The 57,311-nt window shown below is 67.5% G+C and carries 55 protein-coding genes and 1 riboswitch (1 of these 56 running past the window's edge); of the genes, 40 read left to right on the top strand and 15 right to left on the bottom strand.

Annotated features, from left to right (window positions below):
• The 6 genes from leuC to C563_RS0100255 form a co-directional block, all read left to right on the top strand.
• On the top strand, positions 1-913 hold the 3' portion of the coding sequence (gene leuC / locus C563_RS0100280; protein WP_026264223.1) for a 3-isopropylmalate dehydratase large subunit. The gene continues 560 nt to the left of window position 1, outside the view; the window shows 913 of its 1,473 coding nt (coding positions 561-1,473); its start codon lies beyond the left edge, outside the window; it ends in the stop codon at positions 911-913.
• A gap of 9 nt (positions 914-922) precedes the next feature.
• Complete coding sequence (gene leuD, locus C563_RS0100275) at positions 923-1,525, top strand: 3-isopropylmalate dehydratase small subunit (RefSeq protein ID WP_018760034.1); 603 nt, start codon at positions 923-925, stop codon at positions 1,523-1,525.
• 147 nt (positions 1,526-1,672) lie between these two features.
• Positions 1,673-2,998 (top strand): UDP-N-acetylglucosamine 1-carboxyvinyltransferase, encoded by a 1,326-nt coding sequence (gene murA, locus C563_RS0100270; RefSeq protein WP_026264222.1) that lies wholly within the window; start codon positions 1,673-1,675, stop codon positions 2,996-2,998.
• Positions 2,999-3,007: 9 nt separating this feature from the next.
• Positions 3,008-3,775 (top strand): lysophospholipid acyltransferase family protein, encoded by a 768-nt coding sequence (locus C563_RS0100265; RefSeq protein ID WP_026264221.1) that lies wholly within the window; start codon positions 3,008-3,010, stop codon positions 3,773-3,775.
• Entirely contained in the window at positions 3,772-4,821 is a 1,050-nt protein-coding gene (locus tag C563_RS0100260; RefSeq protein WP_018760031.1) for an NAD(P)H-dependent glycerol-3-phosphate dehydrogenase, read from the top strand. The genes C563_RS0100265 and C563_RS0100260 overlap by 4 nt, the downstream gene beginning before the upstream one ends.
• Positions 4,822-4,823: 2 nt before the next feature.
• Entirely contained in the window at positions 4,824-5,972 is a 1,149-nt protein-coding gene (locus tag C563_RS0100255) for a D-alanine--D-alanine ligase family protein (RefSeq protein WP_026264220.1), read from the top strand.
• A 49-nt stretch (positions 5,973-6,021) separates the two neighbouring features.
• Here C563_RS0100255 and C563_RS0100250 read toward each other — a convergent pair whose 3' ends face one another.
• On the bottom strand, positions 6,022-6,525 hold the full coding sequence (locus C563_RS0100250) for a DUF3515 domain-containing protein (RefSeq protein WP_018760029.1): 504 nt from the start codon (positions 6,523-6,525) through the stop codon (positions 6,022-6,024).
• Positions 6,526-6,594: 69 nt separating this feature from the next.
• Between C563_RS0100250 and thiL the strand changes: the two genes are divergently transcribed.
• Genes thiL through rsmD form a run of 4 tightly spaced genes read left to right on the top strand, consistent with a single transcriptional unit; the run spans position 6,595 to position 11,567 of the window.
• Positions 6,595-7,641 (top strand): thiamine-phosphate kinase, encoded by a 1,047-nt coding sequence (gene thiL, locus C563_RS0100245; protein WP_018760028.1) that lies wholly within the window; start codon positions 6,595-6,597, stop codon positions 7,639-7,641.
• A 22-nt stretch (positions 7,642-7,663) separates the two neighbouring features.
• Entirely contained in the window at positions 7,664-8,650 is a 987-nt protein-coding gene (locus tag C563_RS0100240) for a DAK2 domain-containing protein (RefSeq protein ID WP_018760027.1), read from the top strand.
• Complete coding sequence (locus C563_RS0100235) at positions 8,640-10,910, top strand: ATP-dependent DNA helicase RecG (RefSeq protein ID WP_018760026.1); 2,271 nt, start codon at positions 8,640-8,642, stop codon at positions 10,908-10,910. Before C563_RS0100240 ends, C563_RS0100235 begins: the two co-directional genes overlap by 11 nt.
• 42 nt (positions 10,911-10,952) lie before the next feature.
• Positions 10,953-11,567, top strand: a complete 615-nt coding sequence (gene rsmD / locus C563_RS0100230; RefSeq protein WP_018760025.1) for a 16S rRNA (guanine(966)-N(2))-methyltransferase RsmD — start codon at positions 10,953-10,955, stop codon at positions 11,565-11,567.
• 9 nt (positions 11,568-11,576) lie between these two features.
• Here the strand turns inward: rsmD and C563_RS0100225 are convergent, their stop codons facing one another.
• Together C563_RS0100225 and C563_RS0100220 are read right to left on the bottom strand one after the other, a co-directional pair.
• Entirely contained in the window at positions 11,577-12,365 is a 789-nt protein-coding gene (locus C563_RS0100225) for a spermidine synthase (protein ID WP_018760024.1), read from the bottom strand.
• On the bottom strand, positions 12,365-13,594 hold the full coding sequence (locus C563_RS0100220; RefSeq protein WP_026264219.1) for an aminotransferase class I/II-fold pyridoxal phosphate-dependent enzyme: 1,230 nt from the start codon (positions 13,592-13,594) through the stop codon (positions 12,365-12,367). The genes C563_RS0100225 and C563_RS0100220 overlap by 1 nt, the downstream gene beginning before the upstream one ends.
• 43 nt (positions 13,595-13,637) lie before the next feature.
• Here C563_RS0100220 and coaD point away from each other — a divergent pair, with 43 nt between their 5' ends.
• From coaD to C563_RS0100180, 7 genes are all read left to right on the top strand, one after another.
• Positions 13,638-14,138 (top strand): pantetheine-phosphate adenylyltransferase, encoded by a 501-nt coding sequence (gene coaD, locus C563_RS0100215; RefSeq protein WP_026264218.1) that lies wholly within the window; start codon positions 13,638-13,640, stop codon positions 14,136-14,138.
• Positions 14,139-14,260: 122 nt separating this feature from the next.
• Positions 14,261-14,785 (top strand): YceD family protein, encoded by a 525-nt coding sequence (locus C563_RS21980; protein WP_081624091.1) that lies wholly within the window; start codon positions 14,261-14,263, stop codon positions 14,783-14,785.
• Between the two features lie 36 nt (positions 14,786-14,821).
• A complete protein-coding gene (rpmF, locus tag C563_RS0100200; protein ID WP_009356569.1) occupies positions 14,822-15,025 on the top strand; it encodes a 50S ribosomal protein L32 in 204 nt (67 codons plus the stop codon).
• Positions 15,026-15,045: 20 nt separating this feature from the next.
• Positions 15,046-15,774 (top strand): ribonuclease III, encoded by a 729-nt coding sequence (rnc, locus tag C563_RS0100195; protein ID WP_018760019.1) that lies wholly within the window; start codon positions 15,046-15,048, stop codon positions 15,772-15,774.
• A 5-nt stretch (positions 15,775-15,779) separates the two neighbouring features.
• Positions 15,780-16,748 (top strand): bifunctional DNA-formamidopyrimidine glycosylase/DNA-(apurinic or apyrimidinic site) lyase, encoded by a 969-nt coding sequence (gene mutM / locus C563_RS0100190; protein WP_018760018.1) that lies wholly within the window; start codon positions 15,780-15,782, stop codon positions 16,746-16,748.
• A 130-nt stretch (positions 16,749-16,878) separates the two neighbouring features.
• Complete coding sequence (locus tag C563_RS0100185; RefSeq protein WP_018760017.1) at positions 16,879-18,162, top strand: MFS transporter; 1,284 nt, start codon at positions 16,879-16,881, stop codon at positions 18,160-18,162.
• Positions 18,159-19,169, top strand: a complete 1,011-nt coding sequence (locus C563_RS0100180; protein WP_018760016.1) for a hypothetical protein — start codon at positions 18,159-18,161, stop codon at positions 19,167-19,169. Before C563_RS0100185 ends, C563_RS0100180 begins: the two co-directional genes overlap by 4 nt.
• Before the next feature lie 19 nt (positions 19,170-19,188).
• On the opposite strand, the gene C563_RS0100175 is transcribed toward C563_RS0100180, so the two are convergent.
• From C563_RS0100175 to C563_RS0100165, 3 genes are read right to left on the bottom strand one after another with little or no spacing between them, the layout of a single operon-like run.
• Positions 19,189-20,184 (bottom strand): NAD-dependent epimerase/dehydratase family protein, encoded by a 996-nt coding sequence (locus tag C563_RS0100175; RefSeq protein ID WP_018760015.1) that lies wholly within the window; start codon positions 20,182-20,184, stop codon positions 19,189-19,191.
• On the bottom strand, positions 20,181-22,889 hold the full coding sequence (locus C563_RS0100170; protein ID WP_026264217.1) for an alpha/beta fold hydrolase: 2,709 nt from the start codon (positions 22,887-22,889) through the stop codon (positions 20,181-20,183). Before C563_RS0100170 ends, C563_RS0100175 begins: the two co-directional genes overlap by 4 nt.
• The gene (locus tag C563_RS0100165; RefSeq protein WP_026264216.1) at positions 22,883-23,905 is read right to left on the bottom strand and encodes a 3-oxoacyl-ACP synthase III; all 1,023 of its coding nucleotides are present in this window, start codon (positions 23,903-23,905) and stop codon (positions 22,883-22,885) included. Before C563_RS0100165 ends, C563_RS0100170 begins: the two co-directional genes overlap by 7 nt.
• A gap of 227 nt (positions 23,906-24,132) precedes the next feature.
• Here C563_RS0100165 and smc point away from each other — a divergent pair, with 227 nt between their 5' ends.
• Positions 24,133-27,720, top strand: coding sequence for a chromosome segregation protein SMC (gene smc, locus C563_RS0100160; protein WP_018760012.1), 3,588 nt, complete (start codon positions 24,133-24,135; stop codon positions 27,718-27,720).
• A gap of 83 nt (positions 27,721-27,803) precedes the next feature.
• Complete coding sequence (gene ftsY / locus C563_RS0100155) at positions 27,804-29,009, top strand: signal recognition particle-docking protein FtsY (RefSeq protein WP_018760011.1); 1,206 nt, start codon at positions 27,804-27,806, stop codon at positions 29,007-29,009.
• A 64-nt stretch (positions 29,010-29,073) separates the two neighbouring features.
• On the opposite strand, the gene C563_RS0100150 is transcribed toward ftsY, so the two are convergent.
• On the bottom strand, positions 29,074-30,264 hold the full coding sequence (locus C563_RS0100150; RefSeq protein WP_018760010.1) for an MFS transporter: 1,191 nt from the start codon (positions 30,262-30,264) through the stop codon (positions 29,074-29,076).
• Positions 30,265-30,540: 276 nt separating this feature from the next.
• Here C563_RS0100150 and C563_RS0100145 point away from each other — a divergent pair, with 276 nt between their 5' ends.
• Positions 30,541-31,896, top strand: coding sequence for an ammonium transporter (locus C563_RS0100145; protein ID WP_018760009.1), 1,356 nt, complete (start codon positions 30,541-30,543; stop codon positions 31,894-31,896).
• Positions 31,893-32,231, top strand: coding sequence for a P-II family nitrogen regulator (locus tag C563_RS0100140; protein ID WP_018760008.1), 339 nt, complete (start codon positions 31,893-31,895; stop codon positions 32,229-32,231). Before C563_RS0100145 ends, C563_RS0100140 begins: the two co-directional genes overlap by 4 nt.
• Before the next feature lie 113 nt (positions 32,232-32,344).
• Here the strand turns inward: C563_RS0100140 and C563_RS20740 are convergent, their stop codons facing one another.
• The gene (locus tag C563_RS20740) at positions 32,345-33,763 is read right to left on the bottom strand and encodes a glucose-6-phosphate dehydrogenase (protein ID WP_043423620.1); all 1,419 of its coding nucleotides are present in this window, start codon (positions 33,761-33,763) and stop codon (positions 32,345-32,347) included.
• Between the two features lie 84 nt (positions 33,764-33,847).
• Between C563_RS20740 and ffh the strand changes: the two genes are divergently transcribed.
• Both ffh and C563_RS0100125 read left to right on the top strand, forming a co-directional pair.
• Positions 33,848-35,431: a signal recognition particle protein gene (ffh, locus tag C563_RS0100130; protein WP_018760006.1), complete on the top strand. Its 1,584-nt coding sequence runs from the start codon at positions 33,848-33,850 to the stop codon at positions 35,429-35,431.
• Between the two features lie 42 nt (positions 35,432-35,473).
• The gene (locus C563_RS0100125) at positions 35,474-36,208 is read left to right on the top strand and encodes an alpha/beta hydrolase (protein ID WP_018760005.1); all 735 of its coding nucleotides are present in this window, start codon (positions 35,474-35,476) and stop codon (positions 36,206-36,208) included.
• On the opposite strand, the gene thiC is transcribed toward C563_RS0100125, so the two are convergent.
• Positions 36,205-38,055, bottom strand: a complete 1,851-nt coding sequence (gene thiC, locus C563_RS0100120; protein ID WP_043423619.1) for a phosphomethylpyrimidine synthase ThiC — start codon at positions 38,053-38,055, stop codon at positions 36,205-36,207. The two genes, C563_RS0100125 and thiC, sit on opposite strands and share 4 nt — an antisense overlap.
• Positions 38,051-38,158, bottom strand: a riboswitch (TPP riboswitch). It overlaps the preceding gene by 5 nt.
• A gap of 80 nt (positions 38,159-38,238) precedes the next feature.
• Here thiC and C563_RS0100115 point away from each other — a divergent pair.
• The 17 genes from C563_RS0100115 (at position 38,239) to C563_RS0100035 (ending at position 51,573) form a co-directional block, all read left to right on the top strand.
• On the top strand, positions 38,239-39,321 hold the full coding sequence (locus tag C563_RS0100115) for an amidohydrolase family protein (protein WP_018760003.1): 1,083 nt from the start codon (positions 38,239-38,241) through the stop codon (positions 39,319-39,321).
• Positions 39,322-39,421: 100 nt separating this feature from the next.
• Positions 39,422-40,297: a VOC family protein gene (locus tag C563_RS0100110; RefSeq protein ID WP_018760002.1), complete on the top strand. Its 876-nt coding sequence runs from the start codon at positions 39,422-39,424 to the stop codon at positions 40,295-40,297.
• A 162-nt stretch (positions 40,298-40,459) separates the two neighbouring features.
• A complete protein-coding gene (locus C563_RS0100105; protein ID WP_018760001.1) occupies positions 40,460-40,915 on the top strand; it encodes a hypothetical protein in 456 nt (151 codons plus the stop codon).
• A gap of 193 nt (positions 40,916-41,108) precedes the next feature.
• Positions 41,109-41,531, top strand: a complete 423-nt coding sequence (gene rpsP / locus C563_RS0100100; protein ID WP_018760000.1) for a 30S ribosomal protein S16 — start codon at positions 41,109-41,111, stop codon at positions 41,529-41,531.
• 1 nt (position 41,532) lies between these two features.
• Positions 41,533-41,775, top strand: coding sequence for an RNA-binding protein (locus C563_RS0100095; protein WP_018759999.1), 243 nt, complete (start codon positions 41,533-41,535; stop codon positions 41,773-41,775).
• A 119-nt stretch (positions 41,776-41,894) separates the two neighbouring features.
• Positions 41,895-42,440: a ribosome maturation factor RimM gene (gene rimM / locus C563_RS0100090; RefSeq protein ID WP_018759998.1), complete on the top strand. Its 546-nt coding sequence runs from the start codon at positions 41,895-41,897 to the stop codon at positions 42,438-42,440.
• Complete coding sequence (gene trmD / locus C563_RS0100085) at positions 42,441-43,253, top strand: tRNA (guanosine(37)-N1)-methyltransferase TrmD (RefSeq protein ID WP_018759997.1); 813 nt, start codon at positions 42,441-42,443, stop codon at positions 43,251-43,253. It begins immediately after the preceding gene.
• Between the two features lie 244 nt (positions 43,254-43,497).
• Positions 43,498-43,857 (top strand): 50S ribosomal protein L19, encoded by a 360-nt coding sequence (gene rplS / locus C563_RS0100080; protein WP_018759996.1) that lies wholly within the window; start codon positions 43,498-43,500, stop codon positions 43,855-43,857.
• A gap of 84 nt (positions 43,858-43,941) precedes the next feature.
• Complete coding sequence (lepB, locus tag C563_RS0100075) at positions 43,942-44,619, top strand: signal peptidase I (RefSeq protein ID WP_018759995.1); 678 nt, start codon at positions 43,942-43,944, stop codon at positions 44,617-44,619.
• On the top strand, positions 44,620-45,447 hold the full coding sequence (gene lepB, locus C563_RS0100070; RefSeq protein WP_018759994.1) for a signal peptidase I: 828 nt from the start codon (positions 44,620-44,622) through the stop codon (positions 45,445-45,447).
• A 2-nt stretch (positions 45,448-45,449) separates the two neighbouring features.
• Positions 45,450-46,238, top strand: a complete 789-nt coding sequence (locus tag C563_RS0100065) for a ribonuclease HII (RefSeq protein ID WP_018759993.1) — start codon at positions 45,450-45,452, stop codon at positions 46,236-46,238.
• A gap of 48 nt (positions 46,239-46,286) precedes the next feature.
• Entirely contained in the window at positions 46,287-46,613 is a 327-nt protein-coding gene (locus tag C563_RS0100060; protein WP_018759992.1) for a DUF2469 domain-containing protein, read from the top strand.
• A gap of 102 nt (positions 46,614-46,715) precedes the next feature.
• The gene (locus C563_RS0100055) at positions 46,716-47,072 is read left to right on the top strand and encodes a YraN family protein (protein WP_018759991.1); all 357 of its coding nucleotides are present in this window, start codon (positions 46,716-46,718) and stop codon (positions 47,070-47,072) included.
• Positions 47,072-48,616 carry a YifB family Mg chelatase-like AAA ATPase gene (locus C563_RS0100050; protein ID WP_018759990.1) on the top strand — a complete coding sequence of 515 codons (1,545 nt, stop codon included), beginning with the start codon at positions 47,072-47,074 and terminating at the stop codon, positions 48,614-48,616. The genes C563_RS0100055 and C563_RS0100050 overlap by 1 nt, the downstream gene beginning before the upstream one ends.
• A 110-nt stretch (positions 48,617-48,726) precedes the next feature.
• Positions 48,727-49,860 carry a DNA-processing protein DprA gene (dprA, locus tag C563_RS0100045; protein ID WP_231369827.1) on the top strand — a complete coding sequence of 378 codons (1,134 nt, stop codon included), beginning with the start codon at positions 48,727-48,729 and terminating at the stop codon, positions 49,858-49,860.
• Positions 49,861-49,907: 47 nt separating this feature from the next.
• On the top strand, positions 49,908-50,834 hold the full coding sequence (locus C563_RS0100040; protein ID WP_018759988.1) for a tyrosine recombinase XerC: 927 nt from the start codon (positions 49,908-49,910) through the stop codon (positions 50,832-50,834).
• A 235-nt stretch (positions 50,835-51,069) separates the two neighbouring features.
• On the top strand, positions 51,070-51,573 hold the full coding sequence (locus C563_RS0100035; protein ID WP_026264214.1) for a DUF3145 domain-containing protein: 504 nt from the start codon (positions 51,070-51,072) through the stop codon (positions 51,571-51,573).
• 111 nt (positions 51,574-51,684) lie between these two features.
• Here C563_RS0100035 and fabF read toward each other — a convergent pair whose 3' ends face one another.
• From fabF to C563_RS20735, 6 genes are all read right to left on the bottom strand, one after another.
• A complete protein-coding gene (gene fabF, locus C563_RS0100030) occupies positions 51,685-52,920 on the bottom strand; it encodes a beta-ketoacyl-ACP synthase II (protein ID WP_018759986.1) in 1,236 nt (411 codons plus the stop codon).
• 172 nt (positions 52,921-53,092) lie between these two features.
• Positions 53,093-53,338, bottom strand: a complete 246-nt coding sequence (locus C563_RS0100025) for an acyl carrier protein (RefSeq protein ID WP_009359314.1) — start codon at positions 53,336-53,338, stop codon at positions 53,093-53,095.
• 76 nt (positions 53,339-53,414) lie between these two features.
• Positions 53,415-54,476 (bottom strand): beta-ketoacyl-ACP synthase III, encoded by a 1,062-nt coding sequence (locus C563_RS0100020; protein WP_018759985.1) that lies wholly within the window; start codon positions 54,474-54,476, stop codon positions 53,415-53,417.
• Positions 54,473-55,402: an ACP S-malonyltransferase gene (locus C563_RS0100015; protein WP_026264213.1), complete on the bottom strand. Its 930-nt coding sequence runs from the start codon at positions 55,400-55,402 to the stop codon at positions 54,473-54,475. The genes C563_RS0100020 and C563_RS0100015 overlap by 4 nt, the downstream gene beginning before the upstream one ends.
• Positions 55,403-55,490: 88 nt before the next feature.
• A complete protein-coding gene (locus C563_RS0100010) occupies positions 55,491-56,735 on the bottom strand; it encodes a PucR family transcriptional regulator (RefSeq protein ID WP_018759983.1) in 1,245 nt (414 codons plus the stop codon).
• Positions 56,736-56,890: 155 nt separating this feature from the next.
• Positions 56,891-57,311 (bottom strand): transketolase-like TK C-terminal-containing protein (locus C563_RS20735; protein ID WP_043423614.1); only part of this gene is annotated, 421 nt, incomplete at its 5' end.

The raw sequence follows: 57,311 nt of genomic DNA, 5'->3' as shown, positions 1-57,311 counted from the left end.
CATCATCCTCGCCGTGATCGCCCAGATCGGCACCGGCGGCGGCCAGGGCTACGTCCTGGAATACCGCGGCTCCGCCATCCGCGCGCTCTCCATGGAAGCCCGGATGACCATCTGCAACATGTCCATCGAGGCCGGCGCCCGGGCCGGTATGGTGGCCCCGGACGAGACCACCTACGAGTACATGAAGGGCCGCCCCCACGCGCCTGAAGGCGCGGACTGGGACGCCGCCGTCGAGTACTGGAACACGCTGCGTACCGACGACGACGCCACCTTCGACGTGCAGGTGGACCTGGACGCCAACACGCTTGAGCCGTTCGTCACCTGGGGCACCAACCCGGGCCAGGGTGTGTCCCTGTCCGGGTCCGTCCCGTCACCGGAGGACTTCGGCGACGAAAACGCCAAGGCCGCTGCCGAGCGCGCCCTGCAGTACATGGGACTCGAAGCCGGCACGCCCATGAAGGACATCCGCGTGGACACCGTCTTCCTGGGCTCCTGCACCAACTCCCGGATGGAGGACCTGCGCGCCGCTGCCGACATCATCCGCGGCCGGCAAAAGGACCCCAACATCCGGATGCTGGTGGTCCCGGGCTCCGCCCGCGTCCGGCTCGAAGCGGAAGCCGAGGGGCTGGACAAGGTCTTCAAGGACTTTGGTGCCGAGTGGCGCTTTGCCGGCTGCTCCATGTGCCTGGGCATGAACCCGGACCAGCTGGAAGTGGGGGAGCGTTGCGCCTCAACCTCCAACCGCAACTTCGAGGGCCGGCAGGGCAAGGGCGGCCGCACCCATCTGGTTTCCCCGGTGGTGGCAGCAGCCACTGCCGTCCGGGGCACGCTCAGCTCGCCGTCGGACCTTGACCCGGCTCCCGAGCCGGCGGTTCAGCCTGTCGAAACCCCATCCGCAAGCCACGCAGCCTAGGACAGCACCATGGAAAAGTTCACCAAGCACACCGGCGTTGGCGTCCCGCTGCGCCAGAGCAACGTCGACACCGACCAGATCATCCCGGCGGTGTACCTCAAGCGCATCACCCGGACCGGGTTCGAGGACGCCCTGTTCTCCGCCTGGCGGAAAGACCCCTCGTTCATCCTGAACCAGGAGCCCTACACTACCGGTTCGGTGCTCGTGGCAGGCCCGGACTTTGGCACCGGTTCCTCCCGCGAACACGCCGTCTGGGCGCTGAAGGACTACGGTTTCAAGGCCGTCCTGTCTTCCCGCTTCGCCGACATCTTCCGCGGCAATTCCGGCAAGCAGGGCCTACTGGCCGCCCAGGTGGCCCAGGATGACATTGAACTGATCTGGAAAGAGCTGGAAAACGCGCCCGGAACCGAAGTCACGGTGGACCTTGAGTCAAAGACCGTCGTGTGCGGCCCCATCGTGGCGCCTTTCGAGATCGACGACTACACCCGTTGGCGGCTGCTGGAAGGCCTGGACGACATCGGGCTGACCCTCCAGCATGAAGCCGACATCACGGCCTACGAGGCCACCCGGCCCAGCTTCAAGCCGAAGACGCTTCCCGCCCGGCTGTCCTAGCACGCAGGAACGGGCCCGGCGGCAGGAAATACCCCGCCACGGACTGCCGCCGGTGCCCGCTTATTTCGGTTCGGTAACACGACCTCCTATGCTTGGTTGGAGCCTTTGCAAGGATTTGTGGGCTAGTGATCGTGAGGAAACCGGTATATGAGTAGTGTTCTGACAATCCGCGGCGGAGTCCCGCTTACAGGCCGCGTCAGCGTCCGCGGGGCAAAGAATCTTGTACCGAAGGCCATGGTGGCAGCACTGCTGGGCAACGAACCCTCGGTGTTGCGCAACGTGCCGGAGATCAAGGACGTCGAGGTCGTCACGTCCCTGCTGAAGCTGCATGGCGTGACCGTGGAGAAGGACCCGGTCAGCGGAGACCTTACCCTCGATCCGACGTCGGCGAAGACGGCCTCAAGCACCGCCATCGATGCGCACGCCGGCGATTCCCGGATCCCCATCCTGCTGTGCGGCCCCCTGATCCACGCCATTGGGGAAGCGTTCATCCCCGACCTCGGCGGCTGCAAGATCGGCGACCGCCCCATCGACTACCACCTGGACGTCCTGCGCCAGTTTGGCGCCGTCGTGGAAAAGCGCCCCGGCGGGATCCACATCTCGGCACCCAAGGGACTGCACGGAGCCAAGATCTCGCTGCCGTACCCGTCCGTCGGAGCCACCGAGCAGGTCCTCCTCAGCGCCACCCGCGCGGAAGGCATCACGGAACTCTCCGGTGCCGCCACCGAGCCCGAGGTCATCGACCTGATCGCCGTGCTGCAGAAGATGGGCGCCATCATCAGCGTCCAGACGGACCGGACCATCCGCATTGAGGGCGTCCGCGATCTGGGCGGCTACAACCACCGGGCGCTCTCGGACCGCAACGAGTCCGCGTCCTGGGCCTCGGCCGCCCTGGTTACCCGCGGCGACATCTTCGTTGAAGGCGCATCCCAGCGCGACATGATGACCTTCCTGAACACCTACCGCAAAGTGGGCGGCGGAATGGACATCGGCGAGGACGGCATCCGGTTCTACCACAAGGGCGGCAAGCTCAACCCGCTGGTCCTTGAAACAGACGTGCACCCCGGGTTCATGACGGACTGGCAGCAGCCGCTGGTGGTCGCGCTGACCCAGGCCGAGGGCGTATCAATCGTCCACGAAACGGTATACGAGAACCGCTTCGGCTTCACCGACGCCCTCATCCGCATGGGCGCCAGCATCCAGGTCCACCGGGAGTGCCTCGGCAGCGTCCCGTGCCGGTTCGGCCAGCGCAACTTCCTGCACTCGGCCGTTATCTCCGGTCCCACCCAGCTCAAGGGAACGGATATCGACGTGCCGGACCTGCGCGGCGGGTTCAGCCATCTCATCGCCGCCCTGGCCGCCACCGGAACTTCCCGGGTCACGGGCATCGACATCATCAACCGCGGCTACGAGCGCTTCACCGAAAAGCTCGCCGGCCTCGGTGCCGACTTCGACATCGCCACCACGAAGTAGCGGCGGACCGTGAAGGAAACTGCCAAAAGCAGGGCCACGTTTGTGTTCATCGCCGGGATCGCCCGCCCGCTGCTGAACCTCATGATGGCCAAGAAATGGGAAGGCACCGAGAAACTGCCTGCCGGCGGCTTCATTGCCGCGCCCAACCACTGCACCGAGATCGATCCCCTGGTTGTGGGCCACATGCTTTACAACCAAGGGCGTGCCCCGCACTTCCTGGCCAAGGCCGGCCTGTTCAAAGTCCCCGGCCTGGGCTGGCTCCTGAACGCCACCAAGCAGGTCCCCGTTGAGCGTTCGACGACGGGCGCGAACCGGTCGCTGCAGGTGGCCCAGGAGATCGTGGCCGAGGGCGGAGCAATCATCATCTATCCGGAGGGCACATTGACCCGCGACCCCGCACTCTGGCCCATGAAAGGCCATACGGGTGCGGCCAGGCTCGCCCTTGAAGGCGGAATTCCCGTCGTGCCGATCGCCCACTGGGGCGCCCATGAGGTGTTCCCCCGCTACGGCAAGCGGTTCCACGTGTTCCCGCGGAAGCTCTCCCGGGTAGTGGTGGGGGACCCGGTGGACCTCAGCGCCTTCAGCGGCCGCCCGTTGGACAAAGCGACGCTGACCGAAGCCACCGAGGTCATCATGGCCGCGATCACCGGCCTGCTGGCGGGCCTCCGCGGCGAACAGCCGCCGGCCGAACGCTGGGATCCGGCCAAGCAGCAACAAGCCAAGCACGGCCGGTTCATCGACCGCGGACAGCCCGGCCCGGAAACGGAAGCACAGTGACCGTTGACCGAAAGCCGGGATCGGCCCGGACCGTGGCTGTCCTGGGCGCCGGTTCGTGGGGGACCACCTTCGCCAAGATCCTCGCAGACGCAGCCGGGGCCGCCGGCAGCCCGCGCGGGATCAAGGTGTGGGGCAGGCGCGCCGAGGTGGTGGACCAGATCAACCGGGACCACCGCAACAGCGACTACCTCAAGGACATCGTCCTGCCCGCCAGCATCACCGCTTCCACCGACGTCCGGGAGGTGCTGGCCGGGGCCGATCTTGTGGTGGTGGCCGTCCCTGCCCAATCCCTCCGCCCGCAGCTGCGGGAGTGGAAGGACATGATCGAGCCCGGAGCCGTCGTCGTATCCCTCATGAAGGGCCTCGAACTTGGCACGGATGCCCGCATGAGCGAGGTCATCAGCCAGGAACTGGGCCTGCCGCCCGAACGCATCGCCGTGGTCTCCGGACCCAACCTGGCCATGGAAATCGCGCGCGAAGAGCCGACGGCGTCGGTAGTGGCCTGCACGGATTCCGCGACCGCCGGATGGCTCGCACGGACCTGCACGGCACCGTACTTCCGTCCCTACACCACGTCGGACGTCGTCGGGGTCGAAATCGGCGGCATCGTCAAGAACGTGATCGCGCTGGCCGTGGGCATCTGCGAAGGCAAGGAAATGGGAGACAACACCAAAGCCTCGGTCATTACCCGCGGCCTGGCGGAGACCTCCCGCCTTGCGCTGGCCCTCGGCGGCGAAGCCAAGACCATGGCCGGCCTTGCCGGGCTCGGGGACCTGGTGGCGACCTGCTCATCCGCGTTGTCCCGCAACCACACCGCCGGCCGGCTCCTCGGCCAGGGGCTGACCCTGGAGGAGGTGGGCCGCAAAATGACCCAGACCGCCGAAGGCATCAAGTCCGGCCAGGCCGTGCACGAACTTGCCGGTAAGCTCGGCGTCGAAATGCCTATCACCGCCGCCGTCGTCGCGGTGCTGGCAGGCAAGCTGTCCGTTGACCAACTGGGGCCCGTCCTGCTGTCCCGGGAATTGAAACCTGAAGGCGATCACTGACCATGTCCCAAGACACACCCACCACAGGGGAAACGGCGAGCAGCAGGAAACCGCGGGTAGCCGTGCTGTTCGGCGGCCGTTCCAGCGAGCACGCCGTAAGTTGCGTGACGGCAGCCGGCGTGCTCGGCGCCATCGACAGGGACAAGTACGAGGTCATCCCGATCGGGATCGCCAAGACCGGGCAATGGGTCCTGGCACCGGCCGATACCGCGCAATGGTCCCTGGCGGCCTCATCGTTGCCGGAAGTTTCGCCGTCTGCCGAGACCGTGACCCTGGCCGAGATCGGCGGCGAACACCAGTTGATTGTCGCTTCCCCCAACGAAGTACCCCAGGAACTGGGTGCCGTGGACGTCGTCTTCCCGCTCCTGCACGGACCCTTCGGCGAAGACGGCACCATCCAGGGGCTCCTGGAACTGTCGGACACCCGCTACGTCGGCGCCGGCGTCCTGGCTTCCGCCGTCGGCATGGACAAGCACTACATGAAAGTGGTCTTCGAAGCCGCCGGGCTCCGCGTTGGCCCCTACCTGGCGGTCACCGACAGGCAATGGCGCAATGACCCCGAATCCGTCCGCAAACAGGTGGACCGGCTGGGCTTCCCCGTCTTCGTCAAGCCCGCACGCGCTGGATCATCCATGGGCATTTCCAAAGTGGACTCCCTCGACGAGCTCGACGCCGCGATTGAGGAAGCACGCCGGCACGACCTCAAACTGGTCATCGAGGCCGGAATCGTGGGACGCGAAATTGAGTGCGCGGTCTTGGAAGGCAGGGGAACGGACGCTCCCCGGACCTCCATGCCGGGGGAGATATCAGTCGCCGGCGGCACCCACGAGTTCTATGATTTCAACGCCAAGTACGTCGAGGACGATGCTGCCGCGCTGAGTTGCCCGGCGGACATTCCGGCGGAAGCCATCTCAAGGGTACGTGAGCTCGCTGCGCTGGCCTTCGATGCCGTGGGCGCTGAGGGCTTGAGCCGGATCGACTTCTTCTACACCCCCGACGGCGAGCTGATCATCAATGAGATCAACACCATGCCCGGGTTCACGCCCAAGAGCATGTACCCGCAAATGTGGGCGGCCTCGGGACTTGGCTACGCAGACCTGATCGATGAGCTCATCCACCTGGCGCTGCACCGGAAGACCGGCCTCCGCTGAGGCCTCGGGCTGGACTGCGGGCCCATCCCGGTGGGTGGGCCCGCAGAACCTACTTGCTCTGCGGGAGGTTCTGCAGGTCTTCCTGGCCCACGCAGTTCCGCACCGACGGGACCTTCGCCGCGGCGCCTGCCAGGTCCGCAAGGACGGTTGCGGAGCTGATCTTGTCCGGGTCCATCAGGATCTCGGTGGCCGGTTCCCGGCCGTAAGTGGTCAGCGTCCACACCGGGTCGCCTTCCTTGATGACCCAGTCGACGCCGTTGACGGTCACACAGCGGTCCGTCGTCGGACCCGGTACGTTGACGCCGCAGCGGAGGATGACCAGCGACGGATCACCCCACGCGGCAGTTGCCTGGCTGTTGGTCTTTCGCAGCCGGGAATCGCCGATCGCATCCGGCAGGGCCACCATCATCGGCGCGCAGGCAGGGTTTGCCGCGTCCTTGGCGGCGGTAACGTCGACGGCGGGGGAGCACGCAGTCATGGACAGGGCAACGACTGCCCCAAAAACTGCCATCCTGGTGGCGCGGGCGGTCAGGGGCAGCTGGGGATGGTGCATGGTTCCAGCCTATCGCCGCCGGCGCCCCCGCCAGGACACGATGTCGGCCGGTCGCGGTAGCGTAGTGGCGTGCCTGAAGACCTCCGAAACCGCGTTGACCGCCAGCCCACCGTCGCGGGCCTTTCCGAATCAGACCTGCTGGCCCGGATCTTTCCGCGCCTGCGGATGGCGGGCTCCCACACGGCAAGCACGCTGCTGGGCCCCGGAGACGATGCCGCCATCGTCGCTGCCCCGGACGGCAGGGCCGTGGTCAGCATCGACACCCAAGTCCAGGACCAGGATTTCCGACTCCTCTGGCCCAACGGCTACCGCACCACAGGATTCGACGTCGGGTGGAAAGCCGCCGCACAGAACCTCAGCGACATCAACGCGATGGGTGCCACCGCCACCTCGATGGTGGTCAGCCTCACCCTGCCGGTGGACACGCCGGTCAGCTGGGTGGAAGACCTGGCGGACGGCCTGAGAGCCGGAATCCAGGCCCTCGGAGCCACCGGGTGTTCCGTTGCCGGCGGGGACCTGGGCCGAGGCCGCGAAATTTCCGTGACGGTCGCCGTCCTGGGATCGCTCGACGGCGGCCGGGCTGTCCTGCGTTCCGGGGCCCGGCCGGGAGACATCCTGGCCTTGGCGGGAACCGTCGGGCACGCCGCTGCCGGCCTGGCCCTGCTGGAATCCGGCATCGCCGCGGACACCCTCGGCCCCGCCGAACGGATCTACCCCGAGCTGCAGTGCCGGCCCCGGCCGCCCCTGTGGGCAGGACCGGCTGCACGGGCGGCGGGGGCGACTGCCATGCTTGATATCTCGGACGGACTCCTGCGGGACGGGCACCGGCTGGCGGCCGCCAGCAACGTCGCCGTTGACCTCGATCCCGCCCGGCTGGCGCACCTTGCCGAACTGCTGCGCCCGGCCGCGACCCTCCTGGACGCGGACCCGGCACCCTGGGTGCTGGCCGGCGGCGAGGACCACGGCCTGCTGGCCACTTTCCCGGCCGGTATTCAGCTGCCACCCGGATTCACTGCGATAGGCTCGGTACATGCACTCGGAACCGACGAAGGCCCGGGCGTCCTGATAGCGGGCCGGGCCGCGGACACCGGGGGATGGGATCACTTTGCACACTAAGGTTGCCGCCAACGCGCTGGCGATGAAGAGGTGGCTGGGCAAGGCGGAAACGGCCCTGGGCAACCACAGCGACCGGCTCAACGCCATCAACATCTTCCCGGTGGCCGACGGCGATACCGGTACCAACCTCTACCTCACCGTTCGCGCCGCAGCCCGCTCGCTGGTGCTCGCCGACGACCAGCCCGCCCCGGTGGACGTCGGTGAAGTCCTCGCCACGGCAGGGCAGGCGGCCATGGAGGAAGCCCGGGGAAACTCCGGCACCCTCTTCTCCGTGTTCCTGTGCGCAGCGGCCGAGCCCCTGGCCGGCCACACCAGGGTGACGTCCACGCTCCTGTCGGCCGCACTGAACCGCGCCCAGATCCGCGCCTGGTCCGCCCTCAGCGATCCCGTCCCCGGAACCATGCTTTCCGTCATGGAAGCAGCCGCCCGCGCCGCGGCCGCCGTGGACGCGGCCCAGGACGGGGACGACAGCAACCACGCGCTGGGCCTTGCCCTGGACGCCGCGGTGGAGGGGGCCCTGGCAGCGGTGATCCACACCGAAGAGCAGCTCGATGCCCTGCAGTCCGCCCACGTCGTCGATGCCGGCGGGGTGGGAATGCTGCTCATCCTGGACTGCCTGCGCTCGGCGGTCCTGGGCGAGGAACTGCAGAACGAACTCCTCGACGGCCTGCACGGCTACGACGTCTCCGATCCCCACATCCACACCGCCATGCCCGACGCCGACGGCGTGGAAGTCATGTGCACCATCAGCCTGTCGCCGCTGGACGCCGCCACCCTCCGGCAGCGCCTGGACGAAATCGGCGAGTCCGTCATCATGAGCCAGGTGGGCGGCGGAGTTGACCCGGACGGGAAGTACCGGTGGCGGGTGCATGTGCACGTGCCGCACCCGGACCAGGCCGTCGCCGTCATCAGGTCCCTGGGCGAGCCGTCCCAGATCAGCGTCAGCGAACTTGCGCTGCCCCGGGACCCGGACATGGACGCAGTGAACACCGGCGGGCATGAACGCTGAGCTCGACTTGGCCCTGGAGCGGCGCATCGGCAAGCGCTCGGCAGCGGTCATTGAGAAACACCTCGGGATCACCACCGTGGACGGACTCCTGAATTACTTCCCGCGCCGTTACATGAGCCGCGGTGAGCTGACCCCCATCAGTGAGCTGCCGCTGGACGAGGACGTCACCCTGATCGCCCGGGTGCTGTCCAGCAGCACGCGCACCATGCAGGCCCGCCGGGGAACCATCACCGACGTCATCGTCTCCGACGACGACGGTCAGCAGGGGCTCCGGCTGGTGGGCGGCCGGGACTTCCGCGGAAAGGTGCCCGGAACCCTCAAAATCAGCTTCTTTAACGGGTACAAAGCCAAAACAGAACTCCTGCAGGGGCGGCGGGCCCTGTTTTCCGGGAAGGTCACCAGTTTCAAGGGACAACTGGGCCTGACAAACCCCGATTTCCAGCTGGTGGACGACGATCCGTTCACCGACAGTGGCCAGGACCCGGAGAAACTCGCCGCCATGCCCATCCCGGTGTACCCGGCAACCGCCAAGCTTCCCAGCTGGAAGATCCAGAAGACCATCGCCACGCTCCTGGAGACACTCGACCTCGACGCCCTGCCGGACCCGGTGCCAACCGAGGTTTCCGCCCGTGAAGGGTTTCTGCCGGTGTCCCGCGCCTACCGGTTGATCCACGTACCCGAGTCCGCCGACGACTGGCGCAGGGCCCGGGACCGCCTCCGCTACCACGAGGCCTTGGTGCTGCAGTCAGCGCTGGCGCGGCGCCGCGCCCAGCTCGCTGCCGAGGAAGCCACGGCCCGCCGCCCGGTGGGCGACGGCCTCCTGGCCGCCTTCGACGCCAACCTGCCGTTCACGCTCACAGCCGGCCAATCCGCCGTCGGCCAAACCCTCGCCGCGGAACTGGCGCGCGACACCCCCATGAACCGGCTGCTGCAGGGCGAGGTCGGCTCGGGCAAGACCGTCGTGGCGCTGCGTGCCATGCTGCAGGTCATCGACGCCGGCGGGCAGGCCGCGCTCCTGGCCCCTACCGAAGTGCTCGCGGCCCAGCATTTTGACTCCATCCGGCGCAGCCTTGGCGCGCTGTCCGGCGACGGCCTGCTGGGCGGTCTGGCCGGCGGAAGCGGCGTTTCCGTGCAGGTCACGCTGCTGACCGGCTCCATGCCCACCGCGGCGCGCAGGCAAGCCATGCTGGATGCCGCCTCCGGGACGGCCGGGATCATCATCGGCACCCACGCGCTCCTGGGTGACAACGTCTCCTTCTACGACCTCGGACTCATCGTGGTGGACGAGCAGCACCGTTTCGGCGTGGAGCAGCGCGACGCCCTGCGGGCCAAGGCGCGCAAGCCCCCGCACCTGCTGGTCATGACAGCCACCCCCATCCCGCGGACCGTTGCCATGACGGTTTTCGGGGACCTGGAGACGTCAACCCTCAGCGAACTGCCCAAAGGCCGGGCCCCGATCACCACCCACCTCGTGGGCCTCGCGGAGAATCCCGCCTGGGCCGCGCGGATCTGGGCGCGCGCCCGCGAGGAGATCGATGCCGGGCGCCAGGTGTACGTGGTCTGTCCCAAGATCGGGACGGACGACGACGGCGACTTCAGCCCCGGCGAAGCCGCACCTCCGGGGGCGGAGGGAGAGGAAGGGCGGGAGCTTGCGTCCGTCACCGCTGTCGTGGAGCATTTGCTGGCCGAGCCGTCCCTTGCAGGGGTGCCGCTTGCCCCGCTGCACGGACGCCAGGAGCCGGAGCTGAAGACGGAGACGATGGCCGGCTTCACCGCCAACCGCATCAAGCTGCTCGTCTCCACCACCGTGATCGAAGTGGGCGTGGATGTGCACAACGCCACCCTGATGGTCATCCTGGACGCCGACAGGTTTGGGATCTCGCAGCTGCACCAGCTCCGCGGGCGCGTCGGCCGTGGCGGACTGCCCGGCACCTGCCTGCTGGTCACCGCCCTGGAGCCGGGGCATCCCAGCCGGCGGCGGCTGGAAGCCGTGGTGGCCACCACGGACGGGTTCGTCCTCTCGCAGGAAGACCTCAAGCTGCGCCGCGAAGGCGATATCCTGGGCGCTTCCCAGTCCGGCGGACGTTCCACCCTTAAACTCCTGCGCGTCCTCGAACACGAAGACGTCATCGCCCGGGCAAGGGAAGACGCCCAGCACATCGTCGGCGGGGACCCGTTGCTGGCGGGCCACCCCGAACTCGCCGACGCCATCGAGAAGTACCTCAACCCCGAGAAGGAGGCGTTCCTTGAACGCGGTTAGCACGGCAGGGCCCCAGGGCGCGGACGGACGGCGGCGGCCGCGATGACACGGATAATCTCCGGCGCCGCGGGCGGTACCCCGCTGAACGCGGTCCCGGGTTCCTTGACCCGGCCCACCACCGACCGCGTCAAGGAAGCGCTGTTCTCCCGGCTCGACGCTTTTGGCGTGATCTCGGGAGCCAGGGTTCTGGACCTGTACGCGGGCTCCGGATCCCTGGGGGTGGAAAGTGCCAGCAGGGGAGCGCAGTCCGTGGATTTGGTGGAGTCCGACGCCAAGGCCAGCGCGGTGTGCCAGCGCAATGCGGACCTCATCGACGGCGTGCTTGGCCGCAAGACCGTCAGCGTGCACCGGGCCAGGGTGGAGCCCTTCCTTGACCGCGCGCCCGGCAACGCTGCCTGGGACCTCGTGTTCCTGGACCCGCCCTATCCCCTGGAGGAAGCGGCGCTGGCCGCGGTACTCCAAAAGCTCGCCGGCCACCTGGCGGCAGGGGCTGTGGTGGTGGTGGAGCGGTCCTCGCGTTCTCCGGAGCCCGAGTGGCCCGATGGGATGGCACGGTTTGCGGACAAGAAGTACGGCGAGACCCGGTTGTGGTTCGCCGAGCCGTCGGTGCCCGATGCCATCTCCGCCGACGACCTGCCGGACGGGACCGAGGGGTAGGGCCTGGCCTTAGGCCGAGAAGGGGTCCAGGTCCACGCCGGACAGGACCCGGGCAGGGTGGGGGCCACGGGCCGCCAGCTCTGTTGTCCACGACCCCGGCCAGGGGCCCTGCGTTCCTGCCAGAATGACGTTTCCCGGGTACCGTGCCTCGAACATTCCGGCTTCCCCGAACGCGGCAACATCGGCCATGGCCTCGCGCATGGCCGCCACCTGGCTCCTGACCAGCGTGAGGGCGGGCTCGTCGCCCACATTGACGATCAGCACCCCGTCCGGGCTCAGCCGTCCCCGCGCCTCCCGGTAGAAACCACTGGACGCGATGTGGGCAGGCGCCTCCGGCCCGGAAAAGATGTCCAGGATGACGACGTCGAATGCCAGTCCCGGGGCCAGCGTGCCTAGTGCCTCCCGGGCATCGCCGATCATCGTGGTCAGGTCCGTGCCTTCGGGCAGGGGCAGGTGCCGCAAGACAAAGTCCAGCAGTTCGCGTTCCAGCTCCACCGCGTACTGCGGTGAGCCGGGCCGGGTGGCCTGGATGTAGCGCGCAAGGGTCAGCGCACCGGCGCCCAGGTGCAGGGCTTTCACCGGTTCCCCTGACGGTGCGGCGAGATCCACCAGGTGGCCGATCCTGCGCAGGTATTCGTAGAAAATCTCGTCGGGCCGGCTGAGGTTGACATGGGACTGTTCCGCTCCGCCGATGCTGAGCACATAGCCGCCGTCCGTGAACGTGTCCGGTTCGATGGTGGCGTGCTGTCCGGTGGTCCGCAGGAACCGGCTCGCAGGTCCCGCGACGCCGCCGGACATCAGAGCCTGCCGCGGAGCTTTGCCAGCCGCGAGGCGGCCTGCTCCAGGACATCGGTCTTCTTGCAGAAGGCGAAGCGCAGCAGGCTTCTTGTCCGTTCCGCACCCTCGGGGTGGCAGAACACGGGGACCGGGATGGCGGCAACTCCCACCAACGCCGGCAGGCGCCGGGCGAGGTCCAGGGCATCGGTGATGCCGAGCGGTGCGGTGTCCACGTTGACGAAGTAGGTGCCGCGGGGCGTGAAGACATCGAACCCGGCGTCCCTGAGTCCCGCGCTGAGGATGTCCCGTTTTTTCTCCAGGGTGGCCGCAATGCCGTGGAAGAAAGCGTCCGGCTGGCCCAGGCCCGTGGCGATTGCCGCCTGGAACGGGGTCCCGGAACTGTAGGTGAGGAATTGCTTCACGGTACGCACCGTGGCCACCAGGTCCTCCGGCCCGGTGAGCCAGCCCACCTTCCATCCCGTCAGTGAGAACGTCTTCCCCGCGGAGGAGATGGTGATGGTGATCCCGGCGGCTCCGGGCAGCGTTGCCACCGGGATATGGGGGACGCCGAACGTCAGGTGCTCGTACACCTCGTCGGTGACGATGATGCTTCCGTGCTTGGCTGCAAGGTCCACGACGCGCTGCAGCACGGCTTCCGGAAAAACGGCGCCGGTGGGATTGTGCGGGTTGTTCAGCAGGACCACCCGGGTGCGGTCGCTGAATGCCGATTCCAGGGCGGAGAGGTCGGGCATGAAGTCCGGCGCGGCCAGCGGCACGGTCACATGGGTGGCGCCCGTGAGGCCGATGACCGCACCGTAGGAGTCATAGAAGGGTTCGAACGTCAGGACTTCATCGCCGGGCCCGGCGAACGCCAGCAGCGAGGCAGCGATGCCTTCGGTGGCCCCGGTGGTGATGATGACCTCCGTGGCGGGATCGGGCGTCAACCCGTAGAAGCGTTCCTGGTGCGCGGCCACCGCCTCGCGGAGTTCGGGGATGCCTCTGCCGGGTGCGTACTGGTTGGCTCCGGCGGCGATGGCCGCACGCGCCGCCTCCCTGATCTCCAGCGGCCCGTCCTCGTCCGGGAAGCCCTGGCCCAGGTTGATGGCACCGGTCCGGACGGCAAGGGTGGTCATCTCTTCGAAGATGGTGACCCCCAGTCCGCCGTCGGGCGCCAGCAGGTTGGCGCCGAGCGCGGTCCGCTGCCAGGGAGCAGGTGCCAGGGGCGTGGAATGTTCCCGTGGAGGATGCATCCAGTCATGGTATCCCGGCCTTTCCATGGGGTAGGTTCGGAGCATGAGACGCGCTGTGTGCCCCGGATCCTTCGACCCCATCCACAACGGCCATCTCGAAGTCATTGCCAGGGCGGCCGGCCTTTTTGATGAGGTCATCGTGGCCATCTCCACCAACTACGCCAAGAAGTACATGTTCACCTTGGAAGAGCGGCTGGACATGGCGCGCGAGACGTTGGCTTCGCTCAAGGGGATCGTGGTGGAGCCTGTCGGCGCGGGACTCCTGGCGGAATACTGCCGCCACCGTGGGGTGTCCGCCATCGTCAAAGGGCTGCGCTCGTCGTCGGATTTTGACTACGAGCTGCCCATGGCGACGATGAACCGGCAGCTGAGCGGGGTGGAAACGGTGTTCCTCCCGGCGGAAGCCAGCTACGTCCACTTGTCGTCCACCCTGATCAAGGAGGTGGCGGCACTGGGCGGGAGCGTCTCCGATTACGTGCCCCGCTCGGTGCACCGCCGCCTGGTGACCGGCGAGCCTGGCCCGGATCAGCAGCCAAGACGGTAGGATGGATGGGTACTTCGGCGCCGCCGCATGCCGGTTTGAGTCACCATGGCTCTTCAGGCTAAGATGGTACGTCGGTCATATGTTCAACAGGAGTTCTCATTAAAAGAGATGCTGGTTCGCCCCTGGCGTTCGACGTCAAGGACCTCGGGCGCAGCCCGGGAAGCATGCGGACACTGAAGGAACATGTACCCGCACCGGGTGATCTTGGTGTGGCGCTCATTGGTGTTCAGGAAGGCTCGGATGTCGAGCTCGACCTGAGGCTTGAGGCCGTACACGAAGGAATTCTGGTATCAGGAACCGCAGCCGTCGAAGTAACCGGCGAATGCGGCCGATGCCTGGATCCCCTTGCGTATGACCTTGAGGTCAATGTGCAAGAACTTTTCTTCTATGAAGGCGCTGAGCTTTCGGACGGAGAAGAAGATGAAGAGCAACGTCGAGTCGAGCACGATGTAATCGATCTTGAACCGGTGTTGCGGGACGCGGTTGTCACCAACCTGCCGTTCCAGCCGGTGTGCCGGGAAGACTGCCAGGGCCTTTGCTCCGAATGCGGAGTTCGCCTGGAAGACGAGCCGGGGCACCACCACGAGGTCCTGGATCCTCGCTGGGCTGCCCTAGCTGATATGGCTAAGCCTGACCGGCAAAATTGATTTGTACGTGTTTGTCTAGAGAGAAATGAGTTAGCCGTGGCTGTTCCCAAGCGGAAAATGTCTCGCTCGAATACCCGCGCCCGCCGCTCGCAGTGGAAGGCGACCGCCCCCCACCTGGTGAAGACCGTTGAGAACGGCCAGGTCACCTACAGCCTGCCGCACCAGGCAAAGGTCGTTACCGACTCTGCTGGCACCGCGCTGTTCCTTGAGTACAAGGGCCGCAAGGTCGCTGACGTCTAATCGGCCCAACAGGCTGACTGATGTCGTCAACTGAAGAGCTTCTGAAGCGTCTCGGTGTCTCTATTGACGCCGGGACGCTTCGTCTTGCGCTCACCCACCGTTCGTATGCCTACGAGAATGGCGGCATACCCACCAACGAGCGGCTCGAGTTCCTGGGGGACTCCATCCTGGGCTTCTCCGTGACCGATGCCCTGTACCGGGACAACCCGGACCTGCCCGAAGGCGAGCTCGCCAAGCGCCGGTCCGCCGTCGTCAGCACCCGTGCCCTGGCCGGCATTGGACGCAGCCTGGGCATTGGCGAATACATCTACCTGGGGCAGGGCGAAAAGCTCACCCACGGGAAGAACAAGGCCTCTATCCTCGCGGACACCATGGAGGCCCTGATCGGCGCCACCTACGTCTCCAACGATATCGAGACCGCCCGCCAGCTGGTTATGCGGCTGATCGGCCCGATGCTGAAGGATGCCGCCGTCCTGGGCGCCGGAACCGACTGGAAAACCAGCATCCAGGAACTGGCTGCCAGCCGGCAGCTCGGAAGCATCCACTACGCCGTGGACGGCTCGGGTCCGGACCACGCCCGCACGTTCACTGCCGTCCTGAGCATCGGCGGCAACGCCTACGGCAAGGGCTCCGGGCACTCCAAAAAGGAAGCCGAGCAGGAAGCGGCGGCCGACGCCTGGCGGGTGCTTTCCGGGGCTGAAGCCCACGATGCCGCTGGTACGTCCGCCGGCTCCGCAGCTGCTAAGTAGCCTCCGTGCCGGAACTGCCCGAGGTTGAGGTGGTGCGCCGCGGCCTGGTTCGCTGGGTCCGCGGCAGGACCATCCAAACCGTCGACGTCCTGGACCCGCGCTCCATCCGCCGCCACGCCCTTGGGGCCAGCGACTTCATCGGCAACCTTGAGGGCGCCACAGTGTCCGACGTCGTCCGACGCGGCAAATTCCTGTGGCTGCCGCTGACGGACAACGGCATGGCCGGGGCGGGACACGCCGAACAGCACCAGGCACCGGCGGTGGCACTGATGGCCCACTTGGGGATGAGCGGCCAGCTGTTGATGCAGGGCGTCGGCGTTCCCGACGAAAAACACCTCAAAGTACGGTTGGGGCTCAGTCCACGTGAGGGCATGCCGGACCAGCTGCGGTTCGTTGACCAACGGATTTTCGGCGGCCTTTTCGTTACTGCCCTGGTGCCTACGGAGGACGGCGGCCCCGGCGGTCTCGCCGAATCGCCGCTTCCGTTGATCGCAGCGGAGGCAGCCCATATTGCCCGGGACCCGCTGGACCCCGCATTCTCCTTCGACCTCTTCTACCAACGCCTCCGGAAACGCAAAACCGGGCTCAAACGGGCACTCCTGGATCAGGGGCTGGTGTCCGGGATCGGCAACATCTACGCCGACGAAGCCCTGTGGCGCGCAAAACTTCATTATGCGCGGGCCACCGACACGCTCCGCCGCGCCGAGGCCCAGCGGGTCCTCGACAGCGCCCGGGAGGTGATGCTGGACGCCCTGGCGGCCGGGGGCACCAGCTTCGACTCCCTGTACGTCAACGTCAACGGAGCCTCCGGCTACTTCGACAGGTCCCTCAACGCGTACGGACGCCAGGGCGAGCCCTGCAAACGCTGTGCCGCAGCGGGAATCCAGTCGATCATCCGCCGCGAGCAGTTCATGAACCGCTCGTCCCACACGTGCCCGGTCTGCCAGCCCCGGCCGCGGAACGGCCGCTGGTAGGTTTCCACAACAGGTCTGCGGATTCTTCGGTACCCGCGGCTGCGGGCCGGCTGCAAGACTGTCTGCACGAACTTCGGGTGGGGCCCGCTGCATGCGCACCGCTTCCCGCCCCGGGAAGGACAGGCAGCCCTTGTACATCTCAATCTCGGACCGCAAAGGCGGCCAACAGGACCAGGCCGGCGCCGGTCTTGCCTCGGTCCACCCGGCTTTCCGGTTGTCGCCGGTGATCATCTGGCTGGGCGTGGTCAGCATGATGACGGACATATCGTCCGAGTCCGTCGCCGCCATCCTCCCGCTCTACGTCACGGGCTACCTGGGGCTGTCCACCATCGCATTCGGTGTCATCGACGGAATAAACCAGGGCGCCAGCGCCATCGTGCGGATCGGCGCGGGCTGGGTGTCCGACCGCACCGGCCATCCCAAGTACGTGGCAGCTGCCGGCTACGGGCTGTCCATGCTGGCGCGGGCGGGGTTCCTCGTGGCCGGGGGCTTCTGGGCCCTTGCCGGCATCGTCACCGGCGACAGGATCGGCAAAGGAATCCGCACGGCGCCACGGGATGCCATGATCGCGGCGGAGGCCCAGCCGGAGTATCTGGCGCGCTCCTTCGGCATCCACCGGATGCTGGACAACATCGGGGCGGCCGCCGGCCCGTTCATCGCGTTCCTGGTCCTGATGCTGATCCCCAATGGCTTCAGCACCGTCTTTGGCGTCTCACTCGCCTTCGCCGTGATCGGCGTCGCGGTGCTTCTCCTGGTGGTGCCGGACCGGCTCCAGCGGCGGCGGCAACACCCCGGCCGGTCCAGGCCGGTCGTCAGCTGGAATCTGTTGCGGTGGTCGCGCCTGCGGGAACCGGGCCTGGCCCGCCCCATGGCCGCCGCCGGCTTGTTGGGCGTCCTCACCATCGGCGACGGCTTCATCTACCTCCTCCTCCAGCACCGTGAGTCCTTCGCCATCCAGTGGTTCCCGCTGCTGTTCGTGGGCACCAACGCCGCCTTCCTGCTGTTCGCCGTACCGGTCGGCAGGATCGCGGACCGGTGGGGGAGAGTACCGGTCTTCCTGGCCGGCCACGGTGCCTTGTTGGCCTGCTACCTGCTGGCCGGGCTGCCAACTGCAGGGATCCCCGCCACCATCGGTTGTTTGCTGCTCCTGGGGCTCTTCTACGCGGCAACTGACGGTGTCCTGGCGGCGCTTGTCAGCCAGCTGGCACCGCCCGAAAGGCTGGGCACCGCCCTGGGCACCGCGCAAACGGTGGTGGCCGTCAGCCGGATGGCGGCCGCATCCGGATTTGGCGTCCTCTGGTTCGCGGCCGGGCCGGGCATGGCCGTTGCCATCGCGACTGCGTTGCTGGCGGCAGCCATCGCAGGAGCAGCGCTGCTGTTCCGCGGCAGCACCGCAGCGGTGCCCGCCTCGTGAGGAAGCGGCTGCTCTTACTGCTTGCGGTCGTCATAGCCACACTTGGCGCCGCAGGTGCCCAGGCGTTCACCGCCTACCAGCAGTCAAGCGCGAGCCGGCAGGCCGCCCCGGACGTGCAGGTTGCCTCCGCCGGTGCATTGCCGTCCGGCCCCTTCGTGCTGTTCAGGAACACGGCCCCCGGCCAAGGGTTCGGGGAGGCAGCCACGGCGGCCCTGTCTGAACCAAACGGCCGGCGGGCCCTCCTGGGCAAGGCCTGCGACAGGGTCTACGCGGCCCGGAACCTGGTCAGCTGCCTGGAGACCAGGAACGGGATGCCCACCTCCTTCGAGGCTTCAACCTATGACGGGTCGCTGGTGCAGCAGGGGACGTGGGCACTCGGCGGGATCCCCAACAGGACACGGGTCAGCGCGGATGGTTCCCTGGTGGCCACCACCGTCTTCGTCTCCGGCCATTCCTATGCGTCGTCGAGTTTTTCAACGCAAACACTGATTGGCCCGGCGGACGGAAGCAGCCATACCAACCTCGAGGACTACGCCCTGATGGACCATGGCGCAGGGATCAAGGCCACCGACAGGAATATTTGGGGCGTGACCTTCAGCCCTGGCAAGCCGAATGAGTTCTATGCCACCGCCTCGTCGCAGGGCAATATCTGGCTGGTCCACGGGGATATCGCCGCCCGGACGCTCACCATCGCCGCGTCCGGCGTCGAGTGCCCTTCGGTCTCTCCCGACGGGCAACGGATCGCCTTCAAGAAGAGCACATCGGGAACCCTGGCGGGAGCCCGGCAGCCCGCCGTCCTCGAGCTGGCCACCGGGAACGTCACCGTTCTGGGTGAGCAACGGGACCTGGATGACCAAATCGAGTGGCTTGACAACGGCACCATCCTGTACGGGATGCCCAGGGAAGGGGCGGGCCCGGACAGCGATATCTGGTCGCTGTCCCTGGAACCCGGCGCGGCACCCCGGCTGTTCATCGAGCATGCCTGGTCGCCCGCCGTCGTCCGCTGACAAGGCGGCTCCGCGGCCCTCAGGTGCGCCGCGGGCCGGCCGTTGAACCTGGCTGGTAGTAGCCGGCCAGCCGTGCCAGACCCTCGTCCAGCGATACCTCCGGGGTCCAGTCCAGGAGCCTCCGGGTTTCTCGCTGGTCGAACCAGTGGGCCGTGGACAGCTGCTCGGCAAGGAAGGCCGTCATGGGAGGTTCCTCCTGGCGGCCAAACCGGAGCCAGGCCCGTTCCACCACCGAGCCGGCACTCCGCGCAAGCCTGCCGGGCACGGACCACGACGGAGCCGGCACTCCGCCTGCAGCGCAGATGCCTGCCAGCAGCTCCCCGACAGGCCGGGGTTCCCCGTTAGTGACCACCAGGGCCTTGCCGTGGACGTGCCCCATGCGGTCCAGTGCCACGACGATGGCGGCCGCCGCATTGTCAATGAACGTGGTGTCGATCAGGGCAGCGCCGGCATCGAGCAGTGGCAGCCGGCCCCGCGCGGCCCGCTCCAGCACACGCTCCACCAACTGGGTGTCTCCCGGACCCCATACGACGTGCGGGCGCACCGCGGTGGTGCGGAAGTCCTGGGCGTCCGCTGCGAGGGCCAGCAGTTCGGCGCGGGCCTTGGTGCGCGCGTAGTTCCCATGCGCGTGCCCGGGGTCCGCCGGTTCGGCGCCCTGCCCGGCGATTGCGGCGCCCGTGTTGGCCACGGAGGGGGATGACACGTACACCAGGTCCCGCACCCCGGCTTCGCGGGCGGCGTCAAGCAGGCGCCGGGTTCCTTGGACGTTCACCTCGTCAAAGTCCGCTGCACGGCCGGTGAAGGAAACCTTGGCGGCAAGGTGGACCACCGCGGCCATGTCCCGTACCGCGTCCCGGACCGCTGCATCGTCGGTGAGGGAGCCGCAACGGTCCTCGGCGCCGTCGACCCTGGAGGGACGCCGCTGGAAGGTGGCCACGGCGTGGCCCCGGCGTACCAGCAAAGCGGCCACCTCCCGGCCCAGGAGCCCGCTCGCGCCGGTGACCAGGACCTTCATGGCGTTCCCGGACGGCCGCCGGCGAGCACCTTCGCCGCCCAGAGGGACAGGCGGGTCCGGTCGATTTTGGCGTTGTGGCGGATATCTGTGGGCTGGGCGGGCACCACCAGGACGGCTGCAACGGACACGCCGGCTGCGGCCGCCGCCGCACGCACCCGTGCGGCCAGGTGGGGATCAGCGGGACCGGCCTTGCGGACGGCCGGCACGGTTTCCACGACCGCGACGACGGCCTGGGTCCCCACCGGTCCCACTCCCACGACGGCGGCCATTCGGACACTGTCCAGGGATTCGATGGCCTGTTCGGGGCCCACCGGCGTTACCACCGACCCCGGAGCCGTCACGATGTGCGCCAGGCGCCCTTCCACCCACAGCCGGCCCTCGGCGTCGAAGTGTCCCACGTCCCCGGTGCGGTGCCAGCCGGCCGTGGCCGCGCTCGCCTGCTGGGTGAGCCAGAGCCGGTCGTAAGAGTCCTTGACATGCGGGGCGCTGACCAGGATCTCCCCGGTGACACAGGGCGCCGTCACGGGCTCGGCCCCGGGACTGTTGCCGTCGCCGGGAACCGTGCCGTCCGCGGCCAGCGGGAGGATGGCAACCCGGGCGCCATGGACGGGCAGGCCCACGCAAACCCCGTTGCCGGCCCCCGCTACGTTCCCGGTACCGGCGGCCCGGATTTGTTCGAGGCTGATGTCGGTGACGGGAAGGGCTTCGGTCATTCCGTACGGCGTGTGCAGCGAGGCCCGGGGCAGCATCCGCTGCACCCCGGCGAGCAGGGGTTCAGGAACCGGGGCGCCGGCGGAGAGCAGCAGTTCGACGCGGGACAACGCCGCGGCGTCGCCGGTGGTGAGGCCGTCTTGGGTGGCCAGGACGTTGCGCAGTGCCGCAGGGGAGGCGAAGACCACCGTTGCGTCAACAGCCGCGGCCGCTCGGGCGAGGGCACGTGCCGTCAAGGTTCGGGGGGCCGTGACGTCCATGGCGGGCGTCACCGAGACGGCGCCCAGGGCCGGCCCCAGCAGGGCGAACGGTGCGAAGCCCGCCACCAGCCGGTCACCCGGATGGATCCCGAAGGTTTCCGCCACGGTGTCGCGCATCGCTGCCAGCTGCCGGTGCGTGTAGACGACGCCTTTTGCGGGTCCGGTGGAACCGGACGTGAACAGGACGGCTGCGGGCTGGTCCGGGTCCGGCCCGTCGGCGGTGCGGTGTCCACTGCGGGCACCTGCCCGTGCCAAGGCGGTGAGGGACGTTTCCACCCCAAGGATGCGGCGGCGCGCGGCGGGCAGGTCGTGCACGCTGACGAGCCTGGCAGCCCAGCCGAGGGCGCGGGCTGCCGCCAGTGCCCTGTCGATCCCGACCAGGACATCCGGGGTGGCACCCTTTACGGCACGGCTGAGCCCCCTGGTGCCCAGTCCGGCGTCGGCCACCACCACCACGGCTCCCAGGCGCAGGCAGGCATAGAGAGCCACCGTGAGGTCCACGCCGGGAGGGACCATCAGGCTCACGCGGCTTCCGCTGCCGACGCCCATTCCGGCGAGCCCGGCCGATACGTCGGCAACGTTTTTTTCCAGTTCTGCCCAGGTGAGCGAGCGGCCGGCGCTGCCGTCGGGCGCCATCTCGGAAATGGCGGTCCCGGTACCGGAAGGACCGGCCGACAGTTCACCGAGGAGTGCCCAGAGGGGGCGGAACGGGTCCTGCGCGGCGGGGACGGGGTGGCCCTGTCCGGTGCCCTGCGTCCCGGCACTGCCGGCCGCCCCGGTTCCGTCCGTCCCGGCACCGCTGCCGGCGATGTTGGCGGTGAGCCAGTCGAAGACGGCCGGTGCGATGTCCCGGTCTTCCGCGAGCAGGTGTCCGGCGCCCTCGTAGCGGTGCACCTTGGCTGCGGGTATCCGTTGGATGAGGTCCTTGAGGTACCGGTCGGAGAAGATCGGGTCCCGCGGGCCCCACAACATCAGGACGGGGACGTCCAGGCCGCGCAGGCCCTCGGCCACACGCGCCAGCTCCGGATGGCTGGGATGGGATGCGTCCACGGGGATATCGGCGACGAAGTTTCCCACCCCCTCACGGCGGGAAGCCCCGCGGTAGGGGGCCATGTAGGCATCGCGGATATCCGCGGGCAGCGGCGGGCTGGCGAGCGAGTGCGTCACCCGCAGGAAAGCGTCCGACGTCGTGGTTCCCCACTTGTGCACGGCGGGGTGCAGCGCCAGGCGCAGGGCGGCCGGGATCCGGGAACTGCCGGGTTGGTGGACGGCGGTGTTGGTGAGGACCACGCCGGCGAGCTGGTGCTGGTGGGCCAGGGCCCAGCCGAGGCTGATCACGCCGCCCCAGTCGTGGCCGGCGGTGACCACCGGACCGTGCAGGCCCAGCGCATCGGTGAGGTCGCCGAGGTCCCTGATCCTGTCGGCGAGGCGGCGGAACACACCGGTGCGTTCGGAGAAGCCCATATCCAGTTGGTCCACCGCCACCACGCGCCAGGGATGGACCGGATCGGTTCCGGCGGCCAGGAAACTCCGCCAGAGGTAGGACCAGGTGGGGTTGCCGTGCACGCACAGCAGGGTTCCGGCCGGGGCCAGGCCCAGCCGCTCCAGTTGCGGGCCGTTATCGAGCACATGCCAGCGGCGCACCGTGCCTGCCGGGTCCGCGGCAGCGGTGGACGGAACCTCGATCCGGCGCGACCATTCGGCGTCCACGCCCGGCCAGGCCGCGGTCACCAGACGATTTCCAGCATTGCGGTGTTCAGGCCCGAACCGACGCCCATGCACAGGACCCTGTCACCGCTTCCCAGCGTCTGCGTCTCGGCGGCCAGCGTCATCGGCAACGACGCGGGGCCCACGTTGCCCCAGTGCGGGAAGGTGATGGGTACCTTGTCCGGATCAAGGTCGATCGCGTTGATGATCGCCTGGGTGTAGGCATTGCTCACCTGGTGCGTGACGTAGCGGTCCATCTCCGCCCAGTCCCACTCCGGCTGGGCCTCATGCCAGGCATCGACCACCAGTTGCAGGCCGCCGTCGAGCAAGCCCTTGGTGTCGGTGGCCATGCCGTCGATGCCGCCCACGCAGAGTTCGTGGTGCTCGGTGCCGGCCCGCATCACACCGCCCACGATCCGGTGGGCGCCCGGGTGCTGGTCCGCCGGACCCAGGACGGCGGCGGCCGCCCCGGAACCGAGCGTCAGGGTGGCGAATTCCCGGTTGAAATCGTCACGCGTCGTTTCGGGGCGCTGCAGCCGGGCAAGCGTGGCTTCCTGGGTCAGCTGGGCATCCTCGCCGTTAACGATCACTGCGTACCGGATCTGGCCGGAATCGATCATGTTGGCGGCCAGGGTCAGGGCGTTGACGAACCCCAGGCAGGCATTGGCGAGGTCGAAGTTCATGGCCGACGACGGCAGGCTGAGTCCGTGATGGATCTTCACCGCAACGGATGGTTCCAGGTTCCGCCGCGTCACTGACGTGTTGATCAGCAGGCCCACCTCCGACGCTTCGATGCCCGCCTCGGCCAAAGCTTTGGCGCCGGCTTCGATGGCAGCATCATCGAAGGAGGTCCCCGCGGCCCACCAGCGGCGGTGCGTGATACCGGCCACGCGCTCGAGCAGCCGCGGCGGAAACTTCAGCCTCTGCAGGGTGGAGGCCAGTTTGCGGTCGAAATCCGTGGAGCTGACGATCCGCGGAGCCTCGACGCTGCTTACGGAAAGCAGCGCGGTATTGCTGTGCCGGAAGGTTGCGTTACCTGCCAATTCAAGCCCCTCTTCGTTTTTGTCCTGCAGCCACGCGGTGACTGTACCCACATCAGTGCAGGCCCAAGAGCTTAACTATGCCTTTGCTGCGCCCGATCATGCATATTGGCCGGGGGCGCCGCCGCCGGCCGCGGAGTGCTGGACGGGAAATGTCGCTCCTGCGCAGTAGATTATAGGGAGCCGGTTCCAGCATCGTTCCCTACCCCCGCCAGGAGACCAGGAAAGCCTTGCACCTCAAAAGCCTCACCGTCCGGGGGTTCAAGTCCTTTGCGTCGGCCACCACCTTCGACTTCGAACCCGGCGTCACCGCCGTCGTGGGTCCCAACGGCTCCGGCAAGTCCAACGTGGTTGATGCCCTGGCCTGGGTGATGGGCGAGCAAGGGGCCAAGACGCTTCGCGGCGGCAAGATGGAGGACGTTATCTTCGCCGGGACGTCCGGCCGGCCGCCGCTGGGACGCGCCCACGTCTCGCTGACCATCGACAACACCGACGGCGCCCTGCCCATCGAATACAGCGAAGTGACCATTTCGCGGACCCTGTTCCGGACGGGAGGTTCCGAGTACGCCATCAACGGAGCCGGTTGCCGGTTGCTGGACATCCAGGAATTGCTGTCCGATTCCGGGCTGGGCCGGGAAATGCACGTCATTGTGGGCCAAGGGCAGCTGGACCGGGTCCTGCACGCCACCCCGGAGGACCGGCGCGGATTTATCGAAGAGGCGGCCGGCATCCTCAAGCACCGGCGGCGCAAGGAGCGGACGGTCCGCAAACTGGAGGCTATGCAGGCCAACCTCCAGCGGCTGACGGACCTCACCGGGGAGATCCGCCGCCAGCTCACGCCGCTGGGCAAGCAGGCGGAAGTGGCCCGCCGCGCCCAGCGTGTCCAGTTCGATGTCCGGGACGCCAGGGCACGCCTCCTGGCCGATGACCTTGTCCAGCTCCAGCAGGCCCTGGAACAGGACGTGGCCGACGAAGCCGCGCTCAAGGCCCGGCGGACCGCCGTCGAACAGGAACTTGAAGCCGGCCGCAGGCAGCAGGCCGCGCTGGAACAGCTGGCCGCGGAGGCCACCCCCCGGCTCAACGCTGCCCGCGACACCTGGTACCGGCTCTCCACCGCCCGGGAACGGCTCCGTTCCTTGGGCACCCTGGCCACCGAACGGAGCCGCCTGCTGGGCTCCGACGACGCCCCGGCACCGTCCGGGCGGGACCCGGAACAACTGGAACGCCAAGCCGCACGGGTGCGGCAGGAGGTGGCCGAACTCGAAGCGGACATCGTGCGCCGTCGCGGAGTCCTGGACGCCGCAAGCACGGCGAAGGCCGACGCCGAACAGGCTGCGCGCGCCGAGGACCAGCGGCTCACCGCGCAGTTGAGGGCGGCCGCTGACCGCCGGGAAGGCCTGGCGCGCCTCGCCGGGCAGGTCGCAGCGGCACGGTCCCGGGTGGAGTCAGCCCAGGCGGAGCTGGGCCGGCTCCGCGAATCCCTTGCCGCCGGCACCGAACGGCGCGCGAAGGCACAATCCGAATTCACGGCCCTGGAAAACCAGGTGGCGGGAGTGGAGGAGGGAGAGGAGTCCCTCGACGCCGAGTACGAGGCCGCCAGTGACGTGCTCGATGCGGTGCTGGGCGACATCGCCGGCCTCAAGACCGCAGTCAACGAAGGAATTCGCAAACGCGATGCCCTCGTCGCGCGCCTGGACGCCCTGAAACTCGGCCTTGACCGCAAGGACGGCGCCCGGCACGCGCTGGAGTCCGGTCTTCCGGGCATCCGGGGCAGCCTCGCCGCCGCACTCACCGTGCACGCCGGGTTCGAGGCCGCGATCGCTGCTGCACTGGGGCAGGCGTCGGATGCTGTCCTCGTCCACGACGCCGGCACGGCGGCCGCGGTCCTGCAGGCCCTAAAAGACGACGACGGCGGCCGCGCGGCCCTCCTCCTGGCGTCCGCGGACGTGGACCAGCCACAGGACGCCCCGGACCTGGAGCTTCCCGGCGAGGCCCGGTGGGCTGCCGGACTGGTGGACGGCCCGGCGGTGGAGGTCTCCCTGGTACGGCACCTGCTGTCCGGAACCGTCGTCGTCCCCGGCATGGATGCGGCGGCGGCGCTCGTGGCCTCGCAGCCCGGCCTGACGGCCGTCACCCGGGAGGGCGACGTGTTCACCGCCGTCTCGGCCACTGGCGGATCGGCCAAAGCACCATCCCTCCTGGAGGTTCAGGCGGCCGTGGACGACGCCGGGCGTGAGCTGTCGGCCGTGACGGCGGACCTGGAGCGGAACAGGTTCGCCCTGGCCGCCGCCGAGGCCCGGCGCGCCGCGGCGCAGGAGGCCGCGGACGCTGCCCTGGACCGGCTGCATGAATCCGATGCCCGGCTCGCCGCCGTTGCCGAACGCCTGGGGCACCTCAATTCGGTCCTGCGCAGCGCCGTCGGAGAAAGCGACCGACTGGCAGCCTCCCTGGCCCGCGCCGAAGAGAACGTGGCCGCCGAGGAAGAGGCGCTCGCAGCCATCACCGCCCGGCTCGCGGCGGCCCAGGAAGCTCCCGTCGAGCAGGAACCCTCCACCGAACACCGCGATGAGCTGGCGGGAGCCGTGTCGGCCGCCCGCGCCGCCGAGGTTGAAGCACGGTTGTCCCTGCGCAGCGCCGAGGAGCAACTGGCAGCCACCGGCAACCGGGCAGCCTCCCTGGACCGCGCGGCCGCCACGGAGCGCCGGGCACGGGAGGAAGCGGCCGAACGCGCGCGGCGCCGCCGCATCCAGGCCCGGCGGGCCGCAGCCGTTTCCGCGGGCGTGGAGATGGCCCTTGGCTATGTGGATGTCTCCGTCGAGCTCGCCCGGCACGAACGCGACCTCGCAGAGGAGAACCGGGAGCTGCGGGACCGCGGGCTCCGGGACATCCGGGAATCCAACGACGCCCTGGCCCGCGAACTGGCGGACCTCACAGACAATGTGCACCGCGACGAACTTGCCCGGGCCCAGCAGCGGGCCAGGATCGAGGCGGTGGAAACCCGTTCCGTGGACGAACTGGGCATCACGCCGGAGGCCTTGGTCGCGGAGTTCGGACCGCACGTCCCCGTGCCGGTCCCGGCGGAAGAGTCCGGCGACAAATGGGCTGCCCTTCGTGCTCCTGTCGATGCCGGTGGCGAGGAGATCCGCGAAGGCAAACCCTACGTGCGGCAGGAACAGGAGAAGCGGCTGCGGAGGGCCGAACGGGACCTCGCAAGCCTGGGCAAGGTCAACCCGCTGGCGCTGGAGGAATTCGCGGCGCTGGAGGAGCGGCACCAGTTCCTCAGCACCCAGCTGGAAGACCTCAAAGCGTCCCGCCGGGACCTGCTCGATATCATCAAAGAGGTGGATGACCGGGTGCAACGGGTGTTCGCGGAAGCCTTCGAGGACACCCAGGCCCAGTTCGTCAGGGTCTTCGAGCGGCTGTTCCCCGGCGGCGAGGGGCGCCTGGTCCTCACCGACCCCGCCGACATGCTGACCACCGGCATTGACGTGGAGGCCCGTCCGGCCGGCAAGAAGATCAAGCGGCTCTCCCTGCTCTCCGGCGGCGAACGCTCACTCACCGCGGTGGCCCTGTTGGTGGCCATTTTCAAGGCCCGGCCGTCCCCGTTCTACGTCATGGACGAGGTGGAGGCGGCGCTGGACGACACCAACCTGGGGCGCCTGATCACCATCTTCGAGGAGCTCCGGGAGTCCAGCCAGCTGATCGTCATCACCCACCAAAAGCGGACCATGGAAGTGGCGGACGCGCTCTACGGCGTCACCATGAGGGGCGACGGCGTCTCCACCGTCATCAGCCAGCGGCTCGGGGCCGAGGTATAGCAGCCACACCTCCGGCATCGGAGCAGGTCAGGCGCCCCGCCGGGGGCCCGGACCGGGCGGACCCTGTATGAGAAGCTAGGGGAGTGAATGACATCCTTCCCATTGTCCTGTCCATCCTTGCTGCCGTGGTGGTCATCGGCGCGCTGATCCCGGTCCTGATCAAGACGCGGAGGAACATCACCCGCTACCCGGACACCCGGGACGCGAACGATCCCGAGGTCCGCTCCGGGGGCGGCACGGCAGTGGATGACAGCACCGGAACCATCGAACGCGGGACCCCCGGCGGTGCCGGCACCGACGTTGTCGACACCACCACCGTCCCGGACGATGCCGCCGGACTCGAAACCATTCCGGTCGAAACACCGCTGCCGGTCGCAGGGCGCCTTACCCGGCTGCGGGAACGGCTGGTCCGCTCCAACAACATCATGGGCAAGGGCCTGCTGGCACTGCTGTCCAGCGACCGGATCGACGAGAGCGTTTGGGACGAGGTGGAGGAAACACTCCTGCTCGCTGACCTGGGCACCGAACCCACCATGCAGCTGGTGGATGCACTCCGCGAGCGGGTCAAGGTCCTGGGCACCAGGACCCCCGAACACGTCAAAGCCATGCTCCGCGAAGAACTCATCAAACTGGTCGACCCCACCATGGACCGCAGCCTGAACGTGGAGCGGCATGCGGACAAGCCCGCCGTCATGATGGTGGTGGGCGTCAACGGCGTCGGAAAGACCACCACCGTAGGCAAGCTCGCGCGGGTCCTGGTGGCCGAGGACAAGGACGTCCTGCTCGGCGCAGCGGACACCTTCCGGGCCGCCGCCGCCGAGCAGTTGGCAACCTGGGGCCAGCGGGTGGGCGTTCCCACCGTGAAGTCCGACATCGACGGCGCCGATCCTGCGTCGGTCGCCTACGAAGCGGTGAAGGCAGGCATCGAGCAGGAAGTCGACGTCGTCATGATCGATACCGCCGGGCGCCTGCAGAACAAGGTGGGCCTGATGGACGAACTGGGCAAGGTCAAGCGCGTGGTGGAGAAGCTGGCCGAGGTGGACGAGGTCCTGCTGGTGCTGGACGCCACCACCGGCCAGAACGGCCTGAACCAGGCCAGGGTCTTCTCCGAGGTGGTCAACATCACCGGCATCGTGCTGACCAAACTGGATGGAACAGCCAAGGGCGGCATCGTCGTCGCCATCCAGCGGGCGCTCGGCGTGCCCGTCAAACTCGTGGGCCTGGGCGAAGGCGCCGACGACCTCGCCCCGTTCGATACCGAAAGCTTTGTTGACGCCCTGCTGAACTAGCTGCCCGCCCCGCTGGCTCGCATTTGTTGTCGTTTTGAGGGCTCACAACGACAACAAATGCGAGTCAGTTGGGTTTAACCCGGAGGGTTTCCCGGGTGGGCAACCAGCCGCCGGCCGCCAGCAGCAGCATGGCGCCGGTGACCGCGAACGCCCAGCCGAAACCCAGGCCGTCCGCCAGCAGGCCCGCCACGACCGGTCCCACGATCGCCCCGACGTCGGACGTCATCTGGTAGGCGGCCAGCATCTTGCCGCCGGAACGCCCGTTGCCGATCACGTCCGCCACGGCGGCCTGCTGCGCAGGACCGAAAAGACCGGATCCGACGCCGGCCAGCGTCGACGCCGCGAGGAACCAGGGCAGATCGTGGGTGATACCGATCGACGCGGTTGACAGGCCGGCCACCAGCAGCCCGGAAATCATCATGGGCTTGCGCCCCAGGGAATCAGCGAGCCGGCCCGAGAAGGCCAGGGCGGCCGCGTTCCCGGCCGCGAACACGGCCAGCGCCAGGCCTGCCGCCTGCGGCCCCGCCCCAAAAGCGGCCGCGGCGAACAGCGGCACGGTTGCCATCCGGACGCCAAAGGTTGCCCAACCGTTCGCGAAGCTGGACAGGAGCGCCGACCGGTAGGTTCCGGTTGACAGGGCATCGCCGAAACGCATGTCCGGTGCGCGTTCCCGGGCCTCGCCGGTGCCACGGCGCTGATGGCTCAACTGGGTCTGCACCACGAAGGCTGCCACGAGCAGGGCCCCCGCGTACGCCAGGAACGGGACCCGCAGGCCCAACCCCGCCAGCAGTCCTCCCACGATCGGGCCGCAGACGTTTCCGATCAGGAACGCCGACGCATAGGCGCCCGATACCCGGCCCCTGCTTTCCGGGGGCGCCAACCGGATCACCAGGGCCATCGAGGCAACGGTGAACATTACCGAGCCGGCGCCGCCCAGGCCGCGGAACAGCAGGAGCTGCCAGTAGTCCTGGGCGAACGCGCACGCCGCAGTGGACAGCGCCACGATCAACAGGCCTGCGACGTAAACGGGGCGTTCGCCGCGTTTACCGATCAGCGCACCCCCGGCAGGGGCGAAAGCAAGGCGCATGAACGCGAAGATCGCCACGATGACGGCGGCCTCGGTGTTTCCTACGCCAAAGGTTGTTGCGAATTGCGGCAATACGGGGGCAACAAGGCCGAATCCCAGGGCGATGAGGAACGCTGCGGCCAGCATCACCTTGATGTCCCGCGGAAGCTTCTCCCGTTGCGGCCTCATGCGGGCCCAAATCCTTGCGGTGGCGCCGTTTACCGGGGGTGGTGCCGTCATGGTGCTGAAGTCCTTGCTGGAAAGGGAGCCGGGTGGCTGCGCGAGTGCGGAAACATAACCGTAACAAGGCGGATATGCACCATTTACTTCCTAGAGGTTGTTGTAACAGGCCCGCAATCTAAATCCTCCGCGGCCGAAACACGCCACCCACAAACTCATTACAGGACGCAAAAAGGCGTTGGCAGGCGGACAAGTCCGCACCGAAAGCAAGAGAGGACGTAGGCCATGGAACTCACCGCAGGTCTCGTTTGGCTCCTGGTTGCGGCAGCACTCGTGCTGTTCATGACCCCGGGCCTGGCATTCTTTTATGGCGGCATGACGCGCGCCAAGTCGGCACTGAACATGATGATGATGAGCTTCGTCGCCATCGGAACGGTCGGCATCACGTGGGTGCTGTGGGGCGCCTCCATGTCCACGAGCAACGAGGACAACTTCTTCCAGATCTTCGCCAACCCGTTCAGCCACTTCGGCCTGCACAACTTCACGGACCCGGCGGACCTGCTGAAGGTGGGCTACGCCGCAACGTTCGCGATCATCACCGTCGCCCTGATCTCCGGCGCCGTCGCGGACCGCGCAAAGTTCTCGGCCTGGGTGATCTTCACGCCGATCTGGGCCACGCTGGTCTACGCGCCGCTGGCCTTCATGGTGTGGGGCGGCGGCCTGTTCTCCAAGGACGGCTGGTTCGGCCAGACCTTCGCTCCGGTCATCGACTTCGCCGGAGGCACCGTGGTGCACATCAACGCCGGTGTTGCCGGCCTGGTGCTGGTGCTGATCATTGGTAACCGGAAGGGCTTCGGCAAGGACCCGAACCACCGCCCGCACAACATCCCGTTCGTCATGCTCGGCGCAGCCATCCTGTGGTTCGGCTGGTTCGGCTTCAACGCCGGCGCCGCCGCCACCGTGGAACAGGCCGGCCTGATCTGGATCAACACCCTGGCAGCCCCGGCCGCCGCGATGCTGGGCTGGCTCGCTGTGGAACGCATCCGGGACGGACACCCCACCTCGCTCGGCGCTGCTTCAGGCGTGGTGGCCGGCCTCGTCGCCATCACCCCGGCCTGCGCCAACGTCTCCCCGCTCGGCGCGATTGCCCTGGGCGTCGTCGCCGGTATCGCCTCTGCCCTGGCGGTCGGCCTGAAGTTCAAGCTCGGTTATGACGACTCCCTGGATGTTGTGGGCGTCCACCTCGTCGCAGGTGTCATCGGCACCGTTGCCATCGGCTTCCTCGCCACCCCGGACCAGGGGGCTGCCGGCCTGTTCTACGGCGGCGGCGCCACCCAGCTGGTGGCACAGGTCCTGGCAGCGCTGCTCTCCATCGCCTTCACCGCGGTGATGACCCTGATCATCGCCTACCCCATCCACAAGACCATGGGCTTCCGTATCTCCGAGCACCAGGAAATCGCCGGCGCAGACCTCAGCCTGCACGCCGAGACCGCCTACGAGTTCGGCGTCGGCGGCCACGGTGGCAGCTTCCAGCCGCTGCACGACATGGTGACGGGCAAGACCCAGGCGGAAAGCCGGGAATCCGCAGCCGGAGCACAGCAGGCACAGCCGGCAACAGGCAAGGAAAGCGTGGGGGCATGAAACTGATCACTGCAATCGTCAGGCCGGAAAAGCTCGAAACCATCCGGGAAGGACTGGAAGCTTACGGGGTCCAAGGACTCACCGTCAGCGCGGCCAGCGGATATGGACGCCAGCGCGGCTACACCGAGGTGTACCGAGGAGCCGAATACAATGTGGACCTGCTTCCCAAGATCCGCGTTGAAGTCCTGGCCACCGACGAACAGTCAGACGACATCCTGGACGTGATCATCGCCAGCTCCAACACCGGCCGGGCCGGGGACGGCAAGGTCTGGACCATCGACGTCCATGAAGCAGTGCGCGTCCGGACCGGGGAACGCGGAGTAGCCGCCATCTAGGCAGGCCACACCGGTCCTGGGGCCAGGAACAACAGAACGAAACAGCACAGCGGGCGGGAACCGAAAGGTTCCCGCCCGCTGTGCTGTTTCCCTGTGCTGGTGCCCTTCCCTTATCAGTCGCCGCCGCCCGCGCCCGTTTCGCGGTTGGTGGGCCACGATGCCGGGCCGGCCGAACCGGCGTCGTACTCCTCCAACGGGACCTCACCCTTCGCCCACGCCGTGAGCACCGGCTCCACGATCCGCCAGCAGTCCTCCGCGGTATCGCCGCGGACAGACAGCAACGGGTCTCCGGTCAGGACGCCCTCCAGCACCTCCCCGTACGGCAGCAGGTCTGAGGCACTCAACTCCGCCTCCAACGTGACCCGGCCCAGGCTGAAAATGTTCCCCGGGCCGTTGACGTCGACGTCGAACTCCAGCGTGTCCGGACCAAACCCGATCCGCAGCTGGTTGGGGGAGTCCACCCCCGTGAATCCCCGCGGCAGGTGGGGTACGGGAAGGAAGGTGACCACCGCCTCCTTGCGCTTGTCGCCCAGCGCCTTCCCGGAACGCAGGATGAACGGCACTCCCCGCCAGCGCCAGTTGTCGATGTCCACCTGGATCTCCGCAAGCGTCTCCGTTCCTCGGCCGGGATCCACCCCCGCCTCCTTTGCGTAGTCGGGGACGGCCTTCCCTGCAATCGATCCCGCCGTATAGCGCGCCCGGCGGGTAGTGCCGGTGAACGGTGTACGGACGCTGCTGGCCCGCAGCACGCTGGATACCGCGTCGCGGAGGTCGCGCTCGCCGATAGTGGCTGGAGGTTCGATGGCCATGAGGGCCATGACCTCCAGCAAGTGGCTCTGGATCATGTCGCGGAGCGCGCCGGCACCGTCGTAGTAGCGGGCCCGGCCCTCAAGGGCAAGGTCCTCATCGAAGAAGATCTCCACCTTCTCCACGTGCTGCCGGTTCCACACCGGCTCCAGGAAGTTGTTGGCAAACCGCAGGCCCAGGATGTTAAGCACTGTCGCCTTGCCCAGGAAGTGGTCCACGCGGTGGATGTGGTCCTCCGGAACCAGTCGGGCGAGCGTACGGTTCAAGGAGCGCGCCGACTCCTCGCTGGAACCGAACGGCTTCTCCATGACCAGCCGGGTGCCCTCGGGAACCTCCTCCGGCTGGAGTGTCTCGCAGGCCTGCTGGCTGATGCGTGGCGGAAGTGCAAAGTAGACGGCCACAGGGCCCTTGAGCCCTGCCAGCAGGGACGCCAGGGCACCCTTGGCCGTGACATCCACCTGGTGGTACGCCGTTTCCTCCTGCAGTGCTTCGAGGGCTTCCTTCCCCGGGCCGTCCGCTGCGCCGGCTGCGGCGGCGAAGGACGAGCGGACCCGGTCCTGCCACTGTTCCTTGGTCCAGGGATCCGATCCGGCACCCACCAGCCGGAGCCCTTCCGCCCGGCCCGCCGCCGCCAGCCGGGCAAGGCCGGGAAGGAGGAGCCGGCCGGTGAGGTCGCCGGAGGCGCCGAGGATGAGCAAGGTCTGCACAGATGTTTGGCTCGTCATTTTGCCAGCATGCCATCTGACGTGGCTGACTTGATACCCTAGGTAGTCGAGTCCCGATCATCTCTTGAAAGAAGTTCACGGCGCGTGTTCAATTCACTCTCTGACCGGTTGACAGCAACCTTCAAAAATCTCCGCGGCAAGGGCCGCCTCACCGAGGCCGATGTCGATGCCACGGTCCGCGAGATCCGCCGTGCCCTGCTGGACGCAGACGTCGCCGTTCCGGTGGTCCGCGAGTTCACCGGGAAGGTCCGCGAACGTGCGCTCGGCGCCGAGGTCTCGGCTGCCCTGAATCCCAGCCAGCAGATCGTCAAGATCGTCAACGAGGAACTCGTGGAGATCCTGGGCGGCGAAACCCGCAGGATCCGGCTGGCCAAGAGCGGCCCCACCATCATCATGCTGGCCGGCCTCCAGGGTGCAGGCAAGACCACCTTGGCCGGCAAGCTGTCCAAGTGGCTGAAGGCCCAGGGCCACAGCCCCATGCTGGTGGCCTGCGACCTCCAGCGCCCCAACGCCGTCACCCAGCTCCAGGTGGTGGGCCAGCGCGCCAACGTGCCCGTTTTCGCCCCGCACCCCGGCGCCACGTCCACCGAGCTGGACCACCCTGCCGGTGACCCGGTCGCCGTCGCCCGTGCCGGCGTCGAGGAAGCCAAGCGCACCCTGCACGACGTCGTGATCGTGGACACCGCCGGCCGCCTGGGCGTCGACGCGGACATGATGGAGCAGGCCCGCCAGATCCGCCGCGCCATCGTCCCGAACGAAGTCCTCTTCGTGATCGACTCCATGATCGGCCAGGACGCGGTCAACACGGCCCTCGCCTTCGATGAGGGCGTCAACTTCACCGGCATCGTGTTGTCCAAGCTCGACGGCGATGCGCGCGGCGGTGCCGCACTGTCGGTCGCCTCGGTGACCGGGAAGCCGGTCATGTTCGCCTCCACCGGCGAAGGCCTGGACGACTTCGAACTCTTCCACCCGGACCGGATGGCCTCGCGCATCCTGGACATGGGCGACATCCTCACCCTCATTGAGCAGGCCGAGAAGTCCTGGGACAAAGACGAAGCAGCCCGGATGGCGAAGAAGTTCGCCGACCAGGAAGACTTCACCCTCGAGGACTTCCTCGCCCAAATGCAGCAGATCCGCAACATGGGCTCCATGAAGAAGATGCTCATGATGATGCCGGGCGCGCAGAACATCCGGCAGCAGCTGGAGCAGTTCGACGAGCGCGAAATCGACCGCGTCGAGGCAATCGTCCGGTCCATGACGCCGCACGAGCGCCTCGCCCCGAAGATCATCAACGGCTCCCGCCGGGCGCGCATCGCCCGCGGCTCCGGCGTCCACGTTTCCGAGGTCAACGGCCTGCTGGAACGCTTTGCGCAGGCCCAGAAGATGATGAAGAAGATGGCCCAGGGCGGCATGCCGGGAATGCCCGGGATGCCGGGTATGCCCGGTGCCGGTGGGGGTGCGCGGAAGAACGCCAAGAACGCGCCGAAGAAGAAGGCGAAGTCCGGCAATCCGGCCAAGGCTGCGCAGGAACGCAAGGAGGCCGAGGCCCGGCGCGCCAATGCGGGCAAGGCGCTGCCCACCGGTGCCGCTTTCGGCCAGCAGGGCGGCGACTTCGATCCGTCGCAGTTGAACCTCCCCAAGGGCTTCGACAAGTTCCTGGGCAAGTAGCGGTTCCCCACGGATGTCGGTGCCGTGGAATAGGGTTGGGTCATGTTCAAGCAGCGGGTAGTTTTCGTGCACGGCGCCGGTGCTTTCGGCGCCGCCGCGTGGCCCCGCCAGCACGGCATGGCGCTGTCCTTCGACGCCCTGTTCCTTCGCAGGCAGGGCTATGACGCCGTCGCGGAGCCGGTGGAATCATCATTTGCGGAGGACACTGCCATCGTGCTGCGGTCCCTGGCCGATGATGGCCGCGGCGCCGCCGGCGGACACGTGGTGGCGCACTCCCAGGGAGCCATTCCTGCCATGATGGCGGCCGTCGAACGCCCCGACCTCGTCTACTCCCTGACCCTGGTGGAACCGGCGTGCCTCTCCCTGACCGCGGAGCTGCCGGCCACGGCGGCACACATCAGCCTGATGAAGCCGCTTCTCGAGGTCCGCCACCAGCTCAGTGACGAGGACTTCCAACGGGAGTTCGTCCGGCGGGTCTATGCCACGGACCTGCAGCAGCCTGCCACCGCGGAGGAGAAACGGTCCGCGCGCCGGCTGCGGCTCCAGGTCCCGTCGTGGGAAGCGCCCCTGCATATTGTTCCCGGGGTCCCCACCTTGGTCCTGACCGGGGGCTGGGAGCCGCTGTACGAGGAGATTGCCGGTTACCTGCGGGAGACCGGTGCCCTGCACCGCGTTGCCGCGGGCGGGCACCGGCCCCATGATTCGGTGGAAGGCGACCGGACCATCAGGCAGTTCATCGGCGAGGTCAGCCGCAGCGAGCCGGCCCGGGCCTCCTAGCTGCCGGCGGGCACCTGCAACTCCGGAAGGTAGACCTTGCCGCCGGCGGCCAGGAACTCCTGGCTCTTCGCCCGCATCCCCGACGCCGCCTCAGTGAGCGCCGCCTGCGCCTCAGCCGAGCCGTATTCATTCCGGATGTCCTGGCTGATCCGCATCGAGCAGAACTTGGGTCCGCACATGGAGCAGAAGTGCGCTGTCTTGGCGGGCTCGGCCGGCAACGTCTCATCGTGGAACGATTCCGCCGTCTCCGGGTCCAGCGACAGCGCGAACTGGTCGCGCCAGCGGAATTCGAACCGGGCCTTGGACAAAGCATCGTCCCGCTCGCGCGCCCCCGGGTGGCCCTTGGCCAGGTCCGCTGCATGGGCCGCAATCTTGTACGTGATGACGCCGGTCTTCACGTCGTCTTTGTTGGGCAGGCCCAGGTGTTCCTTGGGCGTGACGTAGCAGAGCATGGCGGTGCCGTACCGTGCGATTTCGGTGGCCCCGATTGCCGAGGTGATGTGGTCGTAGCCGGGCGCGACATCGGTCACCAGCGGACCGAGTGTGTAGAACGGCGCACCCTTGCACAGCTCCTGCTGCCGCTCCACGTTTTCCCGGACCAGGTGGAACGGCACGTGCCCGGGGCCTTCGACCATCACCTGGACGTCGTACTCCCACGCGCGCTGCGTCAGCTCGGCCAGCGTATCCAGTTCAGCGAACTGCGCCGCGTCGTTGGCGTCCGCCGTGGAGCCGGGCCGCAACCCGTCCCCCAGGGAGAACGCGACGTCGTACTTCGCGAAGATTTCGCAAAGTTCGTCAAAATGCGTGTACAGGAAGTTCTCCTGGTGGTGGGCCAGGCACCAGCCGGCCATAATGGAACCACCGCGCGAGACGATGCCCGTCACCCGGTTGGCGGTGAGCGGGACGTACCGCAGCAGGACACCGGCGTGGATGGTCATGTAGTCCACACCTTGCTCGCACTGCTCAATGACGGTGTCCCGGAAGATTTCCCAGGTCAGCGCGTTGGCTTCGCCGTTGACCTTTTCCAGTGCCTGGTAGATCGGAACCGTTCCGATCGGGACAGGGGAGTTGCGGATGATCCATTCCCTGGTGGTGTGGATGTCGTCCCCCGTGGACAGGTCCATCACCGTGTCGGCACCCCATTGGGTGGCCCACTGCAGCTTGTCCACCTCTTCGGCGATGGAGCTCGTCACGGCAGAATTACCGATGTTGGCGTTGATTTTCACCAGGAACGCCTTGCCGATGATCATGGGCTCGGACTCAGGGTGGTTGATGTTGTTCGGGATGATGGCCCGACCGGCGGCTACCTCGCTCCTGACCAGTTCCACGTCGCAGTTTTCCCGCAGCGCCACGAAACGCATTTCCTGCGTGATGGTGCCCTGCCGGGCGTAGTGCATCTGGGTCACCGTATGGCCGTCGACGGCGCGGCGGGGCACCGGCCGGGCGCCCTTCCACTCCGCGGAGGCAGCGCCCCGGCGCACGGCCGAGCGGCCGTCGTCGAGCAGGTTGCGTTCCCTGCCGGTGTAGGCCTCGGTGTCCCCGCGCGCCACGATCCATTCGGCACGGAAGGGCTCCAGGCCGCGGACGGGGTCGCTTCCCGGTCCGGCCGTCCGGTAGGTCCGGAAAGGTGCGTTCGGCTGCCCGTTGGGTGATGGCTCCAGCGCGATCTCGGTGACCGGGACCCGGATGCCGGAACCGGCGTCGTCGATGTAAGCCAGTGAATGCGACTTCAGCGACTGCGTCACCCGCACTTGGGATTCGCCACTGGATCCGGTGCCGGGACCGTTGGCCGCATCGGAACCGGACGGCACCAGGGCAGGGTTCAACTGGGTTTTTTGTGTACTCAAGGGAATACTCACTTCCTTCGCCGGCATTACCCGGACAGGTTCAACGGTCGCAGGCTGCGGCAGCCCGATCTCAGCCCCTGCAGGGGCACCCGTGTGGTCAGCAACGAAGCTACCACAGCCCTTCGGAAGCCCGTTGTAACAATCGATGATGCTAGCCTGACCGGGCAACGAAAGGATGCCCGGATGGCAGGAATAATTCACTTTCGCGGACCCGTCCTGGCTGCACCGGACAGCCTGCGGCAGGGACTCTGGTCCGTGGGCGGCAAGCTCACGTTCCGCCGGCCCGCACAGCCACCCGACCGGGTACTCGACGGCTGGGTATTGCCGGGCTTCGTGGACGCCCATTGCCATATCGGGCTGGGGCCGGCCGGTCCGGTGGAGGCCGCCGTAGCGCAGGAACAGGCGCTTGCGGACCTCAACGCCGGAACCCTCCTGGTCCGTGATGCGGGTTCGCCCGCCGATACGCGCTGGATGCAGGGCGGCACGGACTTCCCGGTGTTGATCCGCGCCGGCCGGCACATTGCCCGGACCCGGCGCTACCTGCGCGGTTTCGCCCACGAGGTCGAACCCGAGGACCTCGTTGAGGCCGTGCGCAAGCAGGCCCGGGACGGGGACGGCTGGGTCAAACTGGTGGGGGACTGGATCGACCGGGGCGCCGGTGACCTGGCGCCGTCCTTTCCTGCCGCCGTCGTCCGCGACGCGGTCCAGGCTGCACACGACGAAGGTGCCCGGGTGACGGCCCACTGCTTCGCCGAAGACACCCTGGACCAGATGCTCGACGCCGGCATCGACTGCATCGAGCACGCCACCGGGCTGCTGCCACGGCACCTGCCCCGGTTCGCCGGGCAGGGCGTGCCGATCGTGCCCACCCTCATCAACATCGCCACCTTCCCGGACATTGCCGCCCAAGCGGAGCCGAAGTTTCCACGGTACGCAGCCCACATGCGGTCCCTCTGGGAGCGGAGGCTGGAGCGCGTGGCCGAGGCCCACGCAGCGGGGGTGCGCATCTTCGCCGGAACAGACGCCGGCAGCGTCATCGGCCACGGCCGCATCGCGGACGAAATCCTCGCCCTGCACGGTGCGGGCCTGCCGATGACTGCAGCGCTGGATGCAGCGTGCTGGGCAGCCCGCCGCTGGCTCGGAGCGGACGGCCTGGAAGAAGGCGCACGCGCCGATGTGATCGTCTGTCGTGAGGACCCACGGGCGGTCCCGGAGACCATCGGCAGGCTGGAACACGTCGTGCTGGGCGGCCGCATTATCCGTTGACCCAACGTGGCCCCCGGGACTTGGAATAAATTGAAGCTTCAAGTAATTTTAAGAAGTGACAGGCCGCCATCGGGACGGCCGCCAATCCAAGGAGCCTCCAATGACCGCATCAGCCAACAGCCAGGACCTGCTTCCTGCCGACCTCGCCATGGGCACGGTGATGCTCAAAGTGGGGGACATGAAGGTCATGACCGACTACTACCAGCGCGCACTCGGCCTGGACGTGGTGGCCGAGCAGGACGGCGGACTGTACCTCGGCCGCCTTGGCCGCCCCCTGGTGCACCTGGCCCCGGCCCCCGGGCTGAACCTGCCCGGCAGGGGAGAGGCCGGACTCTTCCACACCGCGCTGCTGTTTGAAGACCAGGCCTCCCTTGCCGCCACCATCGCCACTGCGGCCCAATACGAGCCGATGTCCTTCACCGGCAGCGCCGACCACCTGGTCAGCGAAGCCTTCTACTTCACCGATCCGGAAGGCAACGGCATCGAACTGTATTGGGACCGGCCGCGCAGCAACTGGTCCTGGAACGGGACGGACGTGGTGATGGACAGCCTTGCCCTTCCCCCGCAGCGCTACCTGGACCAGCACCTCACCGAGGAATCGCTCGAAGGCCAGCGCGTGACGGCCGCAGGCGTGGGGCACGTCCACCTCCAGGTGGGAGACGTCCAGACGGCGCGCGACTTCTACGTGGGCACCCTCGGTTTCGAAAAGACGGCGGGCTGGCACGGGCAGGCCTTGTTCGTTTCCGCCGGGCGGTACCACCACCACATGGCCATGAACGTCTGGAACAGCCGCGGGGCCGGCCCCCGCAAGGACACCCTTGGGCTGGGCGAAGTCCTCATCGAAGTTCCTTCAGGGGACGACGTCGGCGCCTTGGCTGACCGCCTCAAGGTCGCCGGAGTGACCGCGCACCACACCGGCGCCGAACTCCGGTTCGAGGATCCGTGGCGCAACCGGCTGCGGGTGGCCGTCCGCTGAGCTGCGCTGCCGGCGGAGGCCGGCCAGCGCCGAGAACTGTCCTGTGCGGCCCGGCCCGGCGCGTGCCCCTGCCGGTCCCCAGCTACTAGGCTGATTCAGTACGGCCGGGACGCGGGCAGCGCCCGGCGCGCAGTTCCGCCAACGGAAGAAGGGCAAACAGCCATGGGCTTCACCGAGATCTTTGTTGCCACCCATGACGCCGCGCTCAAACGCGCCGGCCTCCTTGATGCAGGGAGCGCGCCCGCGGCGAACGTCGGTCCTGGCAGCCAGGCCGTGCGGATCGAGGGAGTCAGCGACTTCGAAATCGAACAGCTCGGCGACCTCGCCGGGACTGCTGTCCACGCCGGTGGTGCCGACTATGAGCTGACCATGGTGGACGTCGCCAGTGACTCCCTCCTGGCAGTTCCGCCTGCCATGGTCCGTGCGCTGGCCGACCTCCTGTCCTACGAGACCGAAGGCGAGGGCAACGTCCTCGAAGACGTCGCCGAGCAGTGGGCCGCGCAGGACGACATGCCCTTCGGCGCGGCCCAGGCCCGTACCTACGTGGAGCAGCTCGCCAGGCTCGCGGCCGGGTTGGACGACGCCGAGCGGACCGGGCTGTACGTCTGGTCCGCCTGACCGGCGCCGGCGCGAAGCGCGGCGACGCCGAGTCGAAATAAGTTCGCTGATCTGGCACAATAAACAGGTACTCGATCTGCGTGGCCCCTCTCTCCGCGTCCGGATCCTGTCCTTCGAACCCGCAAGTACGGCCCGCCCCACGGGTGCAGAACGCCGGGTTCACCCCTTTTCTGAAACAGGAGTGACCACAAAAGTGGCCGTAAAGATTCGCCTTAAGCGCTTCGGCAAGATGCGCGCCCCGTACTACCGCATCGTCGTCGCGGACTCACGCACCAAGCGTGACGGCCGCGCCATCGAGGAGATCGGCAAGTACCACCCCACCGAAGAGCCCTCGTTCATCGAGGTCAACTCCGAGCGTGCCCAGTACTGGCTGTCCGTCGGCGCCCAGCCGTCCGAGCAGGTTGCCGCCATCCTGAAGATCACCGGTGACTGGCAGAAGTTCAAGGGCCTCCCGGGCCAGGAAGGCACCCTCAAGACCAAGGTCGCGAAGGACGCTTTCGTAGCTCCGGAGAAGGGCTCGGTCATCATCCCGGAAGCCATCACCAAGAAGGCCTCCAAGTCTGACGCTGCCGAGGCCCCGGCCGACGCCGAAGCTGAGACCACCGAGGCTGAGTAGATTGCTGGCAGAAGCGCTGGAGCACCTGGTCCGTGGAATCGTTGATTCCCCGGACGACGTCAAGGTCAGTTCGAAGAACAACCGCCGCGGGGACACCCTCGAAGTGCGGGTTCACCAGGATGACCTCGGACGGGTGATTGGCCGCCAGGGCCGCACCGCACGCGCACTGCGCACCGTGGTGGCAGCACTGGCCGGCGGCGAACCGGTCAGGGTCGACGTCGTCGATACCGACCGCCGCCGCTGAGCGCTCGGCAACACTTAGTTCTGCTCCGGCCCCTCCACCACCTGGTGGAGGGGCCGGACTGCTTTGATCAACACAGTGCTTTCACCCCACACCAACCACAACCCGGAACAGAGGAACAGATGCAGCTTCAGGTGGCGCGGATCGGCAAGCCGCACGGCATTCGCGGGGAAGTCACGGTCCAGGTGCTGACCGATGCCCCCGACGACAGGTTTGTCCCCGGCACGGAGTTCGTCGTTGAACCCGCCGCGTCCGGGCCCTTGACGCTGGACAGTGCGCGCTGGAACAAGGACATCCTGCTCCTGGGCTTCGCGGAAGTGAAGGACCGGAACCAGGCCGAAACCCTCCGCGGCGCCAAGCTCTTCATCGAGACGGAAGAACTCGACGAAGATGGCGACGAAGGCTGGTACGAGCACGAACTCGTCGGCCTCCAGGCGCGGGTCGGCTCACAGGTGGTGGGAAAGGTGACAGCCCTGGCCACCATGCCCGTCCAGGACCTGCTGACCGTGACCACCCCGGCGGGCGAAGAGATCCTGGTCCCCTTCGTGGAGCAGATTGTGCCCGAGGTCAACCTTGAGGAGGGCTTCGTCCTGCTCACCCCGCCGGACGGCCTCTTTGAACTGAACGCCGGCGACGCCGCATCCCCGGAACCCGAAGGCCGGGAATAGATGCGGATCGACGTCGTCAGCATCTTCCCCGAATACCTTGCCCCGCTGGAGCTCTCACTGATCGGCAAGGCCCGCCAGGACGGGATCCTGGACCTGCACGTCCACGACCTCCGCAGCTTCACCACCGACAAGCACCGTTCCGTGGACGACACTCCGTACGGCGGAGGCGCGGGGATGGTCATGAAGCCCGAACCGTGGGCGCAGGCCCTCTCAGCGGTGGCCCAGGGCCGTCCCGATCCGCAGCACAAACCTGTCCTGATCGTTCCCTCTCCCGCCGGCGAGAGGTTCACGCAGGCCCTGGCTTATGAACTGGCAGAGGAAGAGCACCTTGCTTTCGCCTGTGGCCGCTATGAAGGCATCGACGAGCGCGTCATCGAGTGGGCGCAGGAGCACTTCACCGTCCGCCCCGTAAGCCTTGGCGACTACGTGCTCAACGGCGGGGAAGTCGCTGTCCTGGCCATGGTCGAGGCCATCGGCAGGCTCCTGCCGGGTGTGGTGGGCAACCCTGAGTCCTTGGTTGAGGAGTCCCACTCCGACGGCCTGCTGGAATATCCGGTCTACACCAAGCCGTCCGTATGGCGGGACCGCGAGGTCCCCGCGGTCCTGCTCAGCGGAAACCACGGCAAGATCGCGCAGTGGCGCCGGCACGAGCAATACCGCAGGACGGCCGAACGCCGCCCGGACCTCCTGGAGGCGTTCGACGCCGGCAATCTTCCGCGTGCCGACCGCACCGAACTGCACAACCTGGGATTCGACATCGTGGCCGGAAGGTTGGCCCGCCGCCCGGACGCCGGGCCGGGGGTACAGGAATAGCTTCCGCGCCGGACCCGAGTTGGCGTAACCCCTGCACTGTGGCAAAATTGGTCTTTGTGTCTGCTGGGTCCGCACCTGCCACAGGGGGTAGCGCGGCCAACAGCCGGACAACCGGCCTCATCAACCATTGAAGCGGCCGGACCCCTTTACTTCGGCGGCAACAATCCGGCCCGCTTTTCGGCGGCCGGACCTGCCTGCCGTGACCCAAAGTGAATGACCTGTGGCGTTCACCAGGAGTGCAACCATGCATATTCTCGATTCCCTCGATGCAGCTTCGCTGCGCAACGATGTTCCCGAATTCCGCGCGGGCGATACCCTCAAGGTCCACGTGAACATCATCGAAGGCAAGAACTCCCGTGTCCAGGTGTTCCAGGGCTTCGTCCTGGGCCGCCAGGGCGATGGCGTCCGCGAAACCTTCACCGTCCGCAAGGTTTCCTTCGGTGTCGGCGTGGAGCGTACCTTCCCGGTGCACTCCCCGATCATCGAAAAGATCGAGGTCGTTACCAAGGGTGACGTCCGTCGCGCCAAGCTTTACTACATGCGCGCACTGCGCGGTAAGGCTGCGAAGATCAAGGAAAAGCGCGACTTCGCCACCGGCAAGTAAGTTCCTTTCGGACTTGCCACTCGGCTGGGACGCGGCCGTGACCGGCCAGCGCCGGAGCAATCCACCAGCGCCAGGATACGGACCATGCACCAGACAAAACGCCAGCCCCGCACCATGGGCTGGCGTTTTGTGTTCCTGGCCCTGGTCCTTGCCGTCACCATCAGCGGCGTGGTGCGCTCCTTGTGGATCGATGTCTACTACATTCCCTCCGAGTCCATGGAGCCGCTGCTCCAAGGCGGTGACCGGATCCTGGTCTCGCGCACCGATTTCCAGGCCGACCCCATCAGGCGCGGGGACATCGTCGTCTTTGACGGACGCGGTACGTTCGCGCCCCTGAACAGCGGCAGGGGTCCGCTGATGGACGCAGTGGGCGGCCTCGCCCAGTGGCTGGGCCTCACCGGGAGCGACACCACCTACGTCAAGCGGGTCGTAGGCCTCCCGGGCGATACGGTGGTCTGCTGCGACGCGGGCGGCAAGGTCACCGTGAACGGGGTACCGCTGGATGAGCCGTACATCTTTCCCGGAGAGGTCCCGAGCACGCAGAAGTTCAACTCGGTGGTCCCCGAGGGCAGGTTGTGGCTGATGGGGGACCACCGGTCGGTATCCGCCGATTCGCGCAGCCTGCTGGGAGCTCCAGGAGGCGGCATGGTCCCGCTGGAGCGCGTCATCGGCCGGCCGGTCCAGATCCTGTGGCCCCTTGATAGATTTGCTCCAGTAGAGCGGCCGCCAGTGGTGGGGCCGACAACACAGAACGGACGGTAAATGCCCGAGAACCCAGCGCGGAATCCTGAACCGCGCCATGACGGCGCCGCAGGGAACCAGGCCGTTCCAACCCCCGCAGAGCCGGGCGACAGTCCCGAGGCCGGCACGAACTCCCACCGGAAGGGCGGCTCCCGCTCCAAACCGGCCGGAAAGGCCACGGGCAACCCTTTGCTCGGGTGGCTCAAGGAGATTGCCACCGTCGTGGTCATCGCCGTTGTGCTGTCCTTCCTCATCAAGACTTTCCTCTTCCGGGCGTTCTTCATCCCGTCCGAGTCCATGGTGAACACCCTTGATGTGGACGACCGGATCTTCGTCAATCTCCTCGTCCCGGAGCCGTTTGCGCTCAGCCGAGGGGACGTGGTGGTGTTCCGCGACACCAAGGGCTGGCTGCCGCCAACAGCAGCAAAAACCCAGGGGCCGTTCACGTGGGTCCAGGACGGCCTGACGTTTGTGGGGTTGCTGCCAGACAACACCGACCAGCACCTGGTCAAGCGGGTCATCGGGCTGCCCGGCGACCACGTGGTGTGCTGCGACGCCGGCGGTAAACTGACCATCAACGGAACCGCCGTGGACGAGACCTACATCAACCCCGCCGAAGTCCCGCAGGTCCGTAACTTTGACGTCACCGTTCCGGAGGGCAAAGTGTGGGTGATGGGCGATAACCGTAACCATTCGGCGGATTCCCGGTCACACATGGAAAACGACGGCGGCTTCATCGACCTCAAGGACCTTGAGGGCAAGGCCGCCGTCATAGCGTGGCCGCTGAACCGGATCAAGACCCTGGACAACTACCCGGACGTGTTCCGCAACGTCCCGGCGGCCCGCTGACCATGCCGTCCGCCACCCGCACCGTCCCCGCAGCAGCGCCGCGCAGAAGCGTCGGAGCCACGCCGGCGCGCGGGGCCAAGGCGCCCACCTTGCGGCACGAGCGTACGTTCAAGGCCCAGGGCGTGCGGCTCCTGGCCGGCGTTGACGAGGTGGGCCGCGGTGCGCTTGCCGGGCCGGTCAGCGTGGGAATTGCTGTCGTGGACCTGGAGCGCCAAAAACCGCTGGCGGGCGTGCGGGACAGCAAGCTCCTCAGCCCGGCCGAGCGCGAGCGGCTGGAACCGTTGGTGCGGCGGTGGAGCGTTGCGTCGGCGGTTGGCCATGCGACCGCCGCCGAGATCGATTCGCTCGGCATCATTGCAGCCCTGCGGCTGGCAGGAACCCGTGCCTGGGGGGCCATCCTGGGAGCCGGAATCATTCCGGAAGCGGTGCTGCTGGATGGAAGCCACAACTGGCTTTCCCCGGCAGAGCAGCTTTCCTTGTTCGACCAGCCGGTGGTGGAGGCCGCCTGTGAAGCGCCCGTCCACACCAAGGTCAAAGCGGACATGCAGTGCCTGAGTGTGGCCGCAGCGAGCGTCATCGCCAAAGTGGAGCGTGACCGGATGATGCGCGAATTGCACCTCGAGTACCCGGATTACGGCTGGGACATCAACAAGGGTTACGCCACCGCAGCCCACCGTGATGTCCTGCGCGCAGCCGGACCGACTCCCTACCACCGGGTCAGTTGGCGGCTGCTTGGCGGCGAGTTGCAAGGCACCGAATCTCCTGACGAAGACCCGCAGGACGAAGCCTGAGTCCTGCTCCCGGCGCCGGCGCCCCCGGACATGGTGCAAGATGGAAGCATGAGTGCCGAGGATCTTGAGAACTATGAAACCGACATGGAGCTTCAGCTCTACCGTGAATACCGCGACGTCGTCGGCCTGTTCACCTACGTTGTCGAGACCGAGCGGCGTTTCTACCTCGCCAACCACGTGGACCTGCAGGCCCGCAGCGCCGACGGCGAGGTCTACTTCGACCTGACCCTCCAGGACGCCTGGGTCTGGGACGTTTACCGCTCAGCGCGCTTCGTCAAGAGCGTCAGGGTCCTGACCTTCAAGGATGTCAACGTCGAAGAACTGCCGCGCAACGAGGAGCTGGCCCTGCCCAAGGACGTGGACCTGGGCAACTAGCAGCGCTCCGACTCTTCCTCCACAGAAAGGCCCTGTCCACATACGGCAGGGCCTTTCTGTGCCCTGCAGCGGTTCGCCGCCAAGCTGGTTCCGGAGGTATACATGAAATCGAAGGACCTGCTGGGCCGGCGCGGCGAAGACCTCGCCACCGGTTATCTGGAAACGCTGGGCATGCTGGTGGTGGAGCGCAACTGGCGATGCACCGAGGGCGAGATCGACATCGTGGCCCTTGACGGTGACGCGCTGGTCATCGCAGAAGTCAAAACACGCCGCTCCCTGGACTTTGGCCATCCCTTTGAAGCCGTGGGGCCGGAGAAGCTGGCACGCCTGCACCGGCTCGGCGCCGCCTGGTGCCGCGACCGGGAATTGCGGATGCCCCTGCGCCGCGTGGACGTTATCGCCGTGGTGGACGACGGCGGCGGCCACCCTGTGGTGGAGCACCTCAAGGGGGTTGGGTGATGGCCCTGGGGCGGACTTACTCCATCGCCCTGGTAGGCCTGAACGGGTACGTGGTCGAAGTGGAGGCCGACATTGGCCAAACACTGCCGGCTTTCGTCATCCTCGGGCTCCCGGACGCGGCCCTCAACGAAGCCAAGGAACGGATCCGTTCTGCCGCGAAGAACTCCGGCATCCCGCTCAGCCGCCGGAAGATCACCGCCAACCTCATCCCGGCGTCGCTGCCTAAACGTGGTTCGGGTTTCGACCTCGCGGTCACCATGGCCGTGCTGAGGGCATCGAACGATGTCAAAGCCACCGGACGGACCGTCTTCATTGCCGAGCTCGGCCTCGACGGACGGCTGCGGCCGGTGCGGGGAATCCTGCCTGCCGTGATGGCCGCGGTACAAGCCGGCTATCCGGACGTCGTGGTGGCGCAGGCAAACCTTGCCGAGGCATCGCTCGTGCCTGGCGCCAGTGTCCGCGGCTACCGCACGCTGGCGCGCCTGGCCCTGGACTTCGGGGCGGATCCGCAGGAGCTCGCCTTGGACTTTGAACCGGACGACGCCGACGATGTTGACGATGGACACCCGGCGGCCGGGCCGTGTCCGGACATGGCCGATGTTGCCGGCCAGTCCGAGGCACGCCAGGCGTTGGAAGTGGCTGCCGCAGGGGCACACCACCTGCTCCTCACGGGGCCGCCCGGGGCAGGTAAAACCATGCTTGCGGAACGGTTGCCGGGCCTTTTGCCGGATCTTGGTGACCATGAGTCCATGGAGGTCACGGCCATCCACTCGCTGTGCGGCCTGCCGGCGTCCGCGGTCCAGCTTCTGCGCCGGCCACCCTTTGAAAACCCGCACCACTCAGCCACTGCGGCGGCCATCATCGGAGGCGGTTCAGGACTTCCGCGGCCGGGGGCGGCATCCCGCGCCCACCGCGGCGTGCTGTTCCTTGACGAGGCCCCGGAATATGAACGCCGGGTTCTCGATGCCTTGCGTCAGCCCCTGGAGAGCGGTGAGCTGGTGATCCACCGGGCGGCCGGGACTGCCGCCTACCCGGCCCGCTTCCAGCTGGTGCTGGCCGCAAACCCCTGCCCGTGCGGGAAGGCCTCCGGCAAAGGCCTGGACTGCACGTGTACCCCCGTGATGCGCCGCCGGTACCTCGCCAGGATGTCCGGCCCACTCCTGGACCGGGTGGACATCCAGTTGCAGGTGGAAAGGGTCTCTCTGGCCGAGTTCGGGCAGGCCGGCCGGGAGGAAGATACCGCAACGGTCGCACTGCGGGTCAGGGCAGCACGTGAGCGGCAGGGAGAGCGGTTGCGGTGCTTTGGCCTGGAAACGAACTCGCAGGTCCCGGGGCGCATCCTGCGCGGTGACTTGCGACTCGCTCCGGCAGCCACCCGGATCCTGGACCAGGCCTTGGAGCGCGGGGTCCTGACCGCCCGCGGCTATGACCGCGTCCTCCGGCTGGCATGGACCTTGGCCGACCTGGGCCGGCGGGACTTGCCGGACGCCAATGACATCGGGCAGGCGCTTGGCTTGCGGCAGGCTGCCGCGGCAGTGGCGTGAGGAGGACGGCAAACGTGAACAAACTAAAGGAACTGCGCGTGGCAAACGATTCGGCAAACCATCCAGCAAAGGTTGACGAGCGGTTGGCCCGGGCAGCGTTGTCCCGCCTCATGGAGCCCCAGGACGCCGCAGGCCTGGCCCTCGTGCATGTTGCGGGGGCAACGGATGCCCTTCGGATTGCCACCGGTCGGGTCACGGCCGGGGCTGACCTGGAGCGTGAAATCACCTCGTTGCTGGCTGACAGCGGGGCGAGCAGCTGGGCGGGAATGGCTGCAGCCTTGAAGCGCTGGCAGCCGCGGATCCCTGACCTGGCTCCGGAACGTGACCTGGCCACGTTGGCACGGCTGGGTGGCCGCCTGATCATTCCCACGGACGAGCTGTGGCCCTCCCAGTTGGCCGACCTCGGCATCCAGGAGCCCCTGTGCCTCTGGTGGCGGGGTCAGGAACACCCGCTGCCGGACGCAGCCATGTCCATCGCCCTGGTAGGTTCCCGCGACAGCACCAGCTACGGGGCTGCGGTGACAGGGGATCTGGCATACTCGCTGGCGCAACGGGGCTTCACGATAGTGTCGGGCGGCGCCTACGGCATCGATGCACACGCGCACCGTGCCGCCCTCGCGGGGGGATCCTCGGCCGTCCCGACCATCGCTGTGATGGCCGGCGGAGTGGACCGGTTCTATCCGTCGGGAAACGAGGACCTGCTCCGGGCCGTGGCCAACCAAGGCGCGGTCCTGGCGGAGGTACCGCCGGGATCGGCTCCCACGCGGTACCGGTTCCTGCAGCGGAATCGGCTGATTGCTGCGCTTTCGTCAGTGACAGTGGTGGTGGAAGCGCGGTGGCGCTCCGGTGCGCTGAACACAGCCCACCACGCCGAAACCCTGGGGCGGGCAGTGGGGGCGGTCCCCGGATCAGTCCACAGTGCCAACTCGGCCGGCTGCCATCGGCTCCTGCGGGACGGCGGCGCGATCTGCGTCACCGATGCCGCGGAAGTGGCCGAACTCGCCGCGCCCAGCGGAGCGGGGCTGCCCGAACAACGGCCAGGTGCAGCCGCCGTGCAGGACGGGCTGACCCTGGAGGACCTGATCCTGCTGGATGCACTTCCGCTGCGCTCCACCACGTCGGTGGAAAAGCTCTCGGCGGTGGCCGGATTGGGACAGGACTCGGTGCGCGCCGGCCTCGGCCGGCTGGGGCTGCTCGGGCTGGCCGTCTCTGAACGCGGCGGCTGGAAACGAGGCAAGGTATGACCGTGTCCGGCTGCGGTGAACGAGGGCAAGCCTGAGACAGTGTAGGAGTGGACCATGACGAACTGCCCAAGGAGCTCGGCTCGGCACTGGACGCATTTGCCGCCTACCTGTCGGGGGAGCGGGCCGTGTCGGAGCATACCCGGCGTGCCTACCTGGGGGACCTGCGGAGCCTCTTGGCGCACGCCGCATCCGAGGGCGCGACCGGGCTGAAGGACCTTGAACTAGGAACCTTCCGCCGTTGGCTCGGCAGCCAGAGCTCGGCGGGTGCCGCACGCTCAACGCTGGCGCGCCGGTCCGCTACGGCCAGGGCATTCACTGCCTGGGCCCTCCGGGAAGAACTTCTGGAGACGGACCCCGCCCTGCGCCTGAAAGCCCCCAAGCGCGAAGGATCATTGCCGGGAGTACTCCAGGCCTCCCAGCTGGCGCGAATGCTGGAAGGGCTCGAAAACTCGGCACTGGACGGTGACCCGCTGGCCGTCCGGAACCGTGCCATCGTGGAACTCCTCTACGCCACGGGCATCAGGGTAGGTGAACTTGCCGGGTTGGACGTCGACGACCTGGACCCGGACCGCCGGACGCTGCGGGTCATTGGCAAAGGCAACAAGGAACGTACCGTGCCCTACGGTGTGCCGGCCGCCCTCGCTGTTGACGATTGGCTGCGGCGGGGCCGCCCTGCCGTGGCGACGGGCACCAGCGGGCCGGCGCTGTTCCTGGGTGCCCGCGGTGGCCGGGTTGACCAACGCCAGGTCCGCACCCTGGTCAACGTTCTTTTCGGTGCCCTCGGTGACACTTCCGTGTCCGGGCCCCACGCCTTGCGACACTCTGCTGCAACCCATTTGCTCGACGGCGGCGCGGACCTGCGTGCCGTGCAGGAGATCCTTGGCCACAGCAGCCTCGCCACGACCCAGATCTATACCCACGTCTCGGTTGACCGCCTGCGGAAGAGCTACCAGCAGGCTCACCCCCGGGCCTGACGGTGTGGCTCATCGCACTGGCGTAATTCCACGGGGTACGGCACAATGAGAGTCACGTCCGGCAACTTTCAAGTCCCGCTTGAAGCTCCCTGAGCTTTCTGCGGCTCGGCAAGTCCGGACACAGCTTAGTCTGATACACCTGAATATCGGGAACCACCGCCGCAGTGCAGGGCACGGCAGTTCCATCCGGGCAGAGGTCGTTGGGGAAGACGTACCTAGAGCTATGGAGGATGGAATGTCTGTTGCAATGACCCGCGGTGTGCTGTTTGTTCACTCGGCCCCTACGGCCCTGTGCCCCCATGTCGAGTGGGCAATCGGGGCTGTGGTGGATAAGCGGACCGACCTGGAGTGGACCCCGCAGCCTGCCGCGCCCGGAATGTTCCGTGCGGAGCTTTCCTGGACCGGAACCCCCGGCACGGGATCCAAGCTGGCGTCCTGCCTCCGTGGCTGGGCGCACCTGCGCTATGAGGTGACCGAGGAGCCCACCCAGGGCGTGGACGGCGGCCGGTGGTCGCACACGCCAGAGCTGGGGATCTTCCACGCCGTCACCGACGTCCATGGCAACATCATGGTGTCGGAGGACCGCATCCGCTACGCCTACGAATCGGGTGCGGGCGATCCCGCCGCCGTCTACCACGAACTCTCGCTGGCCCTGGGCGAGGCGTGGGACGAGGAACTGGAACCGTTCCGCCACGCCGCCGAAGGCGCCCCCGTCCGCTGGCTGCACCAGGTAGGTTGACCGACGTCGTCCGCCCGGGCGGCCAAACGAGTACCCATCCATAGCACAAGAGGAGGCCCCGCCAGCCGGCGGGGCCTCCTCTTGCTGTCCATGCGTTGTGCAGGACAGGGGCTAGATGCTGCGGATGGCCACCACGGCGTTGTGTCCGCCGAACCCGAAGGAGTTGCTGAGTGCCACGATGCTGCCGGCAGGCAGGTCACGGGCGGAGGTGACAACGTCGAGCGGGATCTCGGGGTCCTGGTTCTCGAGGTTGATGGTGACCGGAGCCTTGCGCTCATGGACGGCCAGGACGGTCAGGACCGCCTCCACCGCGCCGGACGCGCCCAGGAGGTGCCCCATCTGCGACTTGGTGGCGGAAACCGCCACGTTGTCCACGTGGCTGCCCAGGGCGGCACGCAGTGCCGTGTATTCCGGCTTGTCGCCTACGGGGGTCGACGTCGCGTGGGCGTTGACGTGCACCACGTCCTCGGCCTGGATACGGCCGTCGAACATCGCTGCCTTGAGCGCGCGGGTGGCGCCGAGGCCTTGGGGATCCGGAGCGGTGATGTGGTACGCGTCTGCAGTGACGGACGTACCGGCGAGCTCGGCGTAAATGCGTGCTCCACGGGCCAGGGCGTGCTCCTCGGCCTCCAGGACCAGTGCTCCGGCCCCTTCGCCCATCACAAAGCCGTCACGGTCGGTGTCGTAGGGACGGGAGGCGCGCTCGGGCTCGTCATTCCTGCGCGACAGTGCCTGCATGGAGGCGAAGGCCGCCAACGGCATGGGGTGGATTGCGGCTTCTGCGCCGCCGCACATCACTACGTCCGCCTTGCCGGAGCGGATGAGTTCGAGGCCGAGGTGCATGGCTTCGGTGCCTGAGGCGCATGCGGATACCGGGGTGTGGGCGCCGGCTCGGGCGCCGAGGTCCAGGCTGACGGCCGCGGCCACGCCATTGGGCATCAGCATGGGAACGGTCATGGGCAGGACCCGGCGCGGGCCCTTCTCCTTGAGGGTGTCCCAGGCATCCAGCAGGGTCCAGACCCCGCCAATGCCGGTGGCGAACGCAACAGCCAACCGGTCCTGGTCGAATTCGGTGATGCCGGAGTCGGCCCAGGCCTCACGGGCCGCAATGACGCCGAACTGCGTGGATGGGTCCATCCGCTTTGCTTCAACCCGGCTCAGGACGTCCAGCGCGGGTGTGCTGCAGCGGGCAGCGAAATGGACGGGGAGCTCGTACTTGGCTACCCAGTCGTCCTCCAGGGTGCGGGCACCGGAGACCCCCTTGAGGGCGTTGTTCCACATGGTGGGTACATCGCCGCCGATGGGCGTGGTGGCACCCAGACCGGTAATGACTACTTTGCGCGTCATGGGATCACTCTTTCGTCGGTGGGGAATCCGCCTGCGCCAACCGCAGGGTCCCGCACATTTGATGATCGGCCAGTCCCGGTCGGGGCACTGTGCCGGTTAGATGCGGCGGGCTGCCGATCCGGTCAATCCGGATCGGCAGCCCAGCCAAGCCGTGAGACGGCGGTAGCCTGGATTAGGCCTGTGCTCCGGCAATGAAGCTGACGGCGTCGCCGACGGTCTTGAGGTTCTTGACCTCTTCGTCCGGAATGCGTACGCCGAACTTTTCCTCGGCGTTGACCACGATGGTCATCATGGAGATGGAGTCGATGTCCAGGTCCTCGGTGAAGGACTTGTCCAGCTCGACGGCCTCCGGGGCCAGGCCGGTCTCTTCGTTGACGATTTCAGCCAAGCCGGCCAGGATCTCTTCGTTGCTAGCCATTGGTGGCTCCTTTTCTTGTATTGCCGGCAGGGGCTGCCGGAAACGGTCGGGTCGCGGTCGCGGCCCTTGGGCGTATCTAGGGAAGGACAATTACCTGCGCGCCGAAGACCAGCCCGGCGCCGAAACCGATCTGCAGCGCCAGCCCGCCGCTCAGCCCGGGGTTCTCCTGCAGGAGACGGTGCGTTGCCAACGGGATGGAGGCCGCGGACGTGTTGCCGGCGTCGGCAATGTCCCGTGCCACTGTAACCGTCTCGGGCAGCTTCAGCTTCTTCACCATCTCGTCGATGATGCGCATGTTCGCCTGGTGCGGGATGAAGGCAACCAGGTCTTCCGCCTCGATGCCGGCAGCGTCGAGCGCCTGCTGGGCAACTTTCGCCATCTCCCACACGGCCCAGCGGAACACGGTCTGGCCGTCCTGCCGGAGCGTGGGGTAAAGTTCCTGCGCTTCTTCAAGGAGGGCAAGGTCGCCGGTGGAATCGGACTGCCGGGCCGCCATGCCGAGATCGCGGACGTCCAGCAGGGAACGGGTCATGCCGATCGCATCCCATTTACTGCCGTCCGAACCCCACACCGACGGGGCGATGCCGGGAGTGTCGGAGGGACCCACGACGACGGCGCCGGCGCCGTCCCCGAGCAGGAAGGAGATGGTGCGTTCCCGGTTGTCGATGACGTCCGAGAGCTTTTCCGCGCCCACCACCAGGACGTACTTGGCAGCGCCGGAACGGACCAGGGCGTCGGCCTGGGCGATGCCGTAGCAGTAACCGGCGCAGGCTGCGGAGATGTCGAAGGCCGGTGCCGGTGTGGCGCCGATGCGGTCCGCCAGGCTGGCAGCGGCTGAGGGTGTCGCGTACGGGTGCGTCACGGTGGACACGATGACGGCGCCGAGCTGCGAAGGCTCGATCCCGGCCTTCTGCATGGCCTCGCGGGCAGCGCCCTCAGCCATGTCGATCACGCTCACGTCCGCGGCCGCACGGTGCCGGGTCACGATGCCGGTGCGCTGGCGGATCCACTCATCGGAGGAGTCGATCCACTGGCACACGTCTTCATTCGTGACGATGACGTCCGGACGGTACGCCCCCAGCCCGAGGATGCGGGTGTGCTCATGGATGGGAGCCTGCTTCAGCGTGGGGACGCTCATGCGTTCCCCTCCAGTTCTGCGAACAGTGCCAGGGCGGCAGAGAGGTCTTCGGGAGTCTTGACCGCTACCGTCTTGACGCCGGACATGCCTCGCTTGGCGAGTCCGGCCAGGGTGCCTGCGGGGGCGAGTTCGATGAGTCCGGTGACACCGCGCTTGACCATCGCGTCCATGCAGAGGTCCCACCGCACCGGGCGGGAAACCTGGGCGATGAGGCTCTCGACGGCGGCACCGCCGTCGGTGACCTCGCCGCCGTCGTAGTTGGACAGCAGGGGCACCTTGGGGGCTGCCGGGTTCAGCTGCGGCGCCAGCGCCTTAAGCGCGTCAACGGCCGGTGCCATGTGGCTGGTGTGGAACGCACCGGCCACCTTCAACGGAATCACCCGGGCCTTGGCAGGCGGGTTCGCGGCCAGCGCCTTCAGCTGGTCGAAGGTTCCGGCCGCAACGGTCTGGCCGGCGCCGTTGACGTTCGCGGGGGCCGCGCCGGCTGACTCAATGGCAGCCAGCACCTCGGCGGGGTCGCCGCCCACGACGGCGCTCATGCCGGTGGGCGTGACGACAGCCGCGGCGGCCATGCTGTTGGCCCGTTCGCGGACAAAGGTCATGGCTTCCTGCTCGGTCAGCACGCCGGCGAGGGCGGCAGCAGTGATTTCGCCCACCGAATGGCCGGCGAGGATAACCGGAAGGGAATTGAGCTCCACGTCGAAGAGGGAAGCCGCCGTGACCAGGCCTGCGGCAACGATCAGGGGCTGCGCAACGGCAGTGTCCTTGATGGTTTCCTCGTCGGAGGTGGTCCCGTGGGCGATCAGGTCGATCCCCGCGATGTCGCTCAGGGCGGCCAGCTGGCCTGCCACCGAAGGTAGTTCCAGCCAAGGGGCCAGAAAACCCGGGGTCTGCGAGCCCTGTCCAGGGCAGACTATTGCAAGCACGTAACCAGCTTTCCAAATTACTGTGTGATCCAGCGGTGTTTCACCGCACCAAGCTCACGGGGTCAGGTTGTAGGAAGTCTACAATGACTCACGCTTGGTTCCGGGACGACTGCCGCTCCGTGGCGGCCTTTGGCGGGGCAGAAAGGCGGCCCACCACGAGCGCTGCCTGGAGCACAAACGCCTCCCTGGGCAGCAGCGGGTCCCAGCCGGTGACGTCGCAAACGCGCTTCAACCGGTACCGGACGGTGTTGGCGTGGACGAAGAGTTCCCGTGCCGTTGCCTCCAGCGAATGTCCCAGCTCAAGGTAGGTTCCCAGGGTTTCCACCAGGCCGTTGGACGCTGCCACGAGGGGCCGGTAGATATTCTTGACCAAGGAACGCCGTGCGGCATCATCGCCGGAAATCACCCGTTCCGGCAGCAAATCGTCGGCTGCTACCGGCCGAGGCGCCGACGGCCACGCCCGGGCGGCAGTGAGGCCGGCAAACGCCGATTGCGCCGATCCGCTGGCCTCCAGCAGGGAACCGGCCTCGGGGCCGTAGACCACGGGGCCGGGTGCGAACATTTCGCTCAGCTTCACATAGGCCGATTCGCGGTCCTGCACCCCGCCCAGGATGAGGATCAACCGGTCGCCCTGGATCCCCACCAGTGCGTCCTCTGCGAAACGCCCGGCCATCCGCCGCAGTTCGCTCACGTAGCTGGCGCTGGGTTCGGACGGCGAGTTTCCCACCATGACCGTGAAACGCTCCTGCGCCTTCCAGCCGAGGGCCGCGATGCGGGAGCGGAGCGCATCTGTGTTTTCACCCCGAAGGATCGCATCCACGATCAGGGCTTCCAGCCGGGTGTCCCACGATCCCCGCGATTCGGCGGCCCGGGCGTAGACATCGGCTGCGGCGAACGCGACTTCACGCGAGTACCGAAGGACTGCTTCGCGCAGGGACGGCTGGTCTGCCTCCGGCGCAATGACGGGAACCTGGTCCTCGACAACCTCCACCACGATCCTGATCAGCTGCAACGCCTTCTGCAGGCTGATGGAGCGGGTCAGTTCCGTGGGCGCCGTCCCAAACACATCCGTCAGGATCCACGACGGAGAGCTTGGACGCTCGTACCAGGTGACGAATGCCGCGATCCCGTTCTGGGCCACCATGCCCAAGGCCGACCTCTCGTCGGAGCTGAGCCGGCTGTACCAGGGCAGCGACTGCTCAAGCTTGCGCATGGTGGTTGTGGAAAGCTGGCCGACGTTGGCCCGCAGCTGCTTTAGGGTTTCGGACTTCTCCGGTGTGACCTTCGGCGGGCTCGGTTTCCGTTTGGCGGACGGGCTGGCTGGTGCTGGCATTCTTTGAGCATACGGCCCCCACCGCGCAAGCTCCATTTGTGCGAAGGCTACAATCCGCTTTGCGCTGCGTCACAGCAGGCAGGCACCCCGGAACGGACAACGGCGGCCCCCTCCGTGATGGAGGGGGCCGCCGTTGGTTCTGCTGCGAAAGGCTGTCAGGCCTCCCCGCCGGCATTGCCGGTGGTGCCGGCATTGACGTTGAGCAGCTTGTACTTCTCGATGGCCTTGACCGGGGCGTCAACATCCACCTCGCCACGGCGCGCCAGCATTTCAAGGGCACGCACCACGATGGAGTGGGTGTCGTTTTTGAAGTAGCGGCGGGCTGCTGCGCGGGTGTCGGAGAAGCCGAAGCCGTCGGCGCCGAGGGTGGCGAATTCGTTGGGGATGAATTGCCGGATCTGGTCGGGGACGGCTTTCATGTAGTCGGTGACGGCGACGATGGGGCCGGTGGCTCCTTCGAGTTGCTGGGTGACGAACGGGGTGCGGGCGGGTTGGCCGGGGTTGAGGAAGGCTTCTTCTTCGGCGGCGAGGCCGTCGCGGCGCAGTTCGTTCCAGGAGGTGACGGACCAGACGTCG

It is taken from the genome of Arthrobacter sp. 135MFCol5.1, from assembly GCF_000374865.1.
Classification (GTDB): domain Bacteria; phylum Actinomycetota; class Actinomycetes; order Actinomycetales; family Micrococcaceae; genus Arthrobacter.
The sequence above is the reverse complement of the archived record's forward strand: the minus strand, read 5'-3'. Positions and strand labels throughout refer to the sequence as shown.

Excerpts from the sequence above, each read along its gene's own strand:
- C563_RS0100025 (WP_009359314.1), bottom strand. The coding sequence starts at position 53,338 with ATGGCTAGCAACGAAGAGATCCTGGCCGGCTTGGCTGAAATCGTCAAC.
- rimM (WP_018759998.1), top strand. The coding sequence starts at position 41,895 with ATGCAGCTTCAGGTGGCGCGGATCGGCAAGCCGCACGGCATTCGCGGG.
- C563_RS0100225 (WP_018760024.1), bottom strand. The coding sequence starts at position 12,365 with ATGTCCGGCGGCGTCGCGGGACCTGCGAGCCGGTTCCTGCGGACCACC.
- trmD (WP_018759997.1), top strand. The coding sequence starts at position 42,441 with ATGCGGATCGACGTCGTCAGCATCTTCCCCGAATACCTTGCCCCGCTG.
- C563_RS0100220 (WP_026264219.1), bottom strand. The coding sequence starts at position 13,594 with ATGCATCCTCCACGGGAACATTCCACGCCCCTGGCACCTGCTCCCTGG.
- coaD (WP_026264218.1), top strand. The coding sequence starts at position 13,638 with ATGAGACGCGCTGTGTGCCCCGGATCCTTCGACCCCATCCACAACGGC.
- C563_RS0100115 (WP_018760003.1), top strand. The coding sequence starts at position 38,239 with ATGGCAGGAATAATTCACTTTCGCGGACCCGTCCTGGCTGCACCGGAC.
- C563_RS0100240 (WP_018760027.1), top strand. The coding sequence starts at position 7,664 with ATGAAGAGGTGGCTGGGCAAGGCGGAAACGGCCCTGGGCAACCACAGC.
- leuD (WP_018760034.1), top strand. The coding sequence starts at position 923 with ATGGAAAAGTTCACCAAGCACACCGGCGTTGGCGTCCCGCTGCGCCAG.
- C563_RS0100110 (WP_018760002.1), top strand. The coding sequence starts at position 39,422 with ATGACCGCATCAGCCAACAGCCAGGACCTGCTTCCTGCCGACCTCGCC.
- C563_RS0100250 (WP_018760029.1), bottom strand. The coding sequence starts at position 6,525 with ATGCACCATCCCCAGCTGCCCCTGACCGCCCGCGCCACCAGGATGGCA.
- C563_RS0100105 (WP_018760001.1), top strand. The coding sequence starts at position 40,460 with ATGGGCTTCACCGAGATCTTTGTTGCCACCCATGACGCCGCGCTCAAA.
- murA (WP_026264222.1), top strand. The coding sequence starts at position 1,673 with ATGAGTAGTGTTCTGACAATCCGCGGCGGAGTCCCGCTTACAGGCCGC.
- rnc (WP_018760019.1), top strand. The coding sequence starts at position 15,046 with ATGTCGTCAACTGAAGAGCTTCTGAAGCGTCTCGGTGTCTCTATTGAC.
- C563_RS0100035 (WP_026264214.1), top strand. The coding sequence starts at position 51,070 with ATGTCTGTTGCAATGACCCGCGGTGTGCTGTTTGTTCACTCGGCCCCT.
- lepB (WP_018759994.1), top strand. The coding sequence starts at position 44,620 with ATGCCCGAGAACCCAGCGCGGAATCCTGAACCGCGCCATGACGGCGCC.
- C563_RS0100125 (WP_018760005.1), top strand. The coding sequence starts at position 35,474 with ATGTTCAAGCAGCGGGTAGTTTTCGTGCACGGCGCCGGTGCTTTCGGC.
- C563_RS0100065 (WP_018759993.1), top strand. The coding sequence starts at position 45,450 with ATGCCGTCCGCCACCCGCACCGTCCCCGCAGCAGCGCCGCGCAGAAGC.
- fabF (WP_018759986.1), bottom strand. The coding sequence starts at position 52,920 with ATGACGCGCAAAGTAGTCATTACCGGTCTGGGTGCCACCACGCCCATC.
- C563_RS20740 (WP_043423620.1), bottom strand. The coding sequence starts at position 33,763 with ATGACGAGCCAAACATCTGTGCAGACCTTGCTCATCCTCGGCGCCTCC.
- C563_RS0100255 (WP_026264220.1), top strand. The coding sequence starts at position 4,824 with ATGTCCCAAGACACACCCACCACAGGGGAAACGGCGAGCAGCAGGAAA.
- C563_RS0100020 (WP_018759985.1), bottom strand. The coding sequence starts at position 54,476 with ATGAGCGTCCCCACGCTGAAGCAGGCTCCCATCCATGAGCACACCCGC.
- C563_RS0100060 (WP_018759992.1), top strand. The coding sequence starts at position 46,287 with ATGAGTGCCGAGGATCTTGAGAACTATGAAACCGACATGGAGCTTCAG.
- C563_RS0100050 (WP_018759990.1), top strand. The coding sequence starts at position 47,072 with ATGGCCCTGGGGCGGACTTACTCCATCGCCCTGGTAGGCCTGAACGGG.
- C563_RS0100145 (WP_018760009.1), top strand. The coding sequence starts at position 30,541 with ATGGAACTCACCGCAGGTCTCGTTTGGCTCCTGGTTGCGGCAGCACTC.
- C563_RS0100140 (WP_018760008.1), top strand. The coding sequence starts at position 31,893 with ATGAAACTGATCACTGCAATCGTCAGGCCGGAAAAGCTCGAAACCATC.
- rplS (WP_018759996.1), top strand. The coding sequence starts at position 43,498 with ATGCATATTCTCGATTCCCTCGATGCAGCTTCGCTGCGCAACGATGTT.
- C563_RS0100150 (WP_018760010.1), bottom strand. The coding sequence starts at position 30,264 with ATGAGGCCGCAACGGGAGAAGCTTCCGCGGGACATCAAGGTGATGCTG.
- dprA (WP_231369827.1), top strand. The coding sequence starts at position 48,727 with ATGGAGCCCCAGGACGCCGCAGGCCTGGCCCTCGTGCATGTTGCGGGG.
- lepB (WP_018759995.1), top strand. The coding sequence starts at position 43,942 with ATGCACCAGACAAAACGCCAGCCCCGCACCATGGGCTGGCGTTTTGTG.
- rsmD (WP_018760025.1), top strand. The coding sequence starts at position 10,953 with ATGACACGGATAATCTCCGGCGCCGCGGGCGGTACCCCGCTGAACGCG.
- C563_RS0100235 (WP_018760026.1), top strand. The coding sequence starts at position 8,640 with ATGAACGCTGAGCTCGACTTGGCCCTGGAGCGGCGCATCGGCAAGCGC.
- C563_RS0100175 (WP_018760015.1), bottom strand. The coding sequence starts at position 20,184 with ATGAAGGTCCTGGTCACCGGCGCGAGCGGGCTCCTGGGCCGGGAGGTG.
- C563_RS0100055 (WP_018759991.1), top strand. The coding sequence starts at position 46,716 with ATGAAATCGAAGGACCTGCTGGGCCGGCGCGGCGAAGACCTCGCCACC.
- C563_RS0100010 (WP_018759983.1), bottom strand. The coding sequence starts at position 56,735 with ATGCCAGCACCAGCCAGCCCGTCCGCCAAACGGAAACCGAGCCCGCCG.